The organism is Kocuria rhizophila (assembly GCF_003667225.1).
Lineage (GTDB): Bacteria > Actinomycetota > Actinomycetes > Actinomycetales > Micrococcaceae > Kocuria > Kocuria rhizophila.
Genome location: NZ_RCOM01000006.1, coordinates 1 through 57,671, shown reverse-complemented (window position 1 = coordinate 57,671; position 57,671 = coordinate 1). Strand labels below are relative to the sequence as shown.

The window sequence follows — 57,671 nt, the reverse complement described above, 5'->3', positions numbered from 1 at the left end:
CGGCGTGGCGCGGATGAGCGATCCGGACCTCATCGAGTCCATCATCGACACCGTCTCCATCCCCGTGATGGCCAAGGCGCGGATCGGGCACTTCGTGGAGGCGCAGGTGCTGCAGCACCTCAAGGTGGACTACATCGACGAGTCCGAGGTGCTCTCCCCGGCGGACTACGCCAACCACATCGACAAGCACCGCTTCGACGTCCCGTTCGTGTGCGGCGCCACCAACCTGGGCGAGGCGCTGCGCCGGATCACCGAGGGCGCGGCCATGATCCGCTCCAAGGGTGAGGCCGGCACGGGCGACGTCTCCGAGGCCACCAAGCACATCCGCACCATCCGCGCGCAGATCGCGGAGCTGCAGGCGCTCTACACCGCCGCCCCGGACGCCCTGTACGTCAAGGCCAAGGAGCTGCAGGCGCCCTACGAGCTCGTGGCCGAGGTGGCCCGCACCGGGTCCCTGCCGGTCGTGATGTTCACCGCCGGCGGCGTGGCCACCCCCGCGGACGCCGCGATGATGATGCAGCTGGGCGCGGACGGCGTGTTCGTGGGCTCCGGCATCTTCAAGTCCGGCAACCCCGCCGAGCGTGCGCGCGCGATCGTGGCCGCGACCGCCTACTACGACGACCCCGCCCGCATCGCGGACGCCTCCCGCGGCCTCGGCGAGGCCATGGTGGGCATCAACGTGGCGGACCTCCCCGCGCCGCACCGTCTCGCGGAGCGCGGATGGTGAGCGAGCCCCGCTCGCAGCACCCCATGACCGACGACGCCGCCCTCCCGGCCACCGCTGCCCTCCCCACCTCGGGCGCGCGGGCCGCGGAGGCGGCGTCGTCCCCCGTGGTGGGCGTGCTCGCCCTGCAGGGCGGGGTGGTCGAGCACATGAGGGCCGCGGAGTCCCTGGGCGCCCGTGCCGTGAAGGTGCGCGCACCCGAGGATTTGGAGGGCATCGACGCGCTGATCCTTCCCGGCGGCGAGTCCTCCACCGTGGACCGGCTGTGCCGCACGTTCGGACTGTTCGAGCCGCTGCAGGAGGCGATCCGCGGCGGGCTGCCCACGCTCGGGACGTGCGCGGGGCTCATCATGCTGTCCTCGGGGATCGAGGACCCCGCGCCGGGCCAGCAGTCTCTGGGCGTGCTGGACGTGAGCGTGAACCGCAACGCGTTCGGCTCGCAGGTGGCGTCCGCAGAGGTGGACCTGCCGTGGCTGGGCCCGCCGAGCGACGTCGTCGGGCCGGGAGACCACCTGAAGGCCGCGTTCATCCGTGCGCCGGAGGTCACCCGCACCGGCGAGGGCGTGGAGGTGCTCGCAAGGCACGGGGACGCGGTGGTCGCGGTGCGGCAGGGGAGCATCCTGGGCATCAGCTTCCACCCCGAGCTCATGGGGGACACCACGCTGCACCGGCTCCTGCTGCGGGACGCCGCGCGACATCCGGCGCAACACGGGTAGCGCCGGCCCGGCGCCACGGTGTAGACCTGACTCCCTTGACCACGTCGACGGAGGATCTCTTGGCAGGCTTCACCACTCGCACCATCCACGCGCTGCACGACGTCGCCCTGGGCGCCGTGGTGCCCCCGATCCACACCGCGTCCACGTTCCTGCAGCCCACCGAGGGCGGGGAGGGGCCGTTCGAGTACCAGCGCGGGTCCAACCCCACCCGCACCGACGCCGAGACCACGCTGGCGGCTCTGGAGGGGGCACGGCACTCGTTCGCGTTCTCCACCGGCATGGCGGCCACGGGCGCCGTGCTGGGGACCCTGCACTCCGGTGACTCGATCATCATGGGCCTGCCCGTGTACGGCGGGAACTACCGCTGGGCCACCATCGAGCTGCCCAAGCGCGGTGTGACCACCCACTTCCACGACGACCTCAACCAGCTCACGGACGAGGACTTCGACGAGAGCACCCGCATGGTGTTCCTGGAGACCCCGACCAACCCCACGCTGCGCGTGACCGACATCCGCCGCGTGGTGGAGCTGGCCCACCGCCACGGCGCCCAGGTGGTCGTGGACAACACCTTCCTCACGCCCTACCTGCAGCGTCCCCTGGACCTGGGCGCGGACGCCACCGTGCAGTCCGCCACCAAGTACCTGGGCGGGCACGGGGACCTGCTGGGCGGCGTCGTGAGCACGAACGACGACGCCTTGGCCGAGCAGGTGCACCTGGCCCAGATGATCTCGGGCGGGGTGCTGTCCCCCATCGACTCGTACCGGCTGATCCAGTCGGTGAAGACCCTGGGGATCCGCCTGGACCGCCAGCAGGAGAACGCCCGGAGGATCGTGGAGTTCCTGCGCGGGCGCCCCGAGGTGGCGCGTGTTCTCGTGCCGGGCTCGTACGACGACACCGAGGCCCGGATCCAAGAGGGCCAGGCGGACGGCCCCGGCGGCCTGTTCTCGTTCGAGCTCGTGCCGGGCAAGGACGTCCGCGCGTTCCTGGGCGCACTGAAGATCTTCGGCTTCGCCGTGAGCCTGGGCGGGATCGAGTCCCTGATCTGCCTCCCCACCTCCATGACCCACGGGGCCTACTCCCCCGAGGACCGGGAGACCGCCCACCTGACCGAGAACCTGCTGCGCGTGGCCGTGGGCATCGAGGACGTCGAGGACCTGCTCGCGGACCTCGCCCAGGCCCTCGACGCCGCCTGAGCGCGGGGATCGCCATGTCACCGCACCGACCGACCCGGCGGGCCGTCCTCAGCGCCACCGGACTGGTGGGGCTCAGCGCCGTTCTCGCGGCCTGCTCCTCGCCGTCCGGCGCTCCGGACGGTTCCGCCACCGCGCCCACCGAGGACGTCCTGCAGCGGATCCAGGACGCCGGCGAGGTGCGCATCGGCATGGAGGGGACGTTCCGCCCCTACGGCTACCACGACGGCTCCGGGGCTCTGGTGGGCTTCGAGAAGGAGATCGCGGAGCTGATCGCCCGGGACCTCGGTGTGCGGGCCACGTTCGTGGAGACCCAGTGGGACTCGCTGATCGCCGGGGTGGACGCCGGGCGCTACGACCTGGTGCTCAACAACATCGCCCCGACCGACAAGCGCAAGGAGAAGTTCGACTTCTCCGTCCCGTACGCGGTGTCCGAGGGACGCGTGGGAGTCGCCAAGGACTCCCCCCTGACCTCCGTGGACCAGGTGCCCGGGCACACCGCGGCCCAGACGGAGACCTCCAACTTCGGCCAGACCATGGCCCAGCAGGGCGCCCAGCTGGTGCCCGTGACCGGTTTCGACGAGGCGGTCATGCTGGTGACCTTCGGCCGCGTGGACATGACCGGCAACGACTTCGTGACCTTCCAGTCCTTCTTCGACCAGCGCCCGGACGCCGAGATCCGCCTCCTGGAGGGCGCGCTCGGCGAGCCCTCCGAGTCCGCGGTGCTCATGCCCCTGAACCAGCCGCGGCTGCGCTCGGCCGTGGACGCGTCCCTGACCACCCACATGGACAACGGAGATCTGAAGCGGATCTACGAGAAGTACGTGTCCACCGACCTCACCCCGGAGCCATGACAGATTTCCTGAGCCTATGGGCCGACTCCCTGCCCCAGCTGCTGGCGGCCACCGTGACGGTGACCATTCCACTCAGCATCGTCTCCTTCGTGCTGGCCCTGGTGGTCGCGGTGCTCGCCACCACCATGCGCCTGAGCCGGATCCTGCCGTTGCAGTGGGTCTCCCGCTTCTACGTGTGGCTGTTCCGGGGCACCCCGATCCTGGTGCAGCTGTTCATCATCTTCTACGGGCTGCCCGCCGCAGGCATCACGCTCTCCGCGTGGACGTCCGCGATCATCGCCTTCACGCTGAACACCGGCGCCTACGCCGCGGAGACCCTGCGGGCCTCCGTGCAGTCCATCCCGCGGGGCCAGCTCGAGGCCGCCCGGACCCTGAACTACACGGGGTGGCAGACCGTCCGCCACGTGATCGCACCCCAGGCGCTGCGGATCGCGCTGCCACCGCTGGGCAACGACCTGATCGACCTGGTCAAGGGCACGTCCCTGGTCATGGTCATCACCCTGGCGGACGTGTTCCAGGTGGGCCGCCAGATCGCGGCCACCACGTTCCAGCCGCTCGCGCTCTACACGGAGGTGGCCGTGATCTACCTGGCCATCTTCACCGTCCTGTCCTTCCTGCAGTCCCGCCTGGAGCGGGCGTCCAACCGCTACGTGAGGAGCCCCCATGCTTGAGCTGCGCGACGTCTCCAAGAGCTTCGGGGACACCCCGGTGCTGAAGGACATCTCGCTGTCCCTGCGGGACGGTGAGACCACCGTGGTGCTGGGGCCCTCCGGGTCCGGGAAGTCCACGCTGCTGCGCACCATGAACCTGCTGGAGATCCCCGAGTCCGGGAGCCTGAGCATCAACGGGGACTCGGTGACCTTCGGCGGGACGCTCACCCGCAGGCAGGTCTCCGCCATCCGCCGCCGCTCGGCCATGGTGTTCCAGGGGTACAACCTGTTCCCCCACCAGAGCGTGCGGGACAACGTGGCCATGCCCCCGGTGCTCAACGGCAAGACCGACCGGGCTGCTGCCCGGGTCCGTGCCGAGGAGCTGCTGGACAAGGTGGGCATGGCGCACCGGCTGGACGAGTACCCGGACAACCTCTCGGGCGGACAGCAGCAGCGCGTGGCGATCGCCCGGGCCCTGGCCGTGGAGCCGGACTACCTGCTCTTCGACGAGCCCACCTCCGCGCTGGACCCCGAGCTGGAGGCCGAGGTCATCAAGGTCATGGTGGAGCTGGCCCGCGAGCGCCGCTCCCTGGTGGTGGTGACCCACAACATCGGCTTCGCCCGCCGGGTCGCGGACCGCATCGTGTTCCTCGCGGACGGCGGCGTGGGGTTCGACGGCGCCCCGGAGGACTTCTTCGCGTCCGGCAACGAACGGATCCGGCGCTACCTCAACGTCTTCGACGCCGTCTGAGCACACCCACGCCCACCCCGACTCCCGTGCGTCCCGTCCCGTGCGAGCACCACGGAGCACGACGACGCTTGGCACCCGCCCGGGCCGCCGCGCCCCGCGGGCGGCAACGCAGCGGCGTCGTCCCCCGGCGGGCCGCGCAGGCCGCGCTCAGAAGCTGCCGGACGCCCCGCCTCCGGTGAAGCCGCCGCCCCCGCCGAACGAGGTGGACGCGCCCCCGCCGTAGTTCGATCCCGAGGAACCGGACGAGTGGGAGATCCCGCTGTAGACGGACGGGTACATCGCATACAGCGGCAGCCAGGACTGGAACGACGGCGCGTACTGGACCTCGCGCTCCACCCCGTCCTTGTCCTTGGCGGTGCCGGGGGTGTCGTTGAGCCCGGGAGCCTTGCGGTTCTGCTCCCGGTAGCGGTAGTACGCACGGCGCATGCCCTCCGTGATGTTCTCCTCCGGGTGCTCGCGCTGGAACTGCTCGATCTCCCGGTCCGCCTGCTCACGAATCTTCTTGGTGCGGCGGCTGCGACCCCAGACGAGGAGGGCGGTCACCACGCCACCGAGCCCGAGCGCCCCGAGCACCACCGCCACGAGGGTGTTGCTCTTGGCCTGCCGGTCCGCGGCGGCCTGAGGGTTCGCCTGGTCGTAGACCTCCGTGACGGTGTCCGTGAACGCGCCGGCGTAGTCCTCGTCCTGGAACCCGGGCTCGAGCTCCTGCTCCATGATCTTCTCGGCATCTGAGTCCGAGAGCACCTCGCGGGCGCCGTCCGCCACCTCGATGCGCAGCTCCCTTTCGCCCATGTCCGCGACCACGAGCACGCCGTTGTTGCGGCCGTCCTCACCCACGCCCCAGTCCGTGGCGACCTTGCGGGAGAACTCCTCGATGTCCTCACCCTGGGTGTCGTTCACCGTGAGCACCGAGGCGCGGATGTACTCGTTGTCCTTGTTCTTGTCCCCGATCAGCCGGTTGAGGTCCGCCTCCTCCTGCGTGGTCAGCAGGTCCGCCTGGTCCTGGACCGCACCCTCGGCCGGCCGCGGCGGAACCTCCAGGGCCTGGGCGGGCAGCGCGGAGCCCACCACGAGGGAGGCGCCCAACCCTGCCGTGAGCAGCACGCGCGATGCAGGGGACAGGGCGGTCTTTGAGGTGGTCACGGGATCCTCCCGGGCTCGGTCTCCGGCGCGGTGCGCCGCTTCGTGCCGTCCAGGCTACGTGCGCGTCGTGTCCCGGGCCACATCGGGAAGTCCTTCGGCGCGGCGCACGGAGGACAGGACCGCGGGCCGGCCCCCTGGTCCAGGGAACCGGCCCGCGAGAGCCCGCAGTGCGGCGTCGTGCGCGTCAGCTGCGTGCGCCGGGAACCACCATCACCGGGGAGTCCGCGTCCGCCAGCACCGCCTGGGAGACGGAACCCATGAGCAGACCGCGGAAGCCGCCGTAGCCGCGCGTGCCCATGACCATGAGGTCCGCGGTGTGCGAGGCGTCCACGAGTGCGTCCGCGGGGCGCCCGTCCAGCACGCGCGTGACGATCTCCAGGTCCGGGAAGTCTCCGCGCAGCTCCTGCGCCACGGACTCCGTGAGCTCCTGGGCCGGTGCCTTGAGCTGCTCCTGGACGGCGCGGTCCAGCTCGTAGGAGTTCATGGGCAGGTAGCTGGTGGTGGGGACCACGCTGACCACCGCGAGCGTGAGGCCGTGCTCCGCGGCGTAGCGGGCGGCCAGCGGCACCGCGGCGTTCTTGGCGCCCAGCTTGTCCACACCCACCACCACGCAGCCCGTGAAACTCTCACCCTCGGGACGGGACTCGCGCGCCTCGGGGTCCCAGCTCTCCGGGAGGATGACCACCGGGGCCTTGGCGTGGGAGGCCACGGCCGCGGAGACCGAGCCCACCCGGCCGCGCACCCCGTGGTGGCCGCGCTTGCCCATGACCACCATGGCGGCGTCCTGCGCCTCGTAGACGATGACCCCGGCGGCGTCGCCGCGCTCGATGATGCCCTGGGCGGTGACTCCCGCGGTCCTCGCCTTCTCCACGGCGTGCTTGGCGAGCTTCTCCGACTCCTCCTGCAGAGCCTCCGCGAAGGCCCCGTAGAGGGACTGGTCCAGCCCGGTCTGGCGCCCCGTGGAGAGCACGATCTTCACGGGCAGCTGCCGCTGCTGGGACTCCGCGATCGCCCAGTCCAGGGCGCGCTCACTGTGGTCGGAGCCGTCGTACGCCACCACGATGTTCTGTGTCATGAATCTGCACCTGCTTGTCTCGATCGGGAAGGGGAATGTGCTGGAGCGGGCTCAGCGCTTGCTGGGGACCACCATCACGGGTCCGGCGGCGCCGGTCAGCACGGCCTGGGACACGGAGCCCATGAGCAGGCCGGTGAACCCGCCGACCCCGCGAGAACCCACCACCACGAGTTCCGCGGTGCGGGAGGCCTGCACGAGCACGCGCCCCGGCCGGCCCAGGAACGCGTAGTCCGAGACCTGCACACCCGGTGCCCGCTCCGCGATGCTGCGCGCCAGCGCCGAGAGCTTCTTGAGGGACTCCTCGAAGTAGTAGGTCTGGTTGTACTGGTCCTGGAACCACTCGGGCGTCCCGGACAGCGCGCCGTTCACGGTCACCAGGCTGAGCCCCAGCCCGTGGGACGTGGCGTACTCGATGGCCTGGGCCACCGCGGGGTTCTCGTCCCCGGCGGCGTCCATGCCCACCACCACGGTCCCGGAGAAGTCCGTCTCGGACGCGGAGACGCGCGCCTTGTCCTGCTGCCCGGTGAGCTGGACGTCCTGTGCCTCCTGCGCCTCGGAGCGTGCCTGCTCCTGGTCCGAGGAGTCCTGCTGCGCCCCGGGCGGGACCACGATCACGGGAACGGGGCTGTGGGCGGCCACCGCGTTGGAGACCGAGCCCAGGCGGCCGCGCAGGGCACCTCCCCGGCCGCGCTTGCCCATGACCACCAGGGAGCAGTCCTTGGCGGCGCGCAGCACGGAGCGGGCGGCGTCGCCCTCGGCGGTGACCGTGTCGAGCGGGACCTCCGGATCCTGCTGCCGGGCGTGCTCCACGGCGGCCAGCAGGTTGTTCTCGCACTCCTGGCTGACGGCGTCCCGGTAGCGGGCCTCCAGTTCGGGCTCCCCCACGATGGCCACGGGGAACGCGCCGATCAGGCGCACGCCCACGTTGCGGGCACGGGCCTCCGCTAGCGCGCGGTCGAGAGCCCGCAGGGCGATCTCCGATCCGTCGATGCCCACGAGGACGGGAGCGGTGGACGAGGTGTTGCGAACGTCTTTGTTCATGCCTTAACAGTAGTCCCGTGAGCTGGGAACGGAACGGTTCACCACGCGTGATCCCGGCGCTCACGGGCCCCGGCGCACGACGCCGCTCGGCCCGGCGCTCTGCCCCGCCGTACCTCCACGCGACGGCACCTCCCGGACGTCTCCGCAGCTCCCGCGGGCCCATTGCGGTGATGCCCTGCCCTCACGCCATGGCGAGCATCCAGCGCGAACCGCGGATGCGCCAGCCCAGGGTGGCGGCACGGGCACCCGTGTAGCCGCCGGCGTATGCGAGCCACAGCCACACCGCCCCGGCCGCTCCGGTGCCGCCCCACTGGGCCACGGCCCACAGCAGCGGGAGGTAGACCACCAGGTTCACGACCCCGGCCAGGGCCAGGTAGCGGGCGTCCCCGGCGCCGATCAGCACGCCGTCGAGCACGAACACGAACGCCGCGACCGGCTGGCCCACGGCGACCACCAGCAGGGAGACACCGAACAGTGCCTGCACGTCCTGCGAGTCCGTGAACAGGAACCCCAGCCGCGGGCCCAGCACACCCACCAGCAGCCCGGTGACCACGCCGAAGCCGAGCCCCCAGCGCAGCAGCCGCCGCATGAGCAGCCGCACGGCATCCCGGTCTTGCTGGCGGCTCACGTCCCGGGCGCCCAGCTCCTTGCCGAGCAGCGCCTGAGCGGCGATGGCGAGCGCGTCCAGGGCGAAGGCCAGGAAGTTGAAGATGGTCATCGTCAGCTGGTACGCGGCCAGGTTCTCCGCGCCCTGGGCGGTGGCCACCACCACGGTGGAGAGGATCGCCACGCGCAGGGACAGGGTGCGCAGCATGAGCCACGAGCCCACCGTCAGGTGCCCCCGGATCCCGCCCCAGCTTGTCCGCACCGCCACGCCCTCCGCACGGAACCGGCGCCCCAGCATCACCAGGTAGGTCAGGGCCATGCCCCACTGGGTGATGCTGGTGCCGATCGCCGCGCCGGCCACCCCCAGGTCCGCGCCGTAGACCAGGGCGAAGTTCAGCCCGGCGTTCACGGCTGCACCCACACCGGCGACGAGCAGCGGGGTGGTGGTGTCCTGCAGCCCGCGCAGCACCCCCACCGACGCGAGGACGATCAGCATGGCCACCAGGCCGGGCAGGGACCACAGCGCGTACGACGTCGCGTGGTCCAGCACCTCCCCCTGCGCACCCATCGCGCGCAGCAGGGGCCGCATCACCACCGCGCCGACGGCCGCCAGCACCACGCCCAGGCCCGCGGCGGTCCACAGTCCGTCCCGACCCACGCGCAGGGCGTCCGCCATCCGTCCGGCCCCGAGGTGGCGTGCCACCGCCGGTGTGGTGCTGTAGGCCAGGAACACCATGAGCCCCACCACGGTCTGCACCAGGGTGGAGGCGATCCCCACACCCGCGAGCTCGGCGGTGCCCAGGTGCCCGATGATCGCCGAGTCCGCGAGCAGGAACAGCGGCTCCGCGATCAGCGCCCCGAACGCGGGCACGGCGAGCGCGAGGATCTGCCGGTTCAGGCCCGGGGCGCGGGAGGGTGCCGACGCCGCGGGGTCGGCCTCTGCGGCGTCGTCGGGCGTGGGCTGCTGCGCGGGGGATGAGGGCACCGCTCCAGGGTAGGCGGGGCCCGCGGTCAGTGCCCACGGGCGGTCCCGGGAGGATCAGGGCTGCGGGTCGCGCGCGTCGTAGCGCAGGAAGCCGGGGAACGCACGCACCAGGATCAGCACGAGGACCATGCACACGGCCGCTCCGCCGAGGGCGGCCCAGCCCGGGCCGAGCAGCTGACCGCCGGCGCCCAGCACGGCGTCACCCAGACGTGGTCCTCCGGCGACCACCACGATGAAGATGCCCTGCAGCCGGCTGCGCAGGGCGTCCGGGGTGGCGGCCTGCAGGATGGTGGTGCGGAAGAGCATGGACACGGAGTCCATGACCCCGGCGGCCACGAGGGTCGCGCAGGCGAGCGCCAGGGGCCAGGCGGTGTCCGCCCCCGCACCCCGGGACGCGAGCAGCACCACCGCGCCGAACGCCATGATGCAGACCGCCCAGCCGGCCACTGCCGCGGCGCAGGCCCGGCCGTGATGATTGATGCGTATGAATGTTCCTGAGAACACGCCCGCGATCACGGACCCCGCGGCCAGGGACGCGGTGAGCAGCCCAACCGTGAGCTGGTCCCCGCCCAGCACGGACGCACCGAGCACGGGGAACAGGACGCGCGGCATCGCGAACACCATGGCGGCGATGTCCAGCAGGAAGGTCATGCGCAGGTTCGGGCGGGTGGCCAGGAAGCGGAAGCCCTCCACCACGGAGCGGAACCCCGCCCTGGTGGCACCGCCCTCCCCGGGATCGGGCGGCAGCGGCGGGAGCTTGTACATGGCCCACAGGCTCACCGCGAAGCTCAGGGCGTCCAGGGTGTAGGCCCATGCGAAGCCCAGACCGGCCACCGTGAACGCGCCGAGCAGCGGCCCCACCATGAGGCACGAGCCCATGGTCAGCTGGAACAGCGCGTTGGCGGCGGGCAGCTGGCGGGCGGGCACCAGGCGGGGGACGATCGCGCCACGCACGGGCTGGCCCAGCCCCTGTGCGAAGGAGTGCAGGGACACGATGGCGTAGAGCACCCCCACGCTGCGGACGTCCAGCCACGCGTGCGCGGCGAGCGCCACGGTCATGGCGAACAGTCCCACGGTGGTCCACAGCCCGGCCAGCCGGCGGTCGTGGGCGTCCCCGATGGACCCGCCGTAGAGTCCGGCAACGATCAGCGGCACCAGCGCGAACACGCCCACCAGCCCCACCGCGAACGTGGAGTGGGTGAGCTCGAAGACCTCCAGGCTGATGGCGATCACCGTGAACTGGCTGCCCAGCATGGACAGCGTGGAGCCCGCCCACAGCCGGCGGAAGGCGGGGATCTCGCGCACGGGCGAGACGTCGAGGAGGAAGCGGGCCACGCACCGATCCTAGGGTGCGCACGCCAGGTCCCGGCCCGACGTCCGGTTCGGCCCTCCGCACACCCCGCCCCGGCATCCCGCGCGGGGTGCCTCGTGCGTGTCCGCCGCACCGCTTACCCTGAGACCACCCCCACGTCCCCGGGATCCCAGGAGCACCCATGCGCACACGCGAGCAACGCTGGGCCGCGCGTTCGGCCCGCGGCTGGCCGCGCCTGCGCGTCCACGCGGTGCTCAACGGCCTGGGCGCGCTCGTGGCGGGCGCCGGCCTGCTGTGGTTCACCCACGGGCCCCTGCAGTTCCGCAACTTCCCGGCGGGTGAGGTCGGCTGGGTGTGGCGGGTGGTGACGCTCGCGCTGGCGGTGCTCGTGCCGTACGTCCTGCTCGCCATGGGCGGCTACCTGCTGCTGGCGGGAGCCACCGCCACGCAGCGCGCCGCGCTGGCCGCCGGGCGTTCCCGCACGGTGGTGCTCAACCCGGACGATCCGGACGAACCGCCCGTCACGGTCCTGAAACTCACCGAGCACACGCCACCGGGCGTGAAGATCCGTGCGCACGCCCTGCACGGCCGCCACCACGACAGCCGCTACAGCCGCGACCTGCTGGGACTGCTGCCCGTGCAGTCCCCCGTGGCTCTCGCACCGCTCGTGGTGGGCATCCTGGCGCTGCTCGTGGCCACCGTCTACTACTCCACCGGCTACGGCGAACCCGCCACGGTGCTGCTGCTGGGCATCGCCTACCTGGGGTGGAAGTTGTTCCGTGGTTGGCGCAGCCACCGGGTCTTCGCGGACACCCACTGGGAGACCCCCGCGGAGCTCGTGGTGGACACCGGCCCCGTCCCGCGTGTCACGCCCCTGCAGGAGCACTCCTACGACACGGAGCCTGCCCCGCGCGTCTCCCACTACACGGACGACGACGCCGCGGTGCCGCCCGCGCGCGGCCGGGAGCGGGCGGCGTCGTACCGCGGGGACACAAGCTACGACGAGGAGCCGTACGAGACCACGGACGAGCTGCCCGTGATCGAGCAGATCCGGGAGCGGTACGCGGAACCGCGGCGGCAGAGCAAGTCCCAGCGGCGCCTGGCCGAACGCGCCGAGCGGGAGGCGGTCCGGCGGCGGCTGCCCCGCGTGGTGGAGGCGGAACGCGCCCCCACGGACGCCACCGCACCGATCACGCGTGTGGACGCGAACGGCGGCCCCGCCCGGGACCCGCAGACGGAGGCCGCGGAACAGCAGCAGCAGCGTCTGCACCAGAAGCGCTACGAGGACCACCTGCAGCGCCACCAGGAGAAGCGCGAGGACCGGCTGCGCAACGCCGAGGCCCGCGAGCCCGAGGAGGCGCCCTCGCTGCTCGGCTACGCGATGAACCGGCTGAAACGCCGCGGGGACGGGTCCTAACGCCCCCTGGGCGGGCGCGCTCTCACGTGACCCCCACCCGAACCGGATGACTCGGGGACCGTCCGACCTGCCAACCGTCAATGTCCGGAGCGCCGCCTTGAACCACCGCTGGAAGAGCGTCCTGACCTTCGTGGGTGGCTGGCTGCTCGGAGCCGTGTTCGTGCGCCTGGCCCTGGACTGGTCCGACGCGCAACCGTACGAAGGTGCCATCACGGAGGCCCGGTACATCGTGATCGCCGTCCTCGCTCTCACCATTGGGGTCGGGGCCACGATTGCGGCCGTGATCATCTGGTGGAGGGGTCACCGACGGCGCCCCCGCGCAGAGGGACACCAGGACAAGCCCAGCGCGTTCTGACCGCTTCCCGACCCCGCGGGGCCCGTCCCCCCAGCTGACCGGGCGATAATGAGCGCATGGACACTCCCCAGAGCCCCGTGCTCGACGCCCTCGAGCGCTTCCACGCCACCCGCGAGGAGGTGGAGCACTTCGTGGTCACCTACCGCTCGGCGATGGACGAGATCGAGACCAAGGTCCGGGTGCTGCGCCGGGAGTTCACCTCCGTGCACGACTACAACCCGATCGAGCACGTCAGCAGCCGGCTCAAGGGCCTCGACAGCCTGCACCGCAAGGCGGAGTCCCGCGGTCTGAACAGCCTCGCGGAGATCAAGGACAACCTCACGGACATCGCCGGTGTGCGGATCACGTGCTCGTTCGCCCACGACGTCTACCGGGTCCGGGACATGCTGTGCTCCCAGGAGGACCTCACGCTCGTGCAGGAGAAGGACTACATCCGGGAGCCCAAGGAGAGCGGGTACCGCAGTCTGCACCTGATCGTGAAGGTGCCGGTGTTCCTGTCCTCCCAGGTGGAAGTGGTGCCCGTGGAGGTGCAGATCCGCACCATCGCCATGGACTTCTGGGCCAGCCTGGAGCACAAGATCCACTACAAGCTGGCCGGAGAGGTCCCCGAGGACCTCCGCAGGCGCCTGGTCAGCGCCGCGGACACCGCCGCCGCCATGGACACCGAGATGGAGGCGCTGCACCACGAGATGCGCCAGCTGAAAGAGGTGAACCGGGACGGGGTGGACCCCATCGTGGGTCAGATGCTGCGCACCCTGTCCCTGTTCGAGCGCGAGCGGCAGTGAGTTCCGCCGGTCAGTGCACCGGCGCCGGATCCGGCGTGATCGCGTAGAAGATCAGGCCCACGGCGGTCCCCATGATGGCCGCGGGGATCGCCACGCCACCGCTCACCAGTACCACGATGATGAACACTGCCGTGGGCTTGCGCATCCCCACGGTGGCCGCGGCGGCCATGCCCGCCACGGCGGCCGCCTCCACGGGCAGGTCCAGGAACGAGCACGCCAGGACCCCCACGGCGGATCCCGCCAGGACGAGCGGGAAGAAGTCGCCGCCCAGCCAGCCCGTGTTGAGGTTGATGGCGGTGGCCACCATCTTCAGCAGCGCGATGCCGAGCAGCGCCCACCACGCCCCCGCTGCCGCGAGCTCGAGCACCCCGCCCACGTCCTCGTGGCCCGAGAAGCGGATCTGCGGCACCGCCGTGGCCATCGCCGCGAAGACGACCGTGCCCGCCATGATGCGCACCCAGGGGCGGGTGCTCTTCGCCGCAAGGGCGCCGATCGGCCCGCGGACGGCGATGTAGAACAGCGCGAGGAGTGAACCGAACAGGGCGGCGACGGCGCTGGCGGCCACGTCCCGCACGCTCAGGTCCACGTGCTGCAGTCCCAGCGTGGCACCGGGTGCGGAGAAGAGGTCGTGGACCAGCAGGAAGCTGAGGAAGCCCACGGCGCCCGCGATGATGTTCGCGAGGTTCACGGCCTTGTCCTTGCGGTCCGGCTCGAACATGGTGGAGCCCGTGGGGGCCCCGTACAGGGCACCGAGCGAGGCCGAGGTGCCGGTCTGCCCGATCAGGCGCTCCTCCTCCTCGTTGCGCGCCACCCGGGTGGTCACGAGCGCGGAGATCTCCCCCATGACCGCGATCAGGCTGGCCTCGGGTCCGATCGCTCCGCCGAAGCCCACGGCCACCACGCCCCGCAGCGCCATGAAGGCGGTGCGGCGCCGGTGCAGGCGCACGGGGTCGGCGGCGTCGCTGACCTGCTCGATGAGGCCTTCATCCGCGGCCCAGTGATGCAGGACGGCCAGGATCGCACCGCCGGTGAGGATGATGAGCGGAATCAGCCAGCGGGCGTCGGTGGAGCTCCAGATCGCGTGCTGGAGCGAGTGCATCAGACCGAGCATCCCTGCCGCCACGGCACCGCCGAGGATGCCCTGCCCCACGGCGATGGCCAGGGAGCGGCGGGTCAGCGCGGTTGTTCTGAACACGGTGCGGGATCCTCGAGGAGCAGCAGGGAGAGGGAAAGGACCGTCAGACGCCGGCGCGGGACGCGGAGGCGTTCGCCTGCTCCATCTTCTTGCGCTGCGAGCGCACGGTGAACCCGGCGACGACCAGGGCAACGCCCCACGCGATGGCCAGGATGCCCAGCCACAGGGTGATGGTGAGGGCGCCGACCCCGGGGTTGACCATGAACAGCACGCCGCCGATGATCCACAGGACGGCGCTGATGATCAGCCAGACGCGGGACGTCGTCCCGGCGGTCCCCTTGAGGCCCGCCACGAGATCCACGACGCCGCGGATCAGGAGCCAGATGCCGATCAGGAAGGTGAAGGTGGCCACGCCGGCGAAGGGGTGGATCAGGGCGGCGATGCCCACGATCACACCGATGATGCCCGCCATGATCCCCATCCAACGACCGTGCGCGGACTTGCCGCGGAACACCGCGACGAGCATGGTGACGCCCTCGATCAGGGCGTAGGCGCCCCAGATCATCACGAGCGCCACGGCGGTCCCCATGGGGACCAGCACGGTGATCATGCCCAGGAGGGCGGCCATGGCTCCCATGGTGATCAGGATGCCGGCGCTGCGCTGGGGAACGGCCTTCACGGAGGACTCCGATCGTCGAGGGGGTCGTGCCCCCATGGGCACACGCGTAGCGTAACAGCGGGGTCTTGGCAACCGCTGTGGACGGGCCTCCGTGACGAGGGGGAACGGTCAGGCCGCAGGCGGGGCCACGGCCCCGGGCGCGACCCGGTCCGGTGCATCCACCCGCGCCCGGGTGCCCAGCTGCCAGATCCGGCGCACGGTCCACACCAGCAGGGCCACCAGCAGCGCGTTGCGCGTGGTGAGCACCGCGGCCATGACCGGGTTCGCGTGGATCAGCGGCGTGTAGAACAGCGGGTAGATCACGAACGTGGTGGCGGCGATCCCCAGGGTCAGCAGCGCGGGGGTGCGCCACCGCACGCGGTCGTGGAGCAGGCCCACCATGATCACGGGAGCCAGCCACACCATGAACTGCGGGGAACCCACCTTGTTGAACACGATCAGCACGAGGGTGAGCAGCAGGGTGCCCGCGTAGACGAGCCGCCCGCGGTCCGCGCCGCGGCGCAGCGCCCGGATCAGCAGGGCCGCGGACAGCACCACCGCCACGAGCAGCAGGGGCTGCATGAGGGAGGCCATGGTCTCCACCCCCGGGCCGTAGACCTCGGTGGAGTTGATCGCGGTGTTGTCCGCGATCCGGAAGCCCTCGATGCCGAGCACCGCTCCCCACACCCACGGTGTGGAGAACGTGGCCTCGAGCTGCATTCCGCGGGAACCCTGGTTCAGGGCGAAGTCCGCGATCTTGTCGATGCCCCCGAGCACGAGCACTCCCGCGACCACCGCGGCGGTCACGGCCACGCCGGCCAGCACCACGCGCACCCGCTGGCGCAGCGCGACCACCATGGCCAGGATGGCGGCCGCGGGCCACACCTTGATCCACGTGGCCACGCTCAGCAGCGCGGAACCGACCGCGGGTCGGCGCACCGCGTAGAGCAGCCCCACGAGCATGATGGGCGCTGCCACGCCCTCCACGCGGGCGAAGCTGAGGTATCCCATGAACACGGTGAACACCACCCACCACCAGCCGGCCACCACGGCGCCGCGGCGACGGCTCTGCACCGCGGAGCTGCCGTGGGGGTCACCCGCGTCCGTCCCCGCGTGGACGACGCCGCTCGGGCCGTCCCCCACCAGACCGGGCAGCTCGCTGCGCGCCGGGCGGTGGGCGCGGTGCAGCAGGAACCACATGGCCACGGCATTGAGCGCGGTGATCATGAGCGTCCAGCCCAGGAGGTAGAGGTCGTGACCCATGACCCGGGGCAGGAAGATGAACACCTGCGCGAGCACGGGGTACACCCACGGGCTCACGGCGTCCTCGACCGGGGCGTTGTAGCCCGCCATGGCCCACTCGCGGTACTGCTCGGTGTCGCTGAACGCCCAGCCGTGCAGGAAGAACGAGGCCATCCAGCCCAGGAAGTACAGGTGCACCACCGCGAAGCCGCACCACACCGCGGCCGGGCGCACGAGCCACGCGCCCGCGCGGGAACGGAACCCGGCGGCGTCGGCCTCAGCCCTGCGGGGACGCAACCGGCGCCTCCTTCGGAGCGGAACCAAGGCGGTGCAGCCGGCGCGCGGACCACCACATGAGCACCACGAGCAGCGCGTTGCGGAAGGTCAGCACCGCGGCCATGAACGGATTGTTGTGACTCAGGGCCGTGTAGAAGAGGGGGTAGATCAGGAACGTGGCGATCCCGATCAGCACGGCGAGCACCGCAGGGGTGCGCCACACGCGCCAGTCGTGCACCAGGCCCACCGCGATCACGGGGCCCAGCCACACCATGAACTGCGGCGAGCCCACCTTGTTGAACACGATGAACGCGGTGACCATGGTCAGGGACCCGGCCAGGAACAGGGCGGTGCGGTCCAGCCGGCCGGCGTTCACGCCGCGGTGCAGCGCGCGCAGGATCAGCCAGACCACCGCGAGGGCCGCGAGCATCAGCAGCGGCTGCATGAGCTTGGACATCACGTCCGAGCCGGGGCCGTCCACCTGCATGGAGTTGATGTCCGTGTTCATGTACATGTGGGAGTCGCCGATGTGCAGCACGGACAGCCACAGCCACGGCGTGGTGAAGGTGGCCTCGAGCTGCATGCCCCGGTCACCCTGCTGCGTGGCGAAGTCCGCGATCTTCTCCACCGAGCCCGACGCCGCCGCCACGCCCACCGCGCCCAGCGTCACCAGGACGCCGGCGAGCAGGACGGCGCCGCGGCGTCGTGCGGCGCTCAGCAGGGCGAGGACCACCGCGGCCGGCCAGACCTTGATCCACGTGGCGACGCTGAGCACCGCGGACGCCGCGAAGGGGCGGGAGACGCCGTAGACCAGGCCGATCAGCACGATCGGAGCGGTGAGCCCGTCCACCCGGGCGAAGCCCAGCCAGCCCATGAGCAGGATGAACAGGAGCCACCACCAGCCGGCGGGCAGGGCGGCACGGTTGCGGCCCCAGTCCGTGAGCTTTCCCATGGCCAGGGCGTCCAGCATCGTGATGATCAGGACCCACAGGAAGAAGAACGGGCCGGGGCCGAAGGCGTAGGCGACGGCCATGGGGATCTGCGCGAGCACGGGGTACACCCACGGGCTCGGGCCGGAGGGCAGGTTGGCCTCGTCGAAGCCGGCGGCGGCCCAGTCCCGGTAGATGTTGGTGTCGCTGAAGGCGTTGCCCTGCAGGGACGCGATCAGCGCGAAGACCAGGAAGCCCACGTGCACCACCAGGAACCCCACCAGCAGACCGCGGGGGGTCGTGAGCGCGTGCTGCCAGCGCCGGGGGATCACGGCATCGCGGAACCGGGTGAGGGCCGCGAAGTATTTCTCAGTGGGCACGAATAGATCCTTGTCCGACGGCGTGACGTGGGGTGTTCAGGCGGGGTGGCACCTGCCCGGTGCCGGTCGCTCGAGGGCGCTCCGGCGGCATGGGGCGCACGCGTGGTGCCCCCGCCCTCAGAGTCTATGGGGCCGCGCCGGGCAGCGGTTGCCCTGCCCCGCCGAATCCCCCGGAAGATTGCCGGGTGGCGGGGACGCCGTCCTGTAAAGTCGAGGGGCGGAGCCGCTGAACACCTCGGCTCGCCCACCGCTGGTTGGCCGAGGGGGTTGGAGTCCATGACCGCGTCAGCTTCTTCCACTCCGCCCGCGGGACCGCACACCGGATCAACCGCCACCATCGAGCTGCACGCCCGCGTGGCCGTGATCCAGGGCGTGATCGGCTCGGTCATGATGTTCCTGGGTTCCCTGGGGACCGGGTGGATCGCCAACGGCTCCCCCATGGTCCGCCACCCCCTGATCATCGAGCTGCGCGTGAACGTGTGGGGGGTCTACGCGTGCACCGCCCTGCTGACCCTGGGCGCCATGCTGCTCATCCGCTCGTGGCTGCGGCTCGGGCAGCGGCTGCGGGGCTGGCCCCCGGGCTCCCAGCGCACCGTCACCACGGCCATCGTGGCGTGGTCGCTTCCTCTGCTGTTCGCCGTGCCCATCTACTCCCGGGACGTCTACGCGTACATCGGTCAGGGACGGCTCATGCTGGCCGGCCAGGACCCGTACACGGAGGGCATCTCCTCCCTGGACAACTGGTTCATGCTGGGCGCGGACCCGGAGTGGGCCGAGGCCCGCACCCCCTACGGGCCGTACTTCCTGTGGATCGCCGCCGCGGTGGTCAAGATCACCGGCGCGCAGCCGGACCTCTCCGTCATGCTCTTCCGGCTAGTGGCCTGCGTGGGCGTGGCGCTGTGCGTGGTCTACGTGCCCAAGCTCGCCCGGCTGCACAGTGTCAACGGCGCCCGCGCCCTGTGGATCTCCGTGGCCAACCCGCTGTTCCTCATCAGCTTCGTGGCCAGTGCCCACAACGACGCCCTCATGGTGGGCCTCGCCGTGGCCGGTGTGTACTTCGCGGCCACAAAACATCCCATCATCGGAATACTCCTGGTGACGGGGTCCATCGGCATCAAACCCATCACCATCCTGTTGCTGCCGTTCGTCGGGCTGCTGTGGGCGGGCAAGGGGGCCTCCTGGCCGCGCCGCTTCCTGATCTGGGCGGCCACGGCGTCCCTCAGCTTCGGCGTGCTGGCGGTCAGCGGGCTGGTGGACGGCCTGGGGCTCGGCTGGACCTGGGCGCTGCTGGACCCCACCCCCGGCTACACGGGCTACTCGCCCTCCGGGTTCCTGGGACAGCAGGTGGAGCGGCTGGGCAACGCCCTGGGCCTGCACGGCGACCAGCTGGCCCAGCAGTTCCGCCGCCTGCTCCAGGGCAGCGCGATCATTATCGTGCTTGTGCTCATGTTCGTGGGCGGGGACCGCAAGATCGTGCGCCGCATGGGCATCTCCTTCGCGGCCGTGGTGCTGCTCTCCCCCATCATCCAGCCCTGGTACATCCTGTGGTTCCTGCCCCTCCTGGCCGCCACCGGCATCAAGGACAACTGGCAGATCCGCAGCATCTACATCGTGATCACGTTCTTCGTGGTCTTCGGCGCGCAGGACCAGCTCTCCGTGTGGCCGTTCATCGACCTCCGGGTGAGCGTGTCCCAGGTGGCGTTCGTGATCGCCGTGGCCTTCACCCTCTACCTCGCGCTGCTCGACCGGCGCACCCGCACCCTCCTCACGCACGGCGGGTGGCGGGGCTGGTTCGGGCCCGGTCCCGCACAGCCGTCCACGGAGCTGCGCTGGCCGAGCTGAGACCGGAGGACGACGACGCCGCGCGGCCGGGTTCCGCACGGGCCGCCGCCGGGTGCCGAGTTGCGGCTGTTCCCGGTGGCCGGTCAGCCCGTGGCCTACACGCTCTGGAACGGGACCGCGCCGAAATTCGGCACTCTCCGCGCCGAGCCGTGACTAGTTCAACCCCCGCAGCCGCTCCAGCTCTCGGCGGTCCTTCTTGGTGGGGCGTCCCGCTCCCCGGTCCCGGCGAGCCACCGGCACGCTGAGCTCCGCGGGGCGCGGCGGTGAGTGGTCCACGTAGCACTTCACGGCCACCGGGGCGCCCACGCGCTTGACGATCAACCGGGTGACCTCGAACTCCTGCTGCCACCCCGGGCGCTTCACACTCACCCTGTCTCCCACGCGCACCGGCTGGGCCGCCTTCACGGGGGCGCCGTTGAGACGGACGTGCCCGGCACGGCATCCCTGGGTGGCGGAGGAACGGGTCTTGAACAGCCGGACGGACCACAGCCACACGTCCAGGCGCACACTCGCGGGATCATTGGTGGGCATGGATCCACGGTACTCCGCAGCATGCCTCTCGGACCCCGGCGGGTACGGAGTGCCCGGGCGGGTCGCGCCGCGCGGGCACCGCGGCGTCGTCGTCAGTCCACGACCGGGAGCTCGGTGGTCTCGAAGCGCTCCTGGAAGAATTCCCGATTGCGCAGGAACTGCGTGAGCATCACGATGACGCCCAGCAGGAGGATTCCGGCACCGAGGATGAAGACGAGCCCCCCCCCGCCGATCTGGGAACCGGACCCGTACTCCGGATCCATCGAGTCGATCGAGGTCTGCACGAAGAACAGCAGCAGCAGGACGCCACCCAGCAGAGGACACACCAGGTTGACCAGGCAGCTCTTGACGGAGCGGAACCACGACCTGCGGAAGTACCACACGCACGCGAGCGCGGTGACGCCGTAGTAGAAGCAGACCATCATGCCCAGAGCCGTGATGGTGTCCCACAGGACGTCCTCGCTGACCACCCTCATGAACGTGTAGAACAGCGAGGAGACCACCGCCGCCGCCACCGTGGCGAACCCTGGTGACTGGAAGCGGGGTGTGATGCGGGCGAAGCACCGAGGCAGCGCCCCGTAGTACCCCATGGCCAGCAGAGTTCGCGCCGGGGAGACGAATGTGGACTGCAGCGAGGCCGCGGACGAGGACAGCACGGCCAACGACAACAGGATTGCCGCAGGACCCATGACAGGACCCGCGAGGGCGGCGAAGACGTTCTCCTGGATCTCCGGGTTGTTCAGTCCCACCCCGGTGTCCGACAGGCCGGCAAAGCTCAGCACCGCGAGACCCACGAGCATGTACAGCACCACGATGGAGAAGATGGTGGCCAGTGCCGCGCGGCCCGGAGTGGTGGACGCCCCCTTGGTCTCCTCGTTGATGGTGAGGACCACGTCCCACCCCCAGTAGATGAAGACGGACAGTGACACCCCGGCTGCGAAGGCGGACAGTGACTCCACCCCGAGGGGGTTGAACCATTCCGCCTGTACGGCGATCCCGCCGGCAGCCGTCCCACGAGCCACATGCACCAGCGCGGCCACGGAGAACCACACCAGGATGACGAGCTGGAACGCCACCAGCACGTACTGCACCTTCTTGGTGGTCTCCATTCCCCGGTAGGAGATCCAGCACGCGCCAGCCATGAACACCAGGCAGGTGAGGATGTTGACGGGCACGTTGGACGCGAGATTGGCGATCTCCTCCCGCTCTGTGAGCTGGGCGATCATGAGGTAGAAAAAGTTCACCGCGATCCCGGCCAGGTTGGAGAGCACCAGGATGGTGGCTGCGAGCAGGCCCCACCCGCCCATCCACCCAACCCACGGGCCGAAGGCCTTGGAGGTCCAGGTGAACGTGGTTCCGGAGTCCGGCATGGCCCTGTTCAGCTGCCGGTACCCCACCGCCACCAGGAGCATCGGGATGAACCCGACAAGGAAGATGGCCGGGAGATGTGTTCCCACGGCCGCAGCCGTGGGTCCCAGAGCACCGGAGAGCGTGTAGGCGGGGGCGATGCAGGACATGCCGATGACCACAGCGCCGAGCAGACCCACGGACCCGGAACTCAAACCCTTGCGGGTGTCCTTGTCCTCAGCAGCACTCATGAGTTGGTCCCTTCCTCGCACGCGCGGAGGGGCAGCACGATCATGGGAATGGGCAGGTGACGCAGGATCCTGGCGGTCGTCGCCCCCAGGAAGGTCTGCCGGTCACCGGCGAGGCGGGAGGACCCCACCATCAGCACCGAGTCCGGTTCCCAGTCCATCGCGCTGACGGCCCTCTTGAGGTTCTTGCCGTGGGCCACTTTCACGGACACGGGGCAGTCCGTGCTGATGTGCCGGGCCGCCTCCTCGAGGCTCTCCTCCACGCGGGCGATCGCCTCCCCCGGCGCTCCAGCCACCTGGTCCAGCGGCAGGAAGCTGAGCAGGCTCAGCTCGAGTCCGCTGCGGGACACCGCTTCCTGCGCCTCCGACATGATCCGCTGCGCACCGGGACGGGTGCCGATGCCCGCATAGAGCCTCGAGATGCCCTCCGCTCCCTTGTACCCGCGCGGTGCAAGCGCCACCGGGACACCGGCGCGGTGGAGGAGAGTGTCCGTCACCGGTCCCACGGAGAATTTGGCGGTGTAGGTTCCGCTCGCGGCACCCACCACCACCAGTGAGGCCGAGAACTCCGTCACTGCATCCAGCAGACCCGCGGCCACCGAGTGGGACGTGCGCAGGTGCGACCGAGCAACGACCCCCTGCGGAACCAGCGCCATGGCCTCCTGCAGCCAGGCACCCGCCTGCCTCCGGATCATGGGCGACACGTCTCCGACCGGCGGGTACACCTGCGAGTGGGGGTCGTCCTGCCGGAGGATGCACACGATGTCCAGCTCCGCCCGGAAGGCCTTGGCCAGCGCTGCCGCCAGACGGAGGGCATCCTTGCTGCGCCTGTCACCGTTGTACCCGACCACGTAGTGCGACGCGCGCTTTCCGGCCTGCTCAGCGTCGGCCGAACGGCTCATCCGGGTCACTGCCCGCCCCGGACGTCCACGATCTGAGCCGCCGCCAGCGCACCCTGTCGCAGCGCACCGTCCACGTGCTGGTAGCCCTCCGCCGCGAGGTCGGAGCAGGCCCAGCGGATGGGGCCCACGGGCTCGGACTGGATGGCCCCGTAGCGGTGCAGACCACCGAGGTCGTAGGACGCGGCGTACGCACCGCGGGTCCACTCCTCGGAGCCGAAGTCGGACTCGTAGTAGACCACCGGGTTCTTGGCCTCCTCGCCCAGGTAGTGGGAGAGGGACTCCAGCACGAGGCGCTTGCGCTCCTCCGCGGGGAGCCGGAAGACCTCGTCGGCCTTCTCGTCCGAGACGAAGCCCACCAGTGTGCCGCGCTCGTCCTCGTGGTTGGTGTTGTCGTAGACCTCCTGGGAGAGCTCGTGCGCGCAGAAGCCCGTTCCTGAGAGACCCTTCTCCCGCCAGAACGGCGTCTCGTACACGGCGTGGATCTTGATCACGATGCCGAGCGACTGGTGCTGGTGCATCTGGTGCTGGGCCCGCGGCAGGGGCGGCTCGAAGGAGATCCGCGAGTACAGGTTCGGCGGCACGGCCACCACCACGTCCTTGGCCTTGATGGTCACGCGGTCGGAGAGCACACGCACCGTGAAGTCGGGATCGTGCTCCTCGTAGGTCTCGCCCTCGCCGGCCCACTGGATGGTGCGCACCGGGGAGTTGAGGAACACCGAGGCGCCGGTGTCTCCCGTCAGGGCCTCCGTCCCGGAGTCCACGCCCAGCTGCTCGGCCATCGTCACGGAGACCGACTGCATCCCGCCCACCACGCGGCGGTCCAGGATGAAGTCCTCGTCCACCAGGTTGGAGAAGGACCCTGCGGAGGCGGCCATGAGCACGGCCTGCAGTGCGGAGAACGCGTGGGACGGCTTGGTGAGCATGCCGCCGGCGATGAAGATGCCGATGTTGTTGCACGCCTCCTCATCGTCCGAGTTCTGCCGCAGCCAGTCCTTGAAGGACACGGTGTCCAGCTCACGAGCCCTGGGGTGAGCCCACGGCTCGGTGGGGCCGATCTCGGCGGCAAGGTCGTCCATCAGCTGGATGAGCCGGTCCATCTCCTTCTCCGTGCCCTCGGAGGTGGGGAACATGTGGCCGTCATACAGGTGCCGGGACCCGTCCGGCGCGATGTAGACGGACTGGCCCTCGCGGTAGCGCTCGAACGTGGTGAGCCCGAGCTCGTCCACCAGGGAGAGCAGCTCGGTCTGGTCGGGGGAGATCCACTGGCCGCCGATCTCCAGGAACGCCCCGTCAATGGTGTTGGACCAGGTGCGGCCGCCCACGCGGTCGCGGGCCTCCAGGACCGCCACGGACTTGCCGGCCTGGGACAGTCGGCGTGCGGCCATGAGGCCTGCTGGGCCGGCGCCCACGACCACGACGTCGCGTTCGATGGCTTCGGTGGAGCCCACGGTGCGTTGTTCAGACATTTCGGTGTCCTTTCGAGAGAATATGAAGGGTATTCATTTACAAGACGCGTGCCGGTGCCCGGTCGCGCGGTGCGCGATGCGTCGTCGGGCACGTCAGGGCCGCATGAGCGGCCGGTCAGGAGAAGCTGTGGAGCAGGACCGCGCCCCGAGACCGCGAGGGCGACCCAGGAACCCGGTGCTGACGCAGCGCAAGATCGCCGCCGCCGCCATGACGCTGATCCAGTCCCGCGGATACCGCGCCCTGACCATGTCCGCGCTCGCCACGCAGCTGGGGGTCTCGGCCTCTGCGCTCTACAACCATGTGGGCTCCAAACGGGACATCATGATCCTGGTTCAGGACCGGGTGAACATGGAGATCGACTGCTCCGCCTTCGAGACGGAGCCGTGGGATGTGGCTCTGGGGCAGTGGGCCCGTTCCTACCGGCACGTCTACACACGGAACATCCCACTGATCCCTGTGATGTCCGTGCTCCCCGTGGCCGACTCCCCTCACACCCTGGCGATGTACGAGAAAGTGTCCGCGGGTCTCGTGCGTGCCGGCTGGCCCGAGTCCTGGGTGGTCAACACGGTGGTGGCGGTGGAGTCCCTCGTGTTCGGCTCTGCCTACGACGCCACGGCACCGGAGAACATCTTCGATCCCGGGCGGCTGTCGGAGATCGCCCCGGTCTTCTCCGCCGCCGTCTCCCAGAGAGACCTCACGGTGATCTCGTCTGACGGGAGGCGGGCCGCAGGTTCCGGCGCTGATGCGGCGTTCGATGTCGCCCTACGGAGCCTGATCGCGGGGTTCCGGCAGGAGCTGGAGGCGCTGCATCCTTCGGAGGACGACTGACGCAGCGCCCCCACCTCAGACCTCGAGGGAGTGCATCACGTGCTTCACGCGCGTGTACTCCTCCACCGAGTACAAGGAGAGGTCCTTGCCGTAGCCCGAGTTCTTGAAACCGCCGTGGGGCATCTCGGAGACGAGCAGCATGTGCGTGTTGACCCACACGCACCCGAAGTCGAGATCGCGACTCACCCGCATGGCAGTCCCGTGGTCCGAGGTCCACACGCTGGAGGCCAGGGCGTAGGGCACGTCGTTGGCCATCTCCACGGCCTCCTGCTCCGTGGTGAACTTCTGCACGGTGAGGACGGGGCCGAAGGTCTCCTCCTGCACCAGCTGGTCGTCCTGCCGGACGTCCGTGATGATGGTGGGCTGAATGAAGAAGCCGTCAGAGTCGGCCACGGGTCCGCCACCGGTGACCACGGACGCGTGAGCCGGGATGTTCCCGAGCTTGGCCTTCACATCGTTGAAGTGGCGGACGTTGTTGAGCGGCCCGAAGGCGTTCTTGGACTCGTCCGGATCGCCCGTGACCGTGTTCTCCGCCTGCTCCGCCAGGAGCTTGACGAGTTCGTCGTGCGCACTGGCCTCCACCAGGATTCGGGTGACAGCGGTGCAGTCCTGACCTGCGTTGAACGTTCCGTACTGCACGAGCTGCTCAGCGGTGCGCTCCAGGTCTGCATCGGCGAACACGACGGCGGGTGCCTTGCCGCCGAGCTCGAGGTGCGTGCGCTTGAGCCCTTCGGAGGCGCTCCGGGCGACGGCCCGACCCGCGCGCACCGAGCCGGTGATCGACACCATGGCCGGGGTGGGGTGCGTGGTGAGCAGCTCCCCCGTCCCCGCATCTCCCAGCACCACGTTGAGCACGCCCGCGGGGAGGATCTCTCCCGCCAGACGCGCGAGCACGAGGGTGGACTCGGGCGTGGTGTCGCTGGGCTTGAGCACGATCGTGTTGCCGGCCGCGAGCGCGGGGCCGATCTTCCAGATGCCCATCAGCAGGGGGTAGTTCCACGGTGCGACCTGAGCCACCACACCCACGGGTTCACGCCGCACGTAGGAGGTGTTCTCGGACATGTACTCCATGGCTGCGCGGCCCTCGAGGGTGCGCGCGGCCCCGGCGAAGAAACGCAGGTTGTCGGTGCCCGCGTCCACTTCCTCCTCCGCGATCTGGGTGCGCGGCTGGCCGGTGTTGCGGTGCTGGGCCTCCACCAGCTCGTCACGGTGCTCCTGCAGGGCGTCCGCGAGCTGGAGAAGCGCTTCCTGACGCTCAGCGGGGGTGGTCTTCTTCCAGGTTCTGGACGCCACCGACGCCGCCTCGAAGGCGGCATCGACGTCCTGCTGGTCGGACACTGGCGACACGGCCACCGTCCGCCCGGTGGCGGGATCGACGATGTCCAGCGTCTTCTCCCCGTGGGCAGGCACGAAGTGCCCGTCGATGAAGTTCTGCAGCTTGTCGGCCATGGTGGTCTCCTCCGTGGGACGGCGGGCGTCCGGTGAACGCTGCGCTCGTACCCGTGCTTCCTGGAACGCGGGGTCGAGCGCTCATGTCGTGTGCATCACTATAAATGATCGACGTTCATTTATGAACCCACCCACACAGCCGCGACGCCGCCGGGATTCCCTTCCCGGCGGCGTCGCCGTGTTCTGCACCGGCCTCAGCCATGATGCCCAGCGGGACCGAGCCGCCCCGAGACCACCCCGGCCAGCCGCCGCACCCCCGCGGCCCAGTGGCCGTACGGCTCAGTGACCGTGCGACGCATCCCCGTGGTGCCCCTCGGAGCCGTGGCTGTGGCCCTTGCCAGATACAGCCCCCGCGCCCTCCGGCTTCCCCGTGGTCACCGCCAGCTCCACCGGGGTCTGCGGCAGGTCGATGGTCTTGGCCACCGTGCCCGTGGAGAGGTCCACCACGTGCAGCTTCCGGTGCTCGGCGTCCGTGACGTACGCCTTGTCCCCGGCCACCTTGACCGCGGGCCCGGGCTGCTGCCAGTCGTCCTTCTCCTGCCACGGCGAGATCACGGGGATCCGTTTCGTGATCTTCCCGGTGTTCTGGTCGATCACCGCGAGCTTGCCGTCGTACGTGAGCACGAGTCCCTCGCCGTGGGGTCCGCGGGCCAGGGAACGGAACCAGTAGGAGGAGCCCAGCTCCACGAGCTGGTGCGAGTCGTTGCGGGTGTCGAACAGCGCCACGCGGGTGGGGTGCTCGTGCTCCGCGTCCTTGTCCACCTTGTAGTCGCCGAGCACGATCGGGGACGTCTCCGAGCCCGCCAGGTTCCCGGAGCGCGCGTAGGCGTCCTTCACGGGCACCTTGTGGAACGACCCGTCCCGGTACACCACGGGCCCGTTCTCGCAGCCGACCATGACGGTGTCGGTGCGCTGGCCGGGCGCCGCCGCGGCCTCCCCGTGCACGCCGGGGCAGTTGGTGGTCTCGGCCTTGACGGAGCCGTCCGGTGCGAGCACCTGGGCGGTGCGCCGTTCGTCCTCGGTGCCCTGCGTGGTGAACAGGGTGCCGTCGGAGAGTTCCAGCGCCACGCCGTGGTGCGGCGCCTTCGTCGTCCGCTTCTTCACCGAGGGCTCACCCTTCTCCTGGAGCGCGCCGGATTCGAAGGTCTGGATGGACCCGTCGCCGTCCCCGAACAGGGTGGTCTTCCCGTCGTGGACCACCACGTGCCCCGCGTGGGGAGCGGCGAACGTGCGGCCGGTCATCGCGGGCGCCGACTCGTAGTAGTGGTGGTGGTCGCCGTGGGCCTGCGCCTCCAGGCCGGTGTCGAAGACCTTGAACTCATCCCCGTCCGACACCATCACGTGCCGCCCGTCGCCCGCGTCGTTGAGCCGCAGGAACCCGTCCTCCGTGACGTCCTCCACCACCTCCCCGGACTCGGTGTCCACGGTGAGCAGCCCGCCGTCGTAGGCGAGCACCGCGCGCGGCGCCAGGTGCGAGACCTCCTTCGCGGCCGACGTCACTTTCTCGCTGGGGCTCCCCGTGGACGACGACGCCGCCCCGCCACCCTGCGCGCACCCGCTCAGCAGCAGCGCGGTCACCCCCAGGCAGGTCACCGCCAGGGGCAGGGGAGCGTGGCGCCCCGCGTAGGAGGCGGCGGCGGATCGACGGGCAGTGGGGTCGGGGTCTCGTGGTGTGTGCATGGCGGAACCGTAGCACTACATGAGAACTATTTTCATCTAGTGCGGCAACACGTCTACCCGTCCACCGCACCACGGGCCACAATGGAACACCCCTGCACCCCGAGCCCAGGAGTCACCGTGACCACCATCCCCCGCACCGTGGGCGTCACCGGCCTGGGCGCCATGGGCACCCCCATGACCGGGCACCTGGTGGCCGCCGGCCACGACGTCGTGGTCCTGCGGCACTCCCTGCACAAGGCGGAGGGCGCTCGCCCCGTGGACGACCCCCGCCACATGGCGGGCCAGGCGGACCTCGTGCTCCTCATGGTCCCGGGCGCTCCCGAGATCGACACGCTGCTGCCGCACCTCGCGGAGGGGGCGGCGCAGAGGGACGGCGAGCGCGGCGGCGTCGTCATCGCGATCGGCTCCACCGTGTCCCCGGACGACGTCGCCCGCTGGCACCGCGAGTACCCGGACCTCGCGCTCGTGGACGCCCCCGTCTCCGGGGGCGAAGCGGGCGCGGTGCGGGGCGAGCTGTCCATCATGGTGGGCGGAGAGGACCGCGCGGCGGCCCTGGCCCTCGAGGTGCTCGCGGCGTGCGGGCGGCCCGTGCACCTGGGACCGCTCGGCGCGGGGCAGGTGGCCAAGGCATGCAACCAGCTGATCTGCGCCGCGGAGATCGTGGCCCTCGCGGAGGCGTCCGTGGTGGCCGAGCGCGCGGGGCTGGACCTGGCCGAGCTGCTGGAGCTAATGCAGGGCGGCTACGCCGGTTCCGTGGTCATGGCGGACAAGACCCCCAAGCTCGTGGCCCACGACTACTCGGTCTCCGCGCGGGCGTCGTTCGTGCACAAGGACGTCTCCGCCTACCTCGACGCCGCCCGCGCCACCGGCACCGCGTCCGTCCTGGGCGGGCCCCTGCGCGACGCCGCGCGGCGCCTCGTGGACGCCGGCCTGGGCGAGCAGGACTCGGCGGTGTTCCAGAGGTGGGTGGCCGAGCGTGGAACCGGAGAGGATGCCGCCGCCCCGCCCCCGAAGTTGTCCAGGACCGCCCGGACGGTCCCGGAGGACCGCTCCGACCAGCCCACCTCCTGGACGCCGGGCGCGGAGCGGGACCGGACCGAGGGCGAGCGGTGAGCAACCCCGAGAAGGACCCGCGGCCCACCGTGTGCCGCCCGGGACCTGCGCCGGCGCGCGGCGGGCTGCGCAGCGGCGTCGTCGTGGCGGACGGGGAGAACGGGCCCGTGGAGATCCTCGAACCCCGGGACGTGCCCCTGGGCGGCCCGCGCGGGATGACCGTGCGGCGCACCCTGCCGCAGAAGGGCCGGTCGCTGATCGGCGCCTGGTGCTTCCTGGACTCCTACGGCCCGGACCACGTGGCGGCCACCGGAGGGATGAGGGTCCCACGCCACCCCCACACTGGACTGGCCACCGTGTCCTGGCTGTTCGAGGGGCGCATCGACCACGTGGACTCCGCCGGGAACTGGGCCACCGTCCGCCCCGGAGAGGTGGACCTCATGAACGCGGGGCGCGGGATCACCCACTCCGAGTTCTCCACCCGGGACACCAGCGTGCTCCACGGCGTGCAGCTCTGGTACGCGTTCCCGGACGAGTCCCGCTTCGGGGAGCCGAGCCTGGACACCCACCGCTCCGAGCCCGTGGCGGGACCGGGGTACCGGGCCTGCGTGTTCATCGGCTCCCTGCTGGGGGTGGAGTCCCCCGTGGCCACGCGCATTCCGCTCACTGGCGCCGAGCTGCGGATCGAACCGCGCACCACCGTGGAGATCGACGTGCCACCCGGGCACGAGCACGGCGTGCTGCGCGTGGACGCTCCGCTCTCCCTGGACGGCGTGGAGATCCCCCGGCACGGCATCGGGTTCGCGGGCACGGACTCGCCGCTGGCGCCGGAGCGCACCGGGGTACCGGTGGGCGGGGCGGAGCTCGACGAGCTGCGGGGCACCGCCTACGACGACGGCCGCCCCTTCCCGCAGTTCGGAACCTTCCCACCCGGCCAGCCCGACCCGTTGCCCGCACCGGAGCTGCCGAACACCGTCCTGCGCGCGCGGGGCTGACCCGGCGGCGTCGCACGCCGCGCCGGCAGCGGCTCAGCGCCCTGGCGCCCCAGCCCCCGAGGCACCCCAAGACCCGCGGAGCGTCGTGCATTTGCTCCGTTAGTGCAGCTTCTCGGCCCCCGGCCTGCGTTTGCTCCGCTGATGCACTACCCCGCGGAACCAGTTGCGGGCCCGTGCGCGGCCCTCAGCCGGCGGGCCGGAAGCTCCACTTCTCCTGCGACTCGACCACCACCACCTGCTCACCACCGCCGACCTCCACGTCCACCGTCACCGGGGACGTCCCGTACTCGAACGCGGTGGAGAGCCCAAGGTCGTCGGCGTTGTAGACGGCCACCGAAGGGACGTCGTGCTCCGCGGTCACCTCCAGGGAGTGCGTGCGGGCCGGGCCCTGTGGCAGCCGGAAGACCCCGGGACCCTCCCCGGTCACGGTGGTGCCGCGCTCCATCCGGGGCACGGCGGAGAGCGGGTAGACCTTCACGTCCCACGCCATCCCGGAGTTGCCCTCCGGGTAGAGCACGGCGGTGTGGCGCCTGGTGCTCGAGGCGTTGACCAGCGCCGTCCCCGTCTGCCCCGCGCGCACCGAGCCCAGGGTCTCCGACGGCAGCCCGCCGGGACGCTCCGCGCCGGTGACGAACACGGAGCCGCCGTCCCCGCCGCCGGTGGCGCTCCACACCACCAGCAGCGGCTCGTCCCCGGCCGGGAGGGTCACGGCGTTCTCGGTCCGCTGCTCCAGCGTGAGCTCCTCGAACGTCCCGCTCTTCTGCACCAGGGGCTTCCCGCTCGGGGCCGGCAGTGCCCGGGTGCCCGCGGGGCCGGGGGCGGCCGCGCTCGTTGTCGGCCCCGCGCCCGTGGTGTCCCGCCCCGGTGACGACGCCGCCGGGCCGGGGCTCGTGGACGCGGTCCCCCGGGTGGGTTCCGCCGCCTGCTCCGACGTGGTGAGTGGTTTGGGCCCCTCGTCCCGGAGACCCCCGTCCCGGAGACCCCCGAGGGAGGCGACCAGCAGGTAGATCAGCACCGCGAGCACCCCCAGGCCGATCACCACACCCACTGCCACCAGGGCGATGACCACCCCGGGCGACACCCCGTTGCGCGACCGGTCGGCCGCACCCGGGGACGTGGCGTCACCCTGAGGGCCCGCGGGAGCCTGCGGATCGAGGCCGGTCGCCCCGGTGCCGCGGCCGCCCGGTCGGGGGTCGCGGGCGGTGGGGTCGTACGGCGTGACAGAGGGCTCCGAGTCGGCGGAGCTGGATGGGTCGTGCGGCGGGGGGCCGGGGTGGTTGCTCATGGACACCTCGTGCGTTAACAGTGGTGGCGTCATCCTCCCACGGCCCACCTCCGGGAGGACATAGGGTGAAGTCACCCCGCATCCGCAGTGTGCTGATGGATGCACAGTCTTCCGGCTGCCCCCCACATCGATAGAGGTTCTTGCGTCATGCGCTCCCGCCGCTTTACCGTTCTCGCCGTCCTCTGCGCCTCGTTCCTGCTCGTGGGCTGCAGCTCAGGGGGTGAAGCACAGAGCGGAGACGGTTCCGGGGAGCCGGCGGCGTCGCAGACCGAGCAGCCCAGCGCCACCCCGACCCCCGAGGAACCGGCGGAGCTGATCGGCGGGGGCACCACCATGTTCCCGGACCGGCGTTTCGTGGCGCTGTACGGGCACCCGGGCACCCCCGGGCTCGGCGCGCTGGGTGAGCAGGGACCCGAGGCGTCCGTGACCCGGGTCAAGGAGCTCGCCAAGAGCTATGAGCCCTACAGCGAGGAGAAGGTCATCCCCGCGTTCGAGATCATCGCCACCACGGCGTCTTCGGAACCGGGCCCGGACGGCAACTACTCCACCGAGTCCACCGTGGAGCAGCTCATGCCGTACGTGGAGGCCGCGGAGAAGAACGACGTCTACGTGGTCCTGGACCTGCAGCCGGGCCAGGCGGACTTCCTCACGCAGGCCAAGCAGTACGAGGAGCTGCTCAAGCGTCCCAACGTGGGCCTCGCGCTGGACGCGGAGTGGCGCCTGGCCCCGGGACAGCTGCCCCTGCAGCAGATCGGCTCCGTGGACGCCGCGGAGATCAACAAGACCTCGCAGTGGCTGGCCACGCTCACCCGGGACAACCAGCTGCCCCAGAAGTCGCTGATCCTCCACCAGTTCTCCATGTCCATGATCGAGAACCGCCAGGCGATCAACACCCAGCACCCCGAGCTGGCGTTCGTGCTGCACGCGGACGGGCACGGCACCCCGGACCTCAAGACGGGCACGTGGAACGCCCTGCAGGAAGGGCTGCCGAAGGGCATCCGCATGGCGTGGAAGAACTTCTACGACGAGGACACGCCCATGTACACGCCCCAGCAGACCTACGCGCTGGACCCGAAGCCGTGGTTCGTCTCCTACCAGTGACCGCGTGAGCACCAGGTCGGGGGCGGACCCCGGCGTTCGCCCGGGGAAGAAAACCGCCGTCCATGTCTTCCCATCGAATCGGCGGGGGACTACATTGTGAGCACCTGTTCGCTCCACGGAAGGAAACGCTTATGGGACTCGGTGACAAGATCAGCAATGCTGCGGAGAAGGCTTCTGGTTCCGCCAAGGAGAAGCTGGGCGACGCCACGGACAACCGCGATCTGCAGGCCGAAGGCGCTGCGGACAAGGCATCCGGTGGCGCCAAGCAGTCCGTGGAGAACGTCAAGGACGCCGGCAAGAACCTCAAGGACGGGCTGAGCTGAGCTCCGCACCCGCAACCTTTCAACCGGAAGGCCCTCGCGATGATCGCGGGGGCCTTTCGCATGCCCGGCCCGCTCAGCGCACCCCGTAGCGCCGGCGGACGATCAGCACGCTCACCAGGGACAGCGCCGCCACCGCGGCGTAGTAGATGCTCGGGGAGGTCAGGGAACCGGTCGCGGAGATCAGCCACGCGAGCACCAGCGGGGCGAAGCCGCCGAACACGGTGACCCCCACGTTGTAGGCGATGGACATGCCCGTGGTGCGGATGGCGGTGGGGAACATCTCGCTCAGCAGCGCGGGCATGGGCCCGAAGTACAGCGCCATGATCAGCCCCAGCACCACCTGCACCGCGGTCAGGGTGGCCACCGTGGGGACGGCCACGAGCCACAGGAACAGCGGGTAGACGGCCAGCACCCCCACCAGAGCGGCCACCAGCATGACCTTGCCGCAGCCCACCCGGTCCGCGAGACGCCCCACGAACGGTGATCCCACCAGGGTCACGAGACCGGCCACGATCCCTCCCACGTACGCCGCCCACGAGGGCAGGTCCAGGTTCTGGATGGAGAACGTGGGCATGAACAGGATCGTGTACACGGACATCGAGGCCAGCCCCACCACACCGGACGCGGTGAGCCACCGGCCCGCGGAGTGCACGATGGTCTGGGCGAGGGGCCCGCGGCGCCCGTGCGGCGTCGTCGTCCCCGGGGCCGCGCTCCCGTGATCCGCGCCGGAGGACGACGCCGCCCGCGCCCGCGCTTGCTGCAGCGCCTCGAAGTCCGGGGTCTCGTCCATGCGCAGGCGGATGTACAGGCCCACGGGGCCGATGAGCAGGCCGAACAGGTAGGGCATGCGCCAGCCCCACGAGTACAGGGCCTCCTCGCTGATCAGGGTGTGCAGGCCGAAGCCGAACGCGGAGGCCAGGAACATGGACACACCCTGGGTGGCCACCTGCCACGAGCCGTAGAAGGCGCGCTTGTCCGGGGCGTTCTCGATGAGGAACGCGGTGGCCGTGCCGAACTCGCCGCCCGCGGAGAAGCCCTGGATGAGCCGTGCCACGAGGATCAGCAGCGCGGCAGCGGGACCGATCATGGCCGCGGTGGGGGCCACGAGCATGATGAGCGTGCCCAGCATCATGAGCCCGATGGTGAGCGTGAGCGCCGGGCGGCGACCGTGACGGTCCGCGTAGGAGCCCAGTACGAGCGCGCCGATCGGGCGGATGAGGTAGGAGATCGCGAACGTGCCCAGGGTCAGGAGGGTGCCCGTGACCCTGCCCACGGACTCGGACTCGAAGAACAGCTGGGAGATGACCACCGCGAGGGACGAGTAGACGATGATGTCGAACCACTCGAGGGCGTTGCCGATGGAGGAGGCCACCACTGCGCGGCGTGCCGTGGCGCGCTGCTCGTGGGAGACCTCGTGGGGGACGGGGGTGCTGGCGGCCGTGGTGCTCATACTTGCACCGTAAACCATTTCGCCCAGGCGGCCCCGGACTCGTGACGCCGCGTGACACACGGCCCGGTCCTATGCTGGAAGGCGGAAACCCGTTCAGACGCGGCAACAGGGAGGACCCCTCATGATCTTCATCGTGGTCAAGTTCGAGGCCAAGGACGAGTACGTGGAGCGCTGGCCCGAGCTGGTCGCCGAGTTCACGGAGGCCACCCGCCAGGAGCCCGGCAACAAGTGGTTCGAGTGGTCCCGCAGCCTGGAGAACCCGAACGAGTTCGTGCTCGTGGAGGCCTTCGAGGAGGACGCCGCGGAGGCCCACGTGAACTCGGAGCACTTCCGGAAGATGACCGAGCAGTTCCCGCAGTACCTGGTCAAGACCCCGCGCATCATCTCCCGCCAGATCGAGGGCGACGGCTGGGAGGAGATGGGCGAGGTGCAGGTCTCGAACTGACCCGGCCGCCGCGGTGAGTGCAGAGCCCCCGGGAGGGGACCCCGGCAGCGGCCTCGCGGGCGTCGGTGGAACCGGATTTACCGGTCCCGGCGGAGCCGAGCACGCGAGCCCCGACGGCGCGGGCAGCACGGGCGAGTTCCTCGTGGGCCTGGACATCGGCGGCTCGCACACGCGCGGGGTCCTGTTCCACCGGCGGACACCCGTGCGCGAGGCGCGCTCCGGGTCCGCGAACGTGCAGAACGTCCCCGCGGAGCAGGCACGCGCGTGCCTGGCGTCAGTCCTGTTCGAGCTGGGAGCCCCGCCCACCACACCGGTGGTCGCGGGCTCCGGCGGCGTGGACACCGCGCACGACGCCGCTCGGTTGGCCGGTCTCATCCGTTCCGCCGGCTGCCTGGACCCGTCCGCGAGCGTGACGGCCGTGCACGACACCCGCCTGATCCTCGCCGCCGGTGGTCACACGTCCGGGATCGCGCTCATCGCGGGAACCGGCTCGGTGGCCTGGGGCGTGGATGACTCCGGCCGCGAGGTGCGCTCCGGTGGCTGGGGGTACCTGCTCGGCGACGAGGGCAGCGGCTACTGGATCGGCCGGGAGGCCGTGCGCCACGTGCTGCGGCGGTCCCCGCAGCCCGTTGCCGGGGATGACGGGGAAGCGCTCACCCGGGTGGTGCTGGAGCACGCCGGGGTGGCCGAACCCACCGACCTGATCGGCGCGTTCCACGACCACCCGGACCGGACCCACTGGGCAGGGCTCGCGCGACCCGTGTGCGAGCTGGCCGCCTCGGGGGACGCCGCGGCCTCCGAGCTGGTCGCGGCCGCCGCGGGTCACCTCTCGGACCTCGTGCTCACGGTGGCGGGCGCCATGGCCGAGCCGCTGCCCGTCGTCGTGGGCGGTGGGCTCACCGGGTCCGCGGTGGGCCTGCACGTGGCGGAGCGGCTGCGGGAGCAGGGCCTGGCCGTGACCCTCCTGGACCGCGAACCGGTCCTGGGGGCGCCGCTGCTGGCCCGCTGCGCCCCGGACTGACCGCGCAGGCCGAGACCCGTGGCTCCGCCCTGACCCACCACGACCGCGACGCATGACGAGGCCCCGGGAACGGGCCGCCCGGCGTCGTCGTTCCACAAAAAGATGCGTACGCATGAAAAACCGGGTGCCTCCCGTGGGAGGCACCCGGTTCGGCACGCGCGGACTCAGCGGAACGCGCCCACCCCCGTGAGCTGCTGGCCCAGGATCAGGGAGTGCACCTCGTCCGTACCCTCGTAGGTGCGCACGGACTCCAGGTTGTTGGCGTGGCGCAGCGGCGAGTAGTCCAGGGTGACGCCGTTGCCACCCAGGATGGTGCGGGCCTCGCGCGCGATCTTGATGGCCTCGCGGCAGTTGTTGAGCTTGCCCACCGAGATCTGGTGGTTCTGCAGCTTGCCCGCGTCCTTGAGGCGACCGAGCTGCAGTGCCAGCAGGAAGCCCTTGTCGATCTCCAGCGCCATGTTCACGAGCTTCTGCTGCGTCATCTGGTACCCGGACAGGGGGCGGTCGAACTGCATGCGCTCCTGGGAGTACGCCAGGGCCGCCTCGAAGGAGTCGCGCGCGGCGCCCATGGCCCCCCAGATGATGCCGTAGCGGGCCTCGTTCAGGCAGGAGAACGGACCGCGCAGCCCCTTGGCCTCGGGCAGCATGGCGGAGGCCGGCAGGCGGACGTCCGTGAGCTCGATGTCGCACTGGATGGACGCTCGCATGGACAGCTTGGCCGTGATGGGCGTGGCTTTGAAGCCCGGGGTGCTGGTGGGGATCACAAAACCCCGGACACCGTCATCGGTCTGCGCCCAGATCACGGCCACCTTGGCCACGCTGGCCAGCCCGATCCAGCGCTTGGCGCCATTGATCACCCAGTCGTCCCCGTCCTTGCGGGCGAAGGTCTGCATGGACGAGGGGTCGGAGCCCGCAGTGGGCTCGGTGAGGCCGAAGCAGCCAATGGCCTCACCCGCGGCCATCTGCGGCAGCCACTCCTGCTTCTGCTCCTCGGAGCCCCATTTGTAGATGGCGCTCATGGCCAGCGAGCCCTGCACGGACACGAACGTGCGCAGACCGGAGTCACCGGCCTCCAGCTCCGCACCGGCCAGGCCGTACTCCACGGCGGAACGCCCGGCGCAGCCGTAGCCCTTCAGGTGCATGCCCAGCAGTCCCAGCTTGGCCATCTCCGGGACGATCTCCAGCGGGAAGACGGCGTTGTCGTACCACTCGGCGATGTTCGGCTTGATGGCCGAGTCCACGAACTCGCGCACGCTGTTGCGCAGCGTGATCTCTTCTTCGGACAGCAGGGAGTCGAAGCTCACCAGGTCCATGACGTCTACAGCATTCAGTTCACTCATGGGTCCACTGTATGACTGCGGACACATCGCGAGTAGCCGGGCACTGAGCCTGATTTCTCACATCTGCCGGTCCCGGGGCTCCCGCAGCCACTGCACCATGGTCTCGGTGTCCTCCCCCAGCTGCGGCGGAGCCTGCGTGGGAGAGGCCAGGGGCGGGGTCCACTGCGCGGGGTGGCGGAACTGGCGGCCCACCGTCTTCCCGGAACGGTCCTGCACGTCCACGGTGGGTTCCAGCCCCAGTTCCTCGGCCAGTGCCACGCCCTCGTCGATCCCGGCCACCTTGCCCGCCGGGACGCCCGCTTCGGTCAGCGCCTGCTGCCACTCGGACGCCGTCCTAGCGGCGAGCGCCTCCTCCAGCACGGCAGTGAGTTCCTTCCGGTGGGCCACCCGTTCGCCGTTGGTCGCGTAGCGCTCGTCCTCGGCCATCTCGGGGATCCCCAGGACCTCCGTGAAGCGGCGGAACTGGCCGTCGTTGCCCACCGTGACCGTGAGCGGCGCGTCCGCGCACTGCAGCATCTGGTACGGCACGATCGACGGGTGGTCGTTGCCCATCCGCTGCGGCACCTTCCCCGCCCCCAGGTACGCCTGGCCCTGGTTGACCAGCGCGCCCTGCAGGCTGGACAGCAGGCTGACGTCGATGTGCGCGCCGCGGCCCGTGCGGCGTCGTTGTTCCAGTGCGGCGAGGGTGCCGATCGTGGCGTCCTTCGCAGTGAGCACGTCCACGAGCGCGACGCCCGCCTTGGTGGGCTCGCCGTCCGCGGGACCGGTGATGCTCATGAGCCCACCCACGGCCTGGACCAGGAAGTCGTATCCGGGCATGTGCGCGCCGCCCGCGGTGCCGAATCCGGAGACGGACACGTAGACCACGCCGGGGTTCTCCGCGCAGATCTCCTCGTAGCCCAGGCCCAGCTTGGCCATGCCCCCGGGCTTGAAGTTCTCCACCACCACGTCCGCGCGCAGGGCGAGCTCACGCGCGAGCTCGCGGCCCTCGTCCTCCCGCAGGTCCAGGCAGACGGACTCCTTGTTGCGGTTCACGGACTCGTAGTACGTGGGCCCGGTCTCGGAGAACGGCGGGCCCCACTGGCGAGTGTCGTCCCCGGTTCCGGGGCGCTCCACCTTGATCACGCGGGCACCCAGATCCGCGAGCGTCATGGTGCACAGCGGCCCCGCGAGCACGCGGGAGAAGTCGGCGACGAGCACGCCGTCCAGGGGCAGGGAATCGGTCACGGGGTCCTCCTCGGGTCGGGGTTTCTCCCCACTCTATGACCGGGGCCACACTGGTCGGGCACCCGCCCGGAATTACGGGGACGACGACGCCGCTCGCGCCCGCTCCGCCTTATCCCGCCCCGTCCTGCGTATCGGCTCAGCCCAGCTCCCCCTGCGCCACCCGCCGCAGGGTGGCGGTGAGCATCTCCAGCCCCGCGAGCATGTCCTCATCCGACGTGAACTCGTACTCGTTGTGCGTGATGCCCTTGTGGGAGGGCACGAACAGCATCACGGTGGGCAGCACGTCCTTCACGTTCGTGGAGTCGTGCCCGGCGAGCGTCATGATCCGGGTGTGCGGCAGGTCCAACTCCGTCACGACCTCCTGGGCAAGGCCCAGGCCCTCCGGGGCGTACTCCAGCACGTCCCACGCGTGGCGGTTCACAGTCTGGATCTCCACGTTCGCGGCGCGGGCCGCCTCCGCCACCTCCCGGGCGAAGTGCTCGTCCGCGGCGCTCAGGCGTGCGGCGTCCGGGCTGCGCAGGTCGATCACCAGGCGCGCCTCACGGGCAACGGCCACCGGGGAGTTGGGCTCGATCAGCAGTTCCCCGCAGGACGTGATGACATCGTGCTCCAGCGCCACCTTCCGCGCCGAGGAGATCAGCAGCGACGCCCCGAGCAGCGCGTCCCTGCGGTCCTCGATGAGCGTGGACCCGGTGTGCGCTTGCTCCCCCAGCACCAGCAGCTCGTACTTGCGCACGCCCCACGTGGCCTCCACCAGCCCAATGGTGAAGCCGTCCTCCTCCATGGACTTGCCCTGCTGGATGTGCAGCTCCACGTACGCGGTGGCCTCCGGGATACTGCCCTCGCCGCGCTGCCCGAGGGCGTCCAGCGCCTCGCGCACGCTCACACCGGCGGTGTCCCGGACCTCGAGCGCCTCCTCCAGGTCCCGCTTGCCGGTGTACACGGAGCTGCCCATCATGGACGGCTTGAAGCGGCAGCCCTCCTCGTTGAACCAGTTCACCACGCACAGGTTCCGGCTCAGCTCCACCTCCCCCGCCGACGCCGCCCGGAACAGTTCCGCGCACGCGTGCGCCCCGGCGAGCACGCCGTACGCGCCGTCGAACCGGCCGGCCCGCGGCTGCGAGTCCAGGTGCGAGCCCACCAGCACGTAGGGCGCGCCGGGCGTGTGCTCGAACAGGCCGAACTGGTTGCCGATCGCGTCGTAGTGCACCGTGGCACCCCGCGCGGTGAGCCAGCCCGCGAACCACTGCCGGTTCAGCCCGTCCGCCTCCGTGGCGGCCTGGCGCTCCACACCGCCGGAGTCCAGCCCGCCGTTGCGGGACATCTGTGCGAATGCGTCCAGGAAGTCGGAGCCGTGCTGCTGGGTCATGAGGGAGCCTCCCGTGGCGCGTCGGAGCGGAGCGGGACCCCGCCGGTGATCGTGAGGCCATGCTACGTGCCGGGTGTGACGCGCATCTCGTGCGGAGCGCGTCCCCGATCAGCCGACGCGGCGGGGACGGGCAGCGGGGCGACCCTCCCTGGGATCGGCCGACGGAGCGGACACGCCAACCTGCGCGCCGCTCCGGCCCTCTCGTCTCCCGTGCCCGGAGCGATCGCCGGACGACGACGCCGCCCTACCCCTCCCGCGGGCGCCGCACCGCTTTCTCCACGCCGCTGGCGACGAGCAGCGCGCACGTGAGCCAGATGGCACCACCCGGACCGAACGGGGCGGCCACCGCACCGGCGGCCACAGGTAGGACCACCTGCCCCAGCCGGTTGCCCATGAGCCGCACCGCGAGCGCCGAGCCGCGCCACGTCCCTGGAACGGCGGTGGAGATCAGGGTCATGGTCAGGGGCTGACCCAGTCCCAGGAAGAAACCACCCACGGCCAGGAACAGGGCGGCCCACCAGAAGCTGTCCAGTAACAGCGGGGGAACGATCAGCGCCAGCCCGGAGGCCAGCAGGCTCGCAATCAGCAGCGCGCGGCGCGAGAACCTCCCGGACAGCAGCGGCAGCAGCAGGCGGGACGCGATCGACGCCAGCCCGCGAGCGCCCAGGAGCACACCCACCACGGAGGGGGCCACCCCGGCCTCCTCACCCACCAGGGGCAGGAACGCGGTGAGGATGTCGATCATGGCCAGCAGGGACAGGGACGCCACCATGTTGGACATGACCCCCGGGGTCCGGAGGATGCGCAGCACGTCGGGGCGCTCGTCCGCCCGGGGCTCGTGCTTCGCGGCGCTCGGGGCGTCGTCCCCTGCGGTGCCGGACGTCGTCGCAGAGGGGTCCGGGGCCGAGGTGCCGTGGGGTGCGGGGGCCGCTGCGGCGTCGTCGTCGGAGGGCGCCCCTGCACCGGGACGGCGCGAGGCGGGGCCCAGGCGGAAGGCCAGCAGCGGCGCGGCGAGCACCGTGACGAGCACGCCGATCCACAGGCTCTCGTTCACGGCGGCGAGGCGCTCGGGGGAGGTGACGTCCGAGCCGTGGCCCACGATCCACCCGCCGAGCGCGGGGCCGATCATCTGGCCCGCGGAGAACGCGGCGGTGAACCAGCCGAAGCCCTTGTCCAGGTCCCGGTCCGCGGCGTAGCGGGCTATCGCGGTCTGCCCGCCGATCGTGAAGCACAGGTGCCCCATGCCCAGCACCGCGCTGGCGGCGAACACGAACCACACGGAGTTAGCGAGCGCGAGCCCCACCCCGGCCAGCGCCAGGAACCCCACGCCCGCGAGGATCAGCAGGCGCAGCTGCGGGATCCGGTCGGACATCCGCCCCAGCCACAGGGCGGTGACCAGGGGCAGGAGGGCGTAGGCGGCGGTGGTGAGGCCGACGACCACGGGGTCCGCGCCGAGCCCCAGCAGCTTGTACGAGGTAATGGGACGGAACAGGTTCAGCCCGGACTGGGTGAGCACCGCTGCGGCCACGAGGACCCACAGCCACGTGCTGGACCGGGGTGCGCGGATAATCTGGGCCATGCGCTCCAGAGTAGGCACTCCGGGCCCGGCAGGATCAGACGCCGGACAGCGGATGACGTTCCACGGTGGTGTGCAGCGCCCCTCCTGACCGCCCCTCCCCCAGTTCCGAGGCCACCAGACGGATCTCGTTCACGGTCCACTCCGGGCCCTCGTAGACGGACAGGGCGTGCACCACGTGGGCCAGTTCCGGGCCGCTGTGCGCGCGGACGCGGGAGCCGCGGCGTCGTTCTTTCGCCTGGCGTGCGCGCTCCGTGCGTGAGGTGCGGGCCACGGTGAGGTGCGCGCGCTGGCGGGCGCGCTCGTCGGGGTCCAGGGAGCACGCGTGCATCAGCTCCGTGAGCTCGGCGGTCTGTCCGGCCACGCCCACCCACAGAGTGGTCCCGGAGAAGGAGCCCGCCCCGTGCAGGCTGACGCGCAGCGGCGGGAACGAGCGGGCAACCTCCCGCAGGTGCTCCGAGAGGTCCGGCACGGCTCCCTCCGGCTGGTCCCCGTAGAACGCGAGGGTCAGGTGCCACTGCTCGGGATCGCCCCAGCGCAGGGCGGTACCCGTCAGGGCGCGCATCTCTGCCAGCGCGTTCACCAGGTGCTCACGGGCGGCGCGGGGAGGGTGGGCGGCGGCGAAGAGCCTCATGGGAACCACTGTAGGCCGGGCACCGGCGGCCCGGGCAGTGCGGAAGGAGCCCTGTCCAGGCCGCGCGGTGCTGGCTAGTGTGAACCCACTGCGCGTGCCCGCCCGAGACACTCGGCCCGACCCGGGCCGGAGCCCGCCGGAGACAGGCGGAGCACCGACCAGCTACGAAGGAGACCGACATGTCATCCGCGATGAAGTTCTCACTCTCCCTGACCCTGGTGGGGCTCGTCGGGTTCCTGGCGAGCTACGGATGGCTGATGCTCGACGCCCAGAACCCGGAGGGCGGGGCGAACATCGGTGCCGGCATGGCCTGTTTCCTCACGGCGGGGCTCACCGTGGCCGGCCTGCTGTGCGTCCTGGCCACGTACCTGTCCCGCTTCACCGTGGGCGAGGGTGAGTGACGCCCGATCATGCGCCGTGTCACCGCCGCGGCAGCTCCACCAGCTCCACCGCCGTGAGCGCGCCCGCGTCCGCCGTGACCCGCATGTAGCTGCAGTACGGCTGACGGCGCCGGTCCGTGGGGGATCCGGGGTTCAGCAGGCGCATCCCGGAGGGCGCCTCGGTGTCCCACGGGATGTGGCTGTGGCCGAACACGAGCACGTCCGTGTCCGGGAACGCCGCGTCCATGCGCTTCTCCCGGCCCTGCTTGGCCCCGGTCTCGTGGGTCATGGCCCAGCGCAGGCCCTCGAGTTCCCACAGGGCGGTCTCCGGCATCTCGGCGCGCAGCTCGGGGCCGTCGTTGTTGCCCCACACGCAGATCAGCCGGCGGGAGCGTTCGCGCAGCGCCTCGAACGTGGCCAGGTCCACCCAGTCACCGGCGTGCACGACGACGTCCGCGGCCTCCACCTCCTCCCACACCTGGGCCGGCAGGTCCTTGGCGCGCTTGGGCAGGTGGGTGTCCGCGAGCAGCAGCAGTGAAGTGGCCATGCCGCCATTGTCCCGGACGCACCGCCACCCGCACCCCGAACATGACGGATCCCCGCCGGAATGCTCCGGCGGGGATCCTCGGGTCAGCGGTGGTGCGGCGCGCTCAGCACTCAATGACGTTCACGGCCAGGCCGCCGCGGGAGGTCTCCTTGTACTTGATCTTCATGTCCGCGCCGGTTTCCCGCATGGTCTTGACCACCTGGTCCAGGGAGACCTTGTGGATGCCGTCCCCCTGCATGGACAGCCGCGCGGAGTTGATGGCCTTGACGCTGGCGATCGCGTTGCGCTCGATGCACGGGATCTGCACCAGCCCGCCCACGGGGTCGCACGTGAGCCCCAGGTTGTGCTCGATGCCCATCTCCGCGGCGCACTCCACCTGGCGGGCGCTGCCGCCCAGCACGGCGCACAGTCCGGCCGCCGCCATGGAGCACGCGGAGCCCACCTCACCCTGGCAGCCCACCTCGGCACCGGAGATCGAGGCGTTCTCCTTGATCACGATGCCGATGGCCGCCGCGGTGAGCAGGAAGTCCACGATCTTGTCGTCGCACGCGTCCTCCATGAACCGCGTGTAGAAGTGCAGCACCGCGGGGATGATCCCGGCCGCACCGTTCGTGGGGGCGGTGACGATGCGCCCGCCGGACGCGTTCTCCTCGTTCACCGCGAGCGCGTACAGGTTCACCCAGTCCATGCCGTACAGGGGGTCGTTGCCGGGCTCCTTGGCCAGCAGCCGCTTGCGCATCTCCGGCGCACGACGCCGCACCTTCAGTCCCCCGGGCAGGGTCTTCTCCTCGCGGGTGCAGCCGTTCTCCACGCACTCCTGCATCACGGACCAGATGTGCAGCAGCTGCTCGCGGGTCTCCTCCGCGGGGCGCCACGAGAGCTCGTTGGCGGCCATCACCTGGGCGATGGACAGGTTTTCGGCCTCGCAGATGGCCAGCAGCTCGTCACCGGTGCTGAACGGATACTTGACGGGGGTGGTGTCCTCCACGATCTTGTCCGCGCTGCTCTTGGAGTCGTCCACCACGAACCCGCCGCCCACGGAGTAGTAGATGCTCTCGCGGATGACCTCGCCGGCGGCGTCGTACGCCGTGAAGCTCATGCCGTTGGGGTGGGTGGGCAGGGACTTGCGGCGGTGCATGATGACGTCCTGCGCGCGGTCGAACGCGATGGCGTGCGTGCCGTCCAGGCGCAGCTCGCCCTGCTCACCCGCGAGCGCGACCTTCTCGTCCGCGAGGTCGGTGTCCACGGTCTCCGGGTCCTCACCCATGAGGCCCAGGATCACGGCCTTGTCCGAGCCGTGGCCCCAGCCGGTGGCCCCCAGGGAGCCGAAGAGCTGGGAGTGGACGCGCGTCACGGAGTCCAGCAGGGCGTCGTCGGCCAGACCCGCCACGAAGAGCCGGGCGGCCCGCATGGGTCCCACGGTGTGGGAGGACGAGGGTCCGATTCCCACCGAGAACAAATCCAGAACACTGAGTGCCACGTCCACATCTCCCCACTGTCGGACTCCGCCGAGGGCGCGGATGGGCCACTGGGAGTCGTGTGATCGTGCGCCCCGGGAGGGTCCGCACGGAACGGATCCACGGTACGTGGGTCCCCTGGGGCGGGCAACCTCCCCGGGGGTGGACCGGGGCAGACGCCCATCACTCGCGAACGGTGCTGCTGGCCCCTTGTCGGAACCTCGGAGAGCATGCGAGCCGGGTGGCCGGACATGGTGTGGGGCACGTCACCCGGGTCGTAGAGTGGCCGTGGATCAGTACCAATGGAGGAGCCACCACCATGTTCGGAGAGTTCGACGCCCACGCCATCGGCTCCACTGTGCTGCAGGGAGAGAAGGTGCGCTTCCGGGAACTGCAGGACCGCGACCTCCCGGACCTCGTGCGGTGGTGGCGCAATCCGGAAATGGCGCTGTTCCAGAACCTCACCGTGACACCGCAGCCGGAGAACGCGGTGGTGGAGATGTACCGCGGCTGGTCCACCAACACCAAGCCCGGCAACGTGGGATTCAGCGTGGTGGACCGGGAGACGGACGTGCTCGTCGGCCACGTGACGCTGTACGGGGCGTCGTTGCCCACACGAGCCGCCACGCTGGCCGTGCTCATCGGCGCGGACCACGTGGACCGGGGGTACGGGACGGATGCCGTGCGCCTGCTCACGGACTTCGGGTTCATGGAATTGGGCCTGCACCGGATCGAGCTGCGGGTCTTTGACTACAACGAGCGGGCACGAGCCGTCTACCGCAAGCTCGGATACACCGAGGAGGGAACCCGTCGGGCGGTCGCGTTCCACCACGGCGAGTTCCACGACGAAGTGATCATGGCCGTCCTGGCGGGTCAGTGGTTCACCTGCCCTACCGGAGCACACGGACCGTCCGCCTGCGGATGACGCCCGGAGAGCACCGGGTCTGAATTTGTTCTCCCGGTGCTGGGTGGCCGATCGGCCAGGGAAAGAGTGGCCAATCGACCATTGCTCCGATGATAACGATCGCATTACGGTGTAGGAGCCCCCGTTGACCCGCCTCTGACCTGCGGTGATGGTTGAATCCGCGTCGGCAGGTGCCCAGGTGGTGGCTGCCGGGCCGGCGTTCGTGGACGCGGGAACCGGCGTCTCCTTGTCATTCGTGAAATCCTCGGATTTCCCCGTGATCAGAATGAAGGTTCCCCTCATGAGCAAGAAGAACGCCTTTTTCGCAACAGCAGCCGCGGCGGCCGTCGTCCTGGGCACGGTGTCCCCCTCCGTGGCCGCCCCGGCGCAGGCCCCGGCGCCGTCGAAGAACACCGTGAACCAGCAGGCCAAGGTCCTGGACGTCTCCGGCGGCGACTACGTGGTCATGCTGGAACTGCCCGCCTCGGCGTCCAGCGCCCCCAGGAGCGCGGCCGCCAAGTCCGCCGTGGCCAGCACCACCCAGAAGCAGGCGGACAAGTGGCAGGCCAAGGGTGTGAAGGTCAAGCACCAGTTCAAGAGCATCGGCGGCTTCACCGCTGACCTGACCCCCGCCCAGGTGAAGGCCCTGGACGCAGACCCGGGTGTCGCGGTGGTGGAGAAGAACAAGACCGTCAAGGCCACCGCCACGCAGAACCGAGCCACGTGGGGTCTGGACCGGGCCGACCAGCAGGACCTGCCGCTTAACGGCTCCTACACCTACAACGCCACGGGTGCGGGTGTCACCGCCTACATCATCGACACCGGCGTGCGCGCCACCCACTCGCAGTTCGGTGGGCGCGTGGCCCCCGGCGTCACCGCGATCGAGGACGACTGGGGCAGCAACGACTGCGCCGGCCACGGAACGCACGTGGCGGGCACGGTGGCCGGCTCCACCTACGGTGTAGCCAAGTCCGCGAACATCATGCCCGTGCGTGTCCTGGGCTGCGACGGGACGGGCTCCACCGCGGGCATCGTGGCCGGCATGGACTGGGTCTCCTCCAATGCCAACGGGCCGTCCGTGGCCAACATGAGCCTGGGCGGCGGGATTTCCTCCGCCATGGACAGCGCGATCAGCCGGATGACCCGCGCCGGTGTGATTCCCCTGGTGGCCGCGGGCAACGACTACGACAACGCCTGCAACTACTCCCCGGCCCGCGCGTCCGCCGCCATCACGGTGGGCTCCACGGACCGCTGGGACCAGCTCTCCGAGTTCTCGAACTGGGGCTCGTGCGTGGACATCCTTGCCCCGGGCACGGACATCACCTCGTCCTGGCCCTCGAGCGACAACGCCACCAACACGATCTCCGGCACGTCCATGGCCACCCCGCACGTGGCGGGCGCGGCAGCCCTGTACCTGCAGCAGCACCCCAACGCCTCGGTGACCGAGGTGGAGCGCGCTTTGAAGAACTCGGCCACCCGCAACACCATCGACTACGTCAACGGTTCCCCCAACCTGATGCTGAACACCACGGCACTCACCGGGGCTCGCTGACCCTCACTGCCAGTTGTCGTTGAGCACACGAAAGCGGCCCACCCCCTGGGGTGGGCCGCTCACTCGTCTTTGCGGGCGCCCACGGGTTGGCCGACGGCGCCCGCCCGGCACTCGAGTGCACGTCGCCGGGACCACCCCGGCCGGTGCCTGGTCACAGGGGTTCGGCGGTGACAGCCCAGTTGTCGGTGAAGGTGATGGACCCGTCCGCGTTCTGCCGGCCCTTGCAGGTGATCAGCACCAGCCGACGCGGCCCCGAGGTGTCGGTCAGCGCCACCCTGTCGGCGAGTTCCGACTGCGGGATCTCCGTCCTGTCCGTGACACGCCACGAGGTCAGCTTCCCGGACCGGTCCGTGAGGTAGACCTCCATCCCCGCAGAAGTGTTGTACAGGTTGGACATGGGCGCCCAGGAGCCGTCGGACCAGTTCACGTGCCCGGCTACCACAGTGGTGCCTGCGGCCGCGGTGATTTTCGCGCTCTCACGCAGCCACCCGGCCTGGAAGGAGACCGGCAGGTCCATCGACCGCCCGCCGGAACCGTCCGTCACGATCCCCCGGTCCACCACGGGAATCACCAGGTTGGCCTGCGGGACCATCAACTGACCGGGGCCCATGCTCCGCCAGTCGTGCCCGTCCGGTCCCAGCCCACCGCCCGGAGAGATCGAAGAGGTGTCCACCCCGGCCATGCCGTTCACGGGCCGGCCCAGCGCGTCAGCGCGGTAGTCGGGACCGAGAGTCCCGGAGACCTGCACATCACCCGGTGGCACGCGCGGGCCGGTCGGCGTCGCACTCAGCTGCGACGGACCCATCTGGTTGTTCCCGGCCCACGGCCACCGCAGGGCACCCGAACCGGTCCCGAGCAGCGCCATCACCACGGCCGAGACCACGAGTACGGCAGCCGCGCCCACCAGCAGACGGAACACCGCTGTTCGGGTTCGTGACATCTCAGCCACCACGCGCTCCTTCCAACCCACGGGGTGGGGCCGTGACCCGGGGCACCCCCGGGGTCACAGCCCCATCCTCTCGCCAGGGCGGCTCAGCGACCGCGACTACGACGACGCAGCATTGCCGCGCTCACACCGGCCGCCCCACCCAGGACCACCAGAGCAGCAACCACCCACCAGGTGCGCGAGTCCGAGACCACACGGTCGAAGCCGGTCTTCACATCCACCCCACCGGCACCACTCGAGGGGGTGGACCCTGGACCACCCGGCCCCGCAGCTCCATCAACAGGCCCAGCACCCGGGGTCCCGGGCACCACCGGGGAATCCGGTGCGGGATCTGTGGGTGACGGGTCCCCCGGCGCCGGAGAAGTCGGCTCCGAGGACGGCTTGCCCGTAGGAGACGGCTCCGGGCTGGGCTCATCCGTCACCGAGGGTGAGGGCACCGGCTCACTCGGCTCCACAGTCGGTTCCGGAGACGTGGGCTCCGGCGACGGTTCCTCCGTGGGAGAGGGCCCAGGCGTCGTCGGCTCCGGGGACGGCTCCTCCGTCACCGACGGAGACGGCACCGGAGACGTGGGCTCCGGGGACGGTTCCTCTGTAGGAGACGGCACCGGGCTCGTCGGCTTTGGGGACGGTTCCTCCGTGGGAGAGGGCCCAGGCGTCGTCGGCTCCGGGGACGGTTCCTCCGTGGGAGACGGCCCAGGCGTCGTCGGCTCCGGGGACGGTTCCTCCGTGGGAGACGGCCCAGGCGTCGTCGGCTCCGGGGACGGTTCCTCCGTCACCGACGGGGACGGCACCGGCACCACTGCCCGCAACGACACCGCGGTGCGGGCCGTGGCACCGGCCTGCACCGCCGACAGATTCACCGGGTTCTCCGAGAAGTCCCCGTCCCACTCGAACCCCGCCGGCGCCTCGGGGCGCTGGAACGTCACCACGCAATCATCGTTGCGCCACACGGTCTCATCCAAGGACACCCGCCCGGTGGTGCTGCCCGCAGCCACCCGCACCTCGGCATCAGTGGTTCCGGAGGACTTGCACACCATCTGAGCGGGGAACACCAGATCCTGGTCCAAAGACGCACCCGCCGGGAGGTTCACCGTGACCTCACCGAAAGTGGGCACCAGGGTGTTGGCCACCCCGAAGTTCACCACCGAGGTGTTGGACCCCGGAACGGTGTCCCCGGACGCCGCAACCGTGGTGGTGATCGGATACGACCTGCCCTCCACCACACCGGCCGAACCATTGACCCGGATCCGCACACTGTCCCCGGTCCCGAGAACCGGGATCACACCGGTGACCGCACGGGTGGCGGGGTCGAAAAAGAACTCCGGGCAGGTCACGTTCTGGGTCGAGGTCTTGGTGACCACCTCACAGGTGATGGTGTCCCCCGCGGCAGGATCGAAGACGTACCCATTAGCAGGAAGCACCATGGAGAACTTCGTATCCCGGGCCACACCGCCCTCATTCGACACCGTAGCTGTGACGGGGAATGCACTGCCTGCCTGCGGAGTCAGTGTGGGTACCGCGGTTTCCGCCGCAACATCGTTGCAGCCAACACGCTGCTCTGTGTCGTCCGCCCAGTATCCCGACCCCGCTCTGAGCGTGTAGCTGGTGGTGTAGCTGCCGGGCTCACCTGACGGGCACACACCGTCCAGCTGGACCGGGGCGGAGGCGATGAGGACGAGACTTTCCCCTGGTCCCAGAGCAAAGGTGTAACCCCCGCCCAGAGCACTTTGGAACGTCGAGCAGTCCCCCGAGCTCTCCCCAGGAACGCACGTCACGTCCCTGGGGAGAAAGTAGGAGAAGCCCTGGGGCCTGGAACCCGGCGACACGCCCAGGACAGCCTCTGTCACAGCTGTATTCGAGTTGTTCGTGATGACCACCCTGTCCACGGTGTCCTGCCCTGAATAGACCACCTCCGGGGACGTTCTATCCGCAGTGATATCCAGAACTCCCTCACCGCAGTCCGGGAGGTCGGCAATGACGTAGTCAACCAGGGTGCTCTCTCCGGTCAGGGGTTGCTCACCCACTCGGATGTTGTTTGCATTGACCGAGTTGACGCCCGTACCGCCAGCTCTGCAGGTGGCGCCCAGTCGCATCGGGATCGAGAGCACCAGCCGTGACCCAGCCGGCAGCTGCACGTCTTCAACGGCAAAACCATCCGCCGTGACGGCCGTTCCGGTGACGCCAGGCGGGCACGGTGCCGACGATTCCGCAGCGCAGGAGACGCCACCGGTGGCGGTGAACCTAACGTAACCCGAGTGGATGAGGGTGTCGACGAGTGAGCCCACGGACGCGGGGGTGTCATTGGGATTCTCAACTGCGATGGTGAAGGTCCGTTCCTCACCGGAAGGGGCGCTCGGCTGGTCCACCGTCTTGGAGAGGATCAGCGGACGGGGGCAGAGCGAGCCACCCCCGGTCACGAAGAACTCGGCACTCGAGTAGCTGTTCCCCTGCACCTCGTACGGCGCACCGGTTGAGGTGGCCTGCTGACGGGGGTAGAACTGCGAGGTCACAGTGCCCGCCCTGGATGATCGGTTCAGATCGCACGACCGCTCGACGGTGAGTGTGGTGGAGAAGACGATCTTCTGCCCGGGAGCCAGGTCTACTTTTGCACCGTCGAAGGGCATGCGGGCACGGTTGTCCCCCGTTATCGAAACCTTTCCCAGGCTGTCAGCAGGGCAGGGAATCTCGGAGGATGTCGCACATTCGGTGGTTCCCTCGAAGGAGTAGCTCGCGCCGTCGGCCGGCCCCGATGTGCCTTCGAACAGGCCGCGGAGATCGAAGTTCTCGACAGCCACGGGCCCCACGTTCTCGAACGTGGTGGTCACCGTGACCGTTCCCCCGCTGGCCACGGTGGTGGGAGAGACCGTGGTGGTGGTGTTGACCTGCGCCTGGGCCAGCGCGGTGTTCTGCGTGGAGGTGTTGGAGGAGGGATCCAACTCCGTCACACCGGTGGGAGCGGTGATCGTGGCAGTGGCCGTGGCGGAGGACCCTGCCCCGAACGTTCCCCTGACCGTGATCACGGCGCCACCGTTGCCGGGGAACTTCGTCAGGGTTCCTAATGCCCTGCCATTGGCCACGGTGAAGGTTCCACACACTGCTCCCGCCGTGGGGGACCCGCAGGTGACCGTCACACCGGTTGCACCAGCGGGGGCGGTGAAGTCCACCCGGGACCCATCAGCAGCCGAGGGCCCCAGGTTGGAGACCGCGATGGTGTAGGTGAAATCCACATTCGGGGAGGACTGTGCCGGTCCGGTCAGGTTGACCTGCAGATCGGCCTGCTCCGCGGCCTGTGCGGCCGGAGCGATCCCGAGAACAGATGCTATGGCCAGCAGCAGCACAAGGAAGAGGTGGGAGGTGGTGCTGAGGGTTCTACCCATGATGGATCCGCCCGATCGCCCCTGCAGGGGTGTGGTGCCGACGTAGACATGTGCAGAGTAACCTGCTAGGCATTCGTCATTCTGACGGGAGGTGTATAAGCACTTACATGACACTGTCCACTCTTAGGGGGACACGTGCCCCGAAGTTCACGCCCGGGCTCAGCAAGGCTCGCCACAGCAACCTCACCCCGCCGCGCGGTGCGCCTCCTCCAGCGCGTCCGCGGCGCGGATGAGTCCCAGGTGGCTGAAAGCCTGGGGGAAGTTGCCCGCGAGACGCCCCCGTGCGACGTCGTACTCCTCCGAGAGCAGACCGAGGTCCGAGGCGAAGCCCACCGTGGTGCGCATGAGCTGCGCGGCGTCCTGGACCCGTCCGGAGCGGGCGTACTGCTCCACGAGCCAGAAGGTGCAGATCACGAACGGTGCCTCCTCGCCGGAGAGCCCGTCCGCAGACTGCCCGCCCGGGGAGGTGCGGTACCGGCGCAGCTGCCCGTGCTCCACCTGCAGATCGCGCTCGATCCGCTCCACGGTGCGCAGCATCGCCGGGTGGTCCGGGGCGATGAAGCCCGTCTGGGGCAGCTGCAGCAGGGAGGCGTCCACCTCGGTGCCGCCGTAGGTCTGGGTGAAGATGCCCAGCTCCTGGTTGTAGCCCTTCTCCCAGATCTCGGTGTGCAGCCTGTCCCGCAGCCGGGTCCAGCGCTCCACGTCCCCCGCGAGGCCGTGCTCACGCACCGCCCGCAGGCCCTCGTTGAACGCGGTCCACATCATCACGCGCCCGTGGGTGAAGAACTGCGGCTCCCCGCGCATCTCCCAGATCCCGTTGTCCGGGGTGTCCATGTGGAGCTCGCAGAAGGACATGAGGTTGCACTGCAGGCCCCACGAGTAGTCGTTCTCCTTCTGACCCGCGTCCCGCAGAGTGGCCAGGGCCATCATGACCTCACCGGCCACGTCCGCCTGGTACTGGTCCTCCGCGCCGTTGCCGATCCGCACCGGACGCGAGCCCTCGTAGCCGCTGAGGTGCTCCAGCTGGGACTCGGTGATGTTGCGGCGCCCGTCCACGCCGTAGAGGATCTTCAGCTGGTCCGGGTTCCCGGCGACCGCGCGCAGCAGCCAGTCCCGCCACAGCAGTGCGCCGTACTCGTGGCCGCGCTTCACGAGCGCACCGATGGTCAGCGCGGCGTCCCGCAGCCACGTGTAGCGGTAGTCCCAGTTGCGCTCGCCCCCGAAGTCCTCCGGCAGACCGGCCGTGGGCGCCGCCACGATTCCCCCGGTCTCGGAGTGGGTCAGGGCGCGCAGCACCAGCAGGGAGCGCTTGATGATCTCGTGGTACTCGCCGTCGCAGTCCACCGCGGAGGCCCAGTCCGTCCAGAACGTGTGCGTGGCCCGCTGCGCCCGCTCGGGGTCAGCGGGCACCAGCAGCTCGCGGTAGGACTCGCTCCACGTGAGCACCCAGTCCAGCTGCTCACCGGCCTGCATGCGGAACGTGCCGCGGTGGCCCCGGCGCAGGCCCTCCAGCACGCGGATGTCCGCGCCCGGGCCGTGGGCGGCGTCGTGCTCCACCGCCACGTCCTTGCCGTCCCGGCCAAGCTGGTAGGGCTCCAGCTGCGGGCCCGTGAGCAGCAGCGCGTCCGGGCCGGCGACGGCGAGCAGCCCCTTCCCGTCCGTCTCCCCGGACCGCGCCTCGTGCGCGGCGCGACGCACACGCTCCCGGAAGTGGCGGTACCAGTGCGTGGCGCGGGACTCCCCCGCCGCGCCCTCGGCGGGCATGTTCCCCGCTGCGGCTCCGGTCTCTCGGGTACCGGTCTCCGGGTCCTGCGCGGACGACGCCGCTCCCCGCGTCCCGTCCGCCGCGTGCGGGGCGTGGGTGGTGCCCACCGGGTGCGGCTCGGAGGGCGAGTCCTGCATGTGCGCGCAGTCGTCCCCGTTGGAGTGGCTGCCCAGGTCCACGCGGCGCACCCACGGGGTGATGCGCCCGTAGTCGAAGCGGATCCGCAGGTCGTGCTCCACCTCCACGGTGCCCTCCAGGCATTTCACACGGCGCACGAGGTCTGCGTGGTCGTCACTGGGCGGCAGGAAGTCCGTGACGAGCACCCGGCCCGTGGGGGTCCGCCACTCGGTCTCCAGGATGAACGTCTCCGGGACGTACCGGCGGGAGACCACCTCCCCATCCACCGCACTGAGCTTCCAGCGCCCGTTGTCCTCGTCCCCCAGCAGCGCGCAGAACACAGCGGGAGAGTCGAAGCGCGGGAAGCACAGCCAGTCGATGCTGCCCTCCCGCGAGACCAGGGGGCCGGTGTGCAGATCGGCCAGCAGGGCGTAGTCCTCCAAGGGGGTGCTCATGGGGGTCATTGAAGCACCGGTGCCTGGGGGCGGGTGCACCGTCACGCGCTCATGGAGCTAGCTGCGCAGCGCCTTGAGAAGGTCGACGAGCTCATCAGTAGTCTTGTACTCGAACCCGTCGATGAAAACCTCATCACCGGTCTGGCCGTTTTTGAACGTGACATCACACCGCCGAACGTCCTGCGGCCTCCCCTCCCCACGTGCCCACTGCCGGAGCAGGTCTAAAACCTGCAAGGCAGCGCCGAAAACATCACCCGCGCTCACGCTCTGGATCGTGAAGTAGGCGACTGTGACGGCATCGGCGATCTCGCCAGGACCGACCGCGTAGCCGACACCGGAAGTAATTCTCTCGAAGCCAAGGTCTTCGACGGCTTCGCGGGTCTCCCGCGTTGCCGCACTTTCCGTTCCAAACAGGAAGTACTCGCCCGTGATTTCCATGGGAGTCCGATCTGTCAAAGGCCCCGAGCTAACGGGGCACGTTGAACCAGCTAGAGGTTTCCAATGGTAAATTAGCGCCGCCATGATTTGAACTTTCGGATCCAGCTGAACCGGAAAATCTGGGCTCAAGGAGCGCGACCCCCCTCACCCCCTACCCTGATCCCATGGACAACATCAAGACCCTTGTGATTCTCGGCGCCTCCGGCGACCTCACCGCGCGCCTCCTGCTCCCGGGGCTGGGCTCGTTGCTGGCCATGCAGCCCGAGCGGGAGATCACGGTCATCGGCTCCGCCAGGGACGACTTCCCGGGTCCGCTCGGCCCGGACGACGACGTGCGCGCGGAGACCTGGGAGGAGACGGTCGCCAAGGCATTCTCGTCCGTGGACGCCACCGGCCCCGCCGTGGACCACGCCCGGGAGAACACGCGGTGGGTCTCGTGCGACGTGACCGAGGCGGCGGACCTCGAGACGCTGCTGGGCGGCGTCGTCGGCCCCGTGTGCCTGTACTTCGCGCTGGCCCCGGCCATCACCAAGGAGGCGTGCGCGGCCCTGGCCGAGCTGGACTCGCTACCCGAGGACCTGTACCTGGCTCTGGAGAAGCCCGTGGGCACGGACCTGGACTCCGCGCGGGCGCTGAACGCCCAGGTGGCGCAGCTGGTGGACGAGGAGCACACGTTCCGCGTGGACCACTTCCTGGGCATGCCCGGCGTCCTGGACATCGTGGGGCTGCGCTTCGCCAACCGGCTGTTCGAGCCCATCTGGGACCGGCGGCACATCGAGTCCATCGAGATCGTCTTCGACGAGACCCTGGCGCTGGAGGGCCGCGGCGAGTTCTACGACTCCACCGGTGCCGCACGGGACATGCTGCAGTCCCACCTGCTGCAGGTCATGGCGCTGACCATGATGGACCCGCCCTCCCGCTTCGACCCCGTGGAGGTGCCCGCCAACACCGCGCACATCCTGCGGGCCACCCGGCTGTGGGACGAGGAGTCCGCGATGCACGCCGCCGAGCACCCGGGGATCACCCCGGTGGTGCGCGGCCGGTACACCGCCGGAACGGTGGGCGGCCACGAGGTGCCGGACTACGCGCGGGAGAAGGACGTGGACCCGGAGCGGGAGACCGAGACCTTCGTGCAGGTGACCCTGGAGGTGGACACCTGGCGCTGGAACGGGGTGCCCGTGACGCTGCGCTCCGGCAAGGCCCTCGGCAACCCCGCCCAGCACATCCGCGTGACCTTCCGCCGCCCGCCGCACGAGTACCGGGGCTGGCCGCACCCCATCGCCCCCAATGCCCTGACCGTGGGTTTTGAGGAGGAGCACGTGCAGCTGGAGGCGAACGTGGGCAGCCCCTTCGACTCCCGCGGGATGAACCGCCTCACGCTGTCCAGCGGCGTGCCGGAGCCCGGGCTCACCGCGTACGGCTCCGTGATGCGCTGGATCCTGGACGGGGACCCCACCTTCACCGTGCGCGCGGACGCCACAGAGGAGGGCTGGCGGATCATCGACCTCATCCAGCACGCCTACGACACGTGCGCGCCCCTGCAGGAGTACCCGGCGGGATCCGCCGGTCCGCAGACCGCCTGAGCCCACGCTCCGCCGCCACCCTTCCGGGGGTGGCGCGCATGCGAGCACTGGACGACCAATTTTTCGTGACTTATTCATAAACATGTCCCCCTGTCGGTAGGTCGTGCCCCCGGCGGCCCCCGGAGTCTGTTATCCAGGAATTGCCCAGGATCACGTGCTGGGCACCGGCTGCAGACACCAGGGAGAGATGACCATGCCTTCATCGGCGCACGATCCGGCGGGCGAGGCCCGGGAACCGGACCCCAATACCACCGGGGGTGTTCCCGCCGCTGAAGGCACGGGACACCACCGGGACGAGACCACCTCCGCCGCGAGCGACACGGAGCAGACGCGGGCGATGCCGCCCGTCCAGGGCGCCGACCGCACGGGCGAGGCCCACCAGACCAACGGTGCCGCCGCGAACGGCACCGCGGGAGCGCCGTCGCACGCTCCCGCCGCGAGCGCCGGGGCACCCGCCGCCGGCACCGCCACCACCGCAACCGCCGGTCAGCCCGGCGCCCCCGCCTACACACCCCCCGCCGCACTGGCGAGCATGACCTCCCGACACTGGTGGGTTCCCCTGGTGGCGGGTCTCGGCGGCTACGTGGGCACGGTCGTCGGAGCTGCCATCGCCCTGGTGCTGAGCATGCTGGGTGCGGCCATCTCCGGAGACTCCAACGGCAGTTTCGCGGACCAGCTCAACGACCAGGTGGACGACCTCAGTGGTGTGGACCCCGGAGCGTCCAGCTGGAAATGGATCTTCTTTGCCCCCTTCCAGCTCGCGGCCATGGCTGCCCTGACCCCCCTGCGGCTGATCATGTCCTCGGAGGACGATCGCCTGTCCGGGGGCATCGCTGTCCCGCAGTACTTCGCGCTGGCGTGCGGCGTTGCCGCCGCATGGTTCCTGGCCCGCAAGCTTTCCGCGTCCCTGCGCGTGGAGAACCGTGTGGTGCAATGGCTCATGGCCGCACTGGGCGGCATCAGCTGGGGCCTCGTGGCCCTGATCGTCACCGCGCTCACCTCGCTGCAGACCAACACCTCCATCTACTACACGGATGTGCGTGTGCGCATCACGGCCGTGGGCGGCCTGCTGTTCCCCGTGCTGTTCGTGGTGGGGCTGCTGACGATTGCGTCCGCGCTCAACGCCCGCTCCACCCAGACCTCCCCCGGCCGCGTGGTGATCGGCGCCGAGCGCACCGCTCCCGGCCTGCTGCAGGTACTTCGTCCCATGGCGGTGCAGTTCGCGGTGTTCGGCAGCCTGGCTGGCCTGGGCCTGCTGATCTACGCATTCGTCAAGGGCGGCGCCGTTCTCGGCTTCTCCGCCCTGCTGTGGCTGCCGCTCGCCGTGGGCTGGTTGTTCGTCATGGGCCTGCTCTCCGCGCTCTTCGCGGGCGGACAGGCGGCCTCCTTCGCAGACTTCACGGGGGGTTCCGGCACGGCCTACCTCTGGACCGACGCCGTGGTGCCCGTGTGGGCCGTGGTGCTGATCATCGCCCTGGCCGTGCTGTCCGTCGTCTGCGCGGCTCTCACCTGGGCCCATGTGCGCCCCGTGGACCAGCGCGTGGCCCGCAACCCTTTCTCCTGGGCCGTGCTGCCCCTGGCCTACTTCCTGCTGGGCCTTCTGCTCATGTGGCTGCTCCGGGTGTCCGGGTCCTTCATCGGTGAGGGCTCCGACACGGCTTCCGCGGGCTTCAGCGTGCGCCCGGCCGGCTGGACCTGCCTGGTCTTCCTCCTGTGGGGCGTGGTCATCGAGCTGCTCGCGCGCTTCGTGGCCCCCGCCTTCATGCCTGTCCCTTATACACATCTGACGCTGCCGACGACGGAGGGAGTGGGG

At 70.3% G+C, this 57,671-nt stretch carries 49 protein-coding genes and 1 pseudogene (1 of these 50 running past the window's edge); 22 read left to right on the top strand and 28 right to left on the bottom strand.

The genetic code is table 11. The annotated features are described in order from the left end of the window. The 6 genes in view from pdxS to D9R02_RS02265 are tightly spaced (at most 59 nt apart) and all read left to right on the top strand, a layout consistent with a single transcriptional unit that may run on beyond the window. Nucleotides 1–727: the 3' portion of a pyridoxal 5'-phosphate synthase lyase subunit PdxS gene (pdxS, locus tag D9R02_RS02290; RefSeq protein WP_019309740.1), read on the top strand. 203 nt of this gene lie to the left of the window's left edge; the window shows 727 of its 930 coding nt (coding positions 204–930); the start codon falls outside the window, past its left edge; its stop codon occupies nt 725–727. After that, on the top strand, nt 724–1,440 hold the full coding sequence (gene pdxT, locus D9R02_RS02285) for a pyridoxal 5'-phosphate synthase glutaminase subunit PdxT (protein ID WP_183085936.1): 717 nt from the start codon (nt 724–726) through the stop codon (nt 1,438–1,440). Before pdxS ends, pdxT begins: the two co-directional genes overlap by 4 nt. A gap of 59 nt (nt 1,441–1,499) precedes the next feature. Next, nucleotides 1,500–2,633 carry a trans-sulfuration enzyme family protein gene (locus tag D9R02_RS02280; protein ID WP_070637166.1) on the top strand — a complete coding sequence of 378 codons (1,134 nt, stop codon included), beginning with the start codon at nt 1,500–1,502 and terminating at the stop codon, nt 2,631–2,633. A 14-nt stretch (nt 2,634–2,647) separates the two neighbouring features. After that, nucleotides 2,648–3,484 (top strand): amino acid ABC transporter substrate-binding protein, encoded by an 837-nt coding sequence (locus tag D9R02_RS02275; RefSeq protein WP_070637168.1) that lies wholly within the window; start codon nt 2,648–2,650, stop codon nt 3,482–3,484. After that, a complete protein-coding gene (locus D9R02_RS02270; protein ID WP_019309736.1) occupies nt 3,481–4,155 on the top strand; it encodes an amino acid ABC transporter permease in 675 nt (224 codons plus the stop codon). Before D9R02_RS02275 ends, D9R02_RS02270 begins: the two co-directional genes overlap by 4 nt. Continuing rightward, nucleotides 4,148–4,885: an amino acid ABC transporter ATP-binding protein gene (locus D9R02_RS02265; RefSeq protein WP_121566260.1), complete on the top strand. Its 738-nt coding sequence runs from the start codon at nt 4,148–4,150 to the stop codon at nt 4,883–4,885. Before D9R02_RS02270 ends, D9R02_RS02265 begins: the two co-directional genes overlap by 8 nt. A gap of 147 nt (nt 4,886–5,032) precedes the next feature. Here D9R02_RS02265 and D9R02_RS02260 read toward each other — a convergent pair whose 3' ends face one another. The 5 genes from D9R02_RS02260 to D9R02_RS02240 all read right to left on the bottom strand — a co-directional run bounded on the left by D9R02_RS02260 (nt 5,033) and on the right by D9R02_RS02240 (nt 11,070). Continuing rightward, the gene (locus D9R02_RS02260; RefSeq protein WP_121566259.1) at nt 5,033–6,028 is read right to left on the bottom strand and encodes a TPM domain-containing protein; all 996 of its coding nucleotides are present in this window, start codon (nt 6,026–6,028) and stop codon (nt 5,033–5,035) included. A 184-nt stretch (nt 6,029–6,212) separates the two neighbouring features. Next, nucleotides 6,213–7,103 (bottom strand): universal stress protein, encoded by an 891-nt coding sequence (locus tag D9R02_RS02255; protein ID WP_121566258.1) that lies wholly within the window; start codon nt 7,101–7,103, stop codon nt 6,213–6,215. Between the two features lie 51 nt (nt 7,104–7,154). Then, nucleotides 7,155–8,144, bottom strand: a complete 990-nt coding sequence (locus D9R02_RS02250; RefSeq protein WP_121566257.1) for a universal stress protein — start codon at nt 8,142–8,144, stop codon at nt 7,155–7,157. A 181-nt stretch (nt 8,145–8,325) separates the two neighbouring features. Beyond that, nucleotides 8,326–9,735 (bottom strand): MATE family efflux transporter, encoded by a 1,410-nt coding sequence (locus D9R02_RS02245; protein WP_259463894.1) that lies wholly within the window; start codon nt 9,733–9,735, stop codon nt 8,326–8,328. 54 nt (nt 9,736–9,789) lie between these two features. Continuing rightward, the gene (locus tag D9R02_RS02240) at nt 9,790–11,070 is read right to left on the bottom strand and encodes an MFS transporter (protein WP_121566256.1); all 1,281 of its coding nucleotides are present in this window, start codon (nt 11,068–11,070) and stop codon (nt 9,790–9,792) included. A 158-nt stretch (nt 11,071–11,228) separates the two neighbouring features. On the opposite strand from D9R02_RS02240, the gene D9R02_RS02235 reads away from it, so the two are divergent. The 3 genes from D9R02_RS02235 to D9R02_RS02225 all read left to right on the top strand — a co-directional run bounded on the left by D9R02_RS02235 (nt 11,229) and on the right by D9R02_RS02225 (nt 13,604). Then, nucleotides 11,229–12,464 (top strand): hypothetical protein, encoded by a 1,236-nt coding sequence (locus D9R02_RS02235; protein ID WP_121566255.1) that lies wholly within the window; start codon nt 11,229–11,231, stop codon nt 12,462–12,464. Between the two features lie 97 nt (nt 12,465–12,561). Then, the gene (locus tag D9R02_RS02230) at nt 12,562–12,819 is read left to right on the top strand and encodes a hypothetical protein (protein WP_121566254.1); all 258 of its coding nucleotides are present in this window, start codon (nt 12,562–12,564) and stop codon (nt 12,817–12,819) included. Between the two features lie 56 nt (nt 12,820–12,875). Next, nucleotides 12,876–13,604, top strand: coding sequence for a GTP pyrophosphokinase (locus D9R02_RS02225; RefSeq protein WP_121566253.1), 729 nt, complete (start codon nt 12,876–12,878; stop codon nt 13,602–13,604). Nucleotides 13,605–13,614: 10 nt separating this feature from the next. Here the strand turns inward: D9R02_RS02225 and D9R02_RS02220 are convergent, their stop codons facing one another. The 4 genes from D9R02_RS02220 to D9R02_RS02205 all read right to left on the bottom strand — a co-directional run bounded on the left by D9R02_RS02220 (nt 13,615) and on the right by D9R02_RS02205 (nt 18,224). Then, complete coding sequence (locus D9R02_RS02220) at nt 13,615–14,799, bottom strand: chloride channel protein (protein ID WP_121566252.1); 1,185 nt, start codon at nt 14,797–14,799, stop codon at nt 13,615–13,617. A 43-nt stretch (nt 14,800–14,842) separates the two neighbouring features. Beyond that, nucleotides 14,843–15,418 carry an HdeD family acid-resistance protein gene (locus D9R02_RS02215; RefSeq protein WP_183085935.1) on the bottom strand — a complete coding sequence of 192 codons (576 nt, stop codon included), beginning with the start codon at nt 15,416–15,418 and terminating at the stop codon, nt 14,843–14,845. A 108-nt stretch (nt 15,419–15,526) separates the two neighbouring features. Next, entirely contained in the window at nt 15,527–16,936 is a 1,410-nt protein-coding gene (locus D9R02_RS02210; protein ID WP_121566250.1) for a glycosyltransferase 87 family protein, read from the bottom strand. After that, nucleotides 16,917–18,224 (bottom strand): glycosyltransferase 87 family protein, encoded by a 1,308-nt coding sequence (locus tag D9R02_RS02205; protein WP_121566249.1) that lies wholly within the window; start codon nt 18,222–18,224, stop codon nt 16,917–16,919. Before D9R02_RS02205 ends, D9R02_RS02210 begins: the two co-directional genes overlap by 20 nt. Nucleotides 18,225–18,500: 276 nt before the next feature. Here D9R02_RS02205 and mptB point away from each other — a divergent pair, with 276 nt between their 5' ends. Beyond that, entirely contained in the window at nt 18,501–20,066 is a 1,566-nt protein-coding gene (mptB, locus tag D9R02_RS02200; RefSeq protein ID WP_121566248.1) for a polyprenol phosphomannose-dependent alpha 1,6 mannosyltransferase MptB, read from the top strand. Between the two features lie 153 nt (nt 20,067–20,219). Here the strand turns inward: mptB and D9R02_RS02195 are convergent, their stop codons facing one another. From D9R02_RS02195 to D9R02_RS02180, 4 genes are all read right to left on the bottom strand, one after another. Next, nucleotides 20,220–20,597: an RNA-binding S4 domain-containing protein gene (locus D9R02_RS02195; RefSeq protein ID WP_047979277.1), complete on the bottom strand. Its 378-nt coding sequence runs from the start codon at nt 20,595–20,597 to the stop codon at nt 20,220–20,222. Nucleotides 20,598–20,689: 92 nt separating this feature from the next. Beyond that, on the bottom strand, nt 20,690–22,195 hold the full coding sequence (locus D9R02_RS02190; RefSeq protein WP_121566247.1) for an APC family permease: 1,506 nt from the start codon (nt 22,193–22,195) through the stop codon (nt 20,690–20,692). Continuing rightward, nucleotides 22,192–23,094: a universal stress protein gene (locus tag D9R02_RS02185; protein ID WP_259463893.1), complete on the bottom strand. Its 903-nt coding sequence runs from the start codon at nt 23,092–23,094 to the stop codon at nt 22,192–22,194. Before D9R02_RS02185 ends, D9R02_RS02190 begins: the two co-directional genes overlap by 4 nt. A gap of 5 nt (nt 23,095–23,099) precedes the next feature. Next, nucleotides 23,100–24,560 carry a flavin monoamine oxidase family protein gene (locus tag D9R02_RS02180; protein WP_101888181.1) on the bottom strand — a complete coding sequence of 487 codons (1,461 nt, stop codon included), beginning with the start codon at nt 24,558–24,560 and terminating at the stop codon, nt 23,100–23,102. Nucleotides 24,561–24,735: 175 nt separating this feature from the next. Here D9R02_RS02180 and D9R02_RS02175 point away from each other — a divergent pair, with 175 nt between their 5' ends. Beyond that, nucleotides 24,736–25,389 (top strand): TetR/AcrR family transcriptional regulator, encoded by a 654-nt coding sequence (locus tag D9R02_RS02175; protein ID WP_259463892.1) that lies wholly within the window; start codon nt 24,736–24,738, stop codon nt 25,387–25,389. Between the two features lie 15 nt (nt 25,390–25,404). Here D9R02_RS02175 and D9R02_RS02170 read toward each other — a convergent pair whose 3' ends face one another. Together D9R02_RS02170 and D9R02_RS02165 are read right to left on the bottom strand one after the other, a co-directional pair. Further along, nucleotides 25,405–26,838, bottom strand: coding sequence for a gamma-aminobutyraldehyde dehydrogenase (locus D9R02_RS02170; RefSeq protein ID WP_121566244.1), 1,434 nt, complete (start codon nt 26,836–26,838; stop codon nt 25,405–25,407). Between the two features lie 279 nt (nt 26,839–27,117). Further along, nucleotides 27,118–28,518, bottom strand: a complete 1,401-nt coding sequence (locus tag D9R02_RS02165; protein ID WP_121566243.1) for a YncE family protein — start codon at nt 28,516–28,518, stop codon at nt 27,118–27,120. A 117-nt stretch (nt 28,519–28,635) separates the two neighbouring features. Between D9R02_RS02165 and D9R02_RS02160 the strand changes: the two genes are divergently transcribed. Both D9R02_RS02160 and D9R02_RS02155 read left to right on the top strand, forming a co-directional pair. Next, nucleotides 28,636–29,631, top strand: coding sequence for an NAD(P)-dependent oxidoreductase (locus D9R02_RS02160; RefSeq protein WP_121566242.1), 996 nt, complete (start codon nt 28,636–28,638; stop codon nt 29,629–29,631). Beyond that, nucleotides 29,628–30,566, top strand: a complete 939-nt coding sequence (locus D9R02_RS02155) for a pirin family protein (RefSeq protein WP_121566241.1) — start codon at nt 29,628–29,630, stop codon at nt 30,564–30,566. The genes D9R02_RS02160 and D9R02_RS02155 overlap by 4 nt, the downstream gene beginning before the upstream one ends. A 184-nt stretch (nt 30,567–30,750) precedes the next feature. Here the strand turns inward: D9R02_RS02155 and D9R02_RS02150 are convergent, their stop codons facing one another. After that, nucleotides 30,751–31,851, bottom strand: a complete 1,101-nt coding sequence (locus D9R02_RS02150) for a hypothetical protein (RefSeq protein ID WP_147435319.1) — start codon at nt 31,849–31,851, stop codon at nt 30,751–30,753. Nucleotides 31,852–31,998: 147 nt separating this feature from the next. Here D9R02_RS02150 and D9R02_RS02145 point away from each other — a divergent pair, with 147 nt between their 5' ends. Together D9R02_RS02145 and D9R02_RS02140 are read left to right on the top strand one after the other, a co-directional pair. After that, complete coding sequence (locus tag D9R02_RS02145) at nt 31,999–32,952, top strand: hypothetical protein (RefSeq protein WP_121566239.1); 954 nt, start codon at nt 31,999–32,001, stop codon at nt 32,950–32,952. Nucleotides 32,953–33,083: 131 nt separating this feature from the next. Beyond that, nucleotides 33,084–33,275, top strand: coding sequence for a CsbD family protein (locus D9R02_RS02140; protein ID WP_019309710.1), 192 nt, complete (start codon nt 33,084–33,086; stop codon nt 33,273–33,275). Nucleotides 33,276–33,348: 73 nt separating this feature from the next. Here D9R02_RS02140 and D9R02_RS02135 read toward each other — a convergent pair whose 3' ends face one another. Continuing rightward, a complete protein-coding gene (locus D9R02_RS02135; protein WP_121566238.1) occupies nt 33,349–34,725 on the bottom strand; it encodes an MFS transporter in 1,377 nt (458 codons plus the stop codon). A gap of 121 nt (nt 34,726–34,846) precedes the next feature. Between D9R02_RS02135 and D9R02_RS02130 the strand changes: the two genes are divergently transcribed. Together D9R02_RS02130 and D9R02_RS02125 are read left to right on the top strand one after the other, a co-directional pair. After that, nucleotides 34,847–35,170 (top strand): putative quinol monooxygenase, encoded by a 324-nt coding sequence (locus tag D9R02_RS02130; RefSeq protein ID WP_102613369.1) that lies wholly within the window; start codon nt 34,847–34,849, stop codon nt 35,168–35,170. A gap of 13 nt (nt 35,171–35,183) precedes the next feature. After that, on the top strand, nt 35,184–36,191 hold the full coding sequence (locus D9R02_RS02125) for an N-acetylglucosamine kinase (protein ID WP_259463891.1): 1,008 nt from the start codon (nt 35,184–35,186) through the stop codon (nt 36,189–36,191). Nucleotides 36,192–36,355: 164 nt separating this feature from the next. Here the strand turns inward: D9R02_RS02125 and D9R02_RS02120 are convergent, their stop codons facing one another. The 5 genes from D9R02_RS02120 to thpR form a co-directional block, all read right to left on the bottom strand. Continuing rightward, nucleotides 36,356–37,558, bottom strand: coding sequence for an acyl-CoA dehydrogenase family protein (locus D9R02_RS02120; protein ID WP_121566237.1), 1,203 nt, complete (start codon nt 37,556–37,558; stop codon nt 36,356–36,358). A gap of 30 nt (nt 37,559–37,588) precedes the next feature. Further along, entirely contained in the window at nt 37,589–38,758 is a 1,170-nt protein-coding gene (locus D9R02_RS02115) for a CaiB/BaiF CoA transferase family protein (RefSeq protein ID WP_121566236.1), read from the bottom strand. Nucleotides 38,759–38,894: 136 nt separating this feature from the next. Next, complete coding sequence (locus tag D9R02_RS02110) at nt 38,895–40,127, bottom strand: M20 family metallo-hydrolase (RefSeq protein ID WP_121566235.1); 1,233 nt, start codon at nt 40,125–40,127, stop codon at nt 38,895–38,897. 244 nt (nt 40,128–40,371) lie between these two features. After that, complete coding sequence (locus D9R02_RS02105; protein ID WP_121566234.1) at nt 40,372–41,706, bottom strand: MFS transporter; 1,335 nt, start codon at nt 41,704–41,706, stop codon at nt 40,372–40,374. A gap of 34 nt (nt 41,707–41,740) precedes the next feature. Further along, nucleotides 41,741–42,337 carry an RNA 2',3'-cyclic phosphodiesterase gene (gene thpR, locus D9R02_RS02100; protein ID WP_121566233.1) on the bottom strand — a complete coding sequence of 199 codons (597 nt, stop codon included), beginning with the start codon at nt 42,335–42,337 and terminating at the stop codon, nt 41,741–41,743. 179 nt (nt 42,338–42,516) lie between these two features. On the opposite strand from thpR, the gene D9R02_RS02095 reads away from it, so the two are divergent. Further along, complete coding sequence (locus tag D9R02_RS02095) at nt 42,517–42,738, top strand: hypothetical protein (RefSeq protein WP_121566232.1); 222 nt, start codon at nt 42,517–42,519, stop codon at nt 42,736–42,738. 19 nt (nt 42,739–42,757) lie between these two features. Here the strand turns inward: D9R02_RS02095 and D9R02_RS02090 are convergent, their stop codons facing one another. Further along, nucleotides 42,758–43,264 carry a metallophosphoesterase family protein gene (locus tag D9R02_RS02090; RefSeq protein ID WP_121566231.1) on the bottom strand — a complete coding sequence of 169 codons (507 nt, stop codon included), beginning with the start codon at nt 43,262–43,264 and terminating at the stop codon, nt 42,758–42,760. A gap of 103 nt (nt 43,265–43,367) precedes the next feature. Further along, the gene (locus tag D9R02_RS02085) at nt 43,368–44,744 is read right to left on the bottom strand and encodes an L-serine ammonia-lyase (protein ID WP_029603355.1); all 1,377 of its coding nucleotides are present in this window, start codon (nt 44,742–44,744) and stop codon (nt 43,368–43,370) included. Nucleotides 44,745–45,040: 296 nt separating this feature from the next. Between D9R02_RS02085 and D9R02_RS02080 the strand changes: the two genes are divergently transcribed. Both D9R02_RS02080 and D9R02_RS02075 read left to right on the top strand, forming a co-directional pair. Continuing rightward, a complete protein-coding gene (locus D9R02_RS02080; protein ID WP_121566230.1) occupies nt 45,041–45,646 on the top strand; it encodes a GNAT family N-acetyltransferase in 606 nt (201 codons plus the stop codon). A 280-nt stretch (nt 45,647–45,926) separates the two neighbouring features. Then, nucleotides 45,927–47,177, top strand: a complete 1,251-nt coding sequence (locus tag D9R02_RS02075; protein WP_121566261.1) for a S8 family peptidase — start codon at nt 45,927–45,929, stop codon at nt 47,175–47,177. 151 nt (nt 47,178–47,328) lie between these two features. Here D9R02_RS02075 and D9R02_RS02070 read toward each other — a convergent pair whose 3' ends face one another. The 4 genes from D9R02_RS02070 to D9R02_RS02055 form a co-directional block, all read right to left on the bottom strand. Continuing rightward, nucleotides 47,329–48,117 carry a class F sortase gene (locus tag D9R02_RS02070; RefSeq protein WP_235005099.1) on the bottom strand — a complete coding sequence of 263 codons (789 nt, stop codon included), beginning with the start codon at nt 48,115–48,117 and terminating at the stop codon, nt 47,329–47,331. Between the two features lie 92 nt (nt 48,118–48,209). Further along, the gene (locus tag D9R02_RS02065; RefSeq protein WP_121566229.1) at nt 48,210–51,500 is read right to left on the bottom strand and encodes a DUF11 domain-containing protein; all 3,291 of its coding nucleotides are present in this window, start codon (nt 51,498–51,500) and stop codon (nt 48,210–48,212) included. A 183-nt stretch (nt 51,501–51,683) separates the two neighbouring features. Further along, nucleotides 51,684–53,837, bottom strand: a complete 2,154-nt coding sequence (locus D9R02_RS02060; protein ID WP_219620212.1) for a glycoside hydrolase family 15 protein — start codon at nt 53,835–53,837, stop codon at nt 51,684–51,686. Between the two features lie 57 nt (nt 53,838–53,894). Next, a complete protein-coding gene (locus tag D9R02_RS02055) occupies nt 53,895–54,275 on the bottom strand; it encodes a hypothetical protein (RefSeq protein ID WP_070637228.1) in 381 nt (126 codons plus the stop codon). A 164-nt stretch (nt 54,276–54,439) separates the two neighbouring features. Here D9R02_RS02055 and D9R02_RS02050 point away from each other — a divergent pair, with 164 nt between their 5' ends. Next, nucleotides 54,440–55,858 carry a glucose-6-phosphate dehydrogenase gene (locus tag D9R02_RS02050; RefSeq protein ID WP_121566228.1) on the top strand — a complete coding sequence of 473 codons (1,419 nt, stop codon included), beginning with the start codon at nt 54,440–54,442 and terminating at the stop codon, nt 55,856–55,858. A 193-nt stretch (nt 55,859–56,051) separates the two neighbouring features. Next, nucleotides 56,052–57,671: pseudogene (locus D9R02_RS12450) on the top strand (hypothetical protein); the annotation flags it as partial.

Coding starts and splice junctions, on each gene's coding strand:
- thpR (WP_121566233.1), bottom strand. CDS start 42,337: ATGAGGCTCTTCGCCGCCGCCCACCCTCCCCGCGCCGCCCGTGAGCAC.
- D9R02_RS02255 (WP_121566258.1), bottom strand. CDS start 7,103: ATGACACAGAACATCGTGGTGGCGTACGACGGCTCCGACCACAGTGAG.
- D9R02_RS02190 (WP_121566247.1), bottom strand. CDS start 22,195: ATGAGTGCTGCTGAGGACAAGGACACCCGCAAGGGTTTGAGTTCCGGG.
- D9R02_RS02130 (WP_102613369.1), top strand. CDS start 34,847: ATGATCTTCATCGTGGTCAAGTTCGAGGCCAAGGACGAGTACGTGGAG.
- D9R02_RS02180 (WP_101888181.1), bottom strand. CDS start 24,560: ATGTCTGAACAACGCACCGTGGGCTCCACCGAAGCCATCGAACGCGAC.
- D9R02_RS02265 (WP_121566260.1), top strand. CDS start 4,148: ATGCTTGAGCTGCGCGACGTCTCCAAGAGCTTCGGGGACACCCCGGTG.
- D9R02_RS02270 (WP_019309736.1), top strand. CDS start 3,481: ATGACAGATTTCCTGAGCCTATGGGCCGACTCCCTGCCCCAGCTGCTG.
- D9R02_RS02225 (WP_121566253.1), top strand. CDS start 12,876: ATGGACACTCCCCAGAGCCCCGTGCTCGACGCCCTCGAGCGCTTCCAC.
- D9R02_RS02055 (WP_070637228.1), bottom strand. CDS start 54,275: ATGGAAATCACGGGCGAGTACTTCCTGTTTGGAACGGAAAGTGCGGCA.
- D9R02_RS02105 (WP_121566234.1), bottom strand. CDS start 41,706: ATGGCCCAGATTATCCGCGCACCCCGGTCCAGCACGTGGCTGTGGGTC.
- D9R02_RS02070 (WP_235005099.1), bottom strand. CDS start 48,117: ATGTCACGAACCCGAACAGCGGTGTTCCGTCTGCTGGTGGGCGCGGCT.
- D9R02_RS02090 (WP_121566231.1), bottom strand. CDS start 43,264: ATGGCCACTTCACTGCTGCTGCTCGCGGACACCCACCTGCCCAAGCGC.
- D9R02_RS02185 (WP_259463893.1), bottom strand. CDS start 23,094: ATGAGCCGTTCGGCCGACGCTGAGCAGGCCGGAAAGCGCGCGTCGCAC.
- D9R02_RS02135 (WP_121566238.1), bottom strand. CDS start 34,725: ATGAGCACCACGGCCGCCAGCACCCCCGTCCCCCACGAGGTCTCCCAC.
- D9R02_RS02065 (WP_121566229.1), bottom strand. CDS start 51,500: ATGGGTAGAACCCTCAGCACCACCTCCCACCTCTTCCTTGTGCTGCTG.
- D9R02_RS02095 (WP_121566232.1), top strand. CDS start 42,517: ATGTCATCCGCGATGAAGTTCTCACTCTCCCTGACCCTGGTGGGGCTC.
- D9R02_RS02235 (WP_121566255.1), top strand. CDS start 11,229: ATGCGCACACGCGAGCAACGCTGGGCCGCGCGTTCGGCCCGCGGCTGG.
- D9R02_RS02110 (WP_121566235.1), bottom strand. CDS start 40,127: ATGACCCAGCAGCACGGCTCCGACTTCCTGGACGCATTCGCACAGATG.
- D9R02_RS02060 (WP_219620212.1), bottom strand. CDS start 53,837: ATGAGCACCCCCTTGGAGGACTACGCCCTGCTGGCCGATCTGCACACC.
- D9R02_RS02165 (WP_121566243.1), bottom strand. CDS start 28,518: ATGCACACACCACGAGACCCCGACCCCACTGCCCGTCGATCCGCCGCC.
- D9R02_RS02050 (WP_121566228.1), top strand. CDS start 54,440: ATGGACAACATCAAGACCCTTGTGATTCTCGGCGCCTCCGGCGACCTC.
- D9R02_RS02145 (WP_121566239.1), top strand. CDS start 31,999: ATGCGCTCCCGCCGCTTTACCGTTCTCGCCGTCCTCTGCGCCTCGTTC.
- D9R02_RS02120 (WP_121566237.1), bottom strand. CDS start 37,558: ATGTGTCCGCAGTCATACAGTGGACCCATGAGTGAACTGAATGCTGTA.
- D9R02_RS02140 (WP_019309710.1), top strand. CDS start 33,084: ATGGGACTCGGTGACAAGATCAGCAATGCTGCGGAGAAGGCTTCTGGT.
- D9R02_RS02275 (WP_070637168.1), top strand. CDS start 2,648: ATGTCACCGCACCGACCGACCCGGCGGGCCGTCCTCAGCGCCACCGGA.
- mptB (WP_121566248.1), top strand. CDS start 18,501: ATGACCGCGTCAGCTTCTTCCACTCCGCCCGCGGGACCGCACACCGGA.
- D9R02_RS02170 (WP_121566244.1), bottom strand. CDS start 26,838: ATGGCCGACAAGCTGCAGAACTTCATCGACGGGCACTTCGTGCCTGCC.
- D9R02_RS02075 (WP_121566261.1), top strand. CDS start 45,927: ATGAGCAAGAAGAACGCCTTTTTCGCAACAGCAGCCGCGGCGGCCGTC.
- D9R02_RS02195 (WP_047979277.1), bottom strand. CDS start 20,597: ATGCCCACCAATGATCCCGCGAGTGTGCGCCTGGACGTGTGGCTGTGG.
- D9R02_RS02080 (WP_121566230.1), top strand. CDS start 45,041: ATGTTCGGAGAGTTCGACGCCCACGCCATCGGCTCCACTGTGCTGCAG.
- D9R02_RS02150 (WP_147435319.1), bottom strand. CDS start 31,851: ATGAGCAACCACCCCGGCCCCCCGCCGCACGACCCATCCAGCTCCGCC.
- D9R02_RS02250 (WP_121566257.1), bottom strand. CDS start 8,144: ATGAACAAAGACGTTCGCAACACCTCGTCCACCGCTCCCGTCCTCGTG.